The organism is Methylobacterium sp. Gmos3 (assembly GCF_056430985.1).
Map to the genome: position 1 here is coordinate 55834 of NZ_JBWJYL010000009.1, position 55228 is coordinate 111061.

A 55228-nucleotide genomic window follows, 5' to 3' on the forward strand; every position below is an offset into this window, starting at 1 on the left:
AACACCGAGAACGCGTTGCCCTCGCCCCGGATCACCGCCGCGTCGCCCGGCGCCGAGAGCCCGGCGATCTGGAGCTTGTGCGGACCCTGGTCGCTCCAGAACCACGGCAGCGCGGCATAGGCCGCCGGCTTGCCGGTGAGCCGGGCGGCGAGGCAGCGGCCCTGGTCGATGGCGTTCTGCACCGATTCGATGCGCACGGTCCCATCCCCGTTCAGCCCATGGGCGAAGGGGCTGGGGAACCGGGCACAATCGCCGATGGCCGAGATCGCCGGATCGGACGTGGCGAGGAAGGCATCCACCCGCACCCCGTCGGCGGCGGGTAGGCCTGCTTCGGCCGCGAGGTCCGCGTTCGGCAGGACGCCGATGCCGACGACGACGAGATCCGCCGGCAACTCGCGCCCATCCGCCAGGGCGACGGCGCGGACGCGGCCCCCCTCTCCAGCGATGGCCGTCACCCCTGCCGCGAAGGCGAAGCGCACGCCCAACGCTTCGTGCGCCGTGCGGAAGAACGCGGCGGTCTCGGTGGAGACGGCCCGCGCCATCGCTCGGTCGGCGGCCTCCACGACGGTGACGTCGAGCCCCCGCCCGGCGGCCACCGCCGCGAATTCGAGGCCGATGAAGCCCGCGCCGATCACGACGATGCGCGGCCCTCCTTCAAGCGCCGCCTTGAGGGCGTCGGCATCGGCGAGGCCGCGCAACTGGCGCACCCCGTCGAGGTCCGCGCCCGGCACCGGCAGGGGCCGGTTGCGCGAGCCCGTGGCGAGGACGAGGTGGGCGAAAGGCAGCGCGGTGCCGTCCGCGAGGACGAGGCGGCGTCCCTCGCGGTCGATGGCCTTCGCCGGGCTCGCCGCGTGGAGGGTGATGCGGTGGTCCGCGAAGAACGAGGCGGGCCGCAGGGCGAGGCCGTCCGCGTCGGTCTTGCCCGCGAGATAGGCCTTCGACAGGGGCGGGCGCTGGTAGGGCAGGGCGGTCTCGTCGCCGACGAGGGTCAGGGGGCCGTGATAGCCGCCCTCCCGCAGCGAGGCGGCGGCCTGGAACCCCGCCTGCCCGGCGCCGACGATGACGATGCCCGGTTCCACGCCTACTTCCCCCGTACCGCCACGGCTGGCTTGATCAGGTCGAGGCCGGGGAGCCAGCGTTCCCCGTCGCTCATCAGGTAGCTCCACACCGCCGAGGCGGCGGGGCCGAGCACCTTGTCGGCGCGGCGCACCGCATACCAGTCGCGCCGGATCGGCAGGCCGGCGACGTCGAGGACGGCGAGGCGCCCCGTCTCGACCTCGGCCGCGACGGAATGGGCCGAGAGCAGGGCCAGCCCGAGCCCGGCGATCACCGCCTGCTTGATCGTCTCGTTCGAGCCGGTGTCGATGTCGAGGAGGGCGCGCTTCACCAGCACGCCGGTCATGAACTCCTCGAAGACGGTGCGCGTGCCCGAACCCTCCTCGCGCATGAAGAAGGCCTGATCCGCGAGGTCGGTGCGGGCGAGGCCCCGGCGGCCGGCGAGGGGATGGTCGGGGGCGGCCACCAGCACCAGCGGGTGCGGGCCGAAGGTCGCGGCCTCGATGGGGAAGTCGCGCGGCGGGCGGCCCATCACCGCGAAGTCGATCTCGTAGCCGCGCAGGGCTTCCACCGTCTGGCCCCGGTTGCGCACCGAGAGGCTGATCTCCACGCCGGGATGCAACTTGGAGAATCCCGCGATGACTTGCGGCGCGAAGTACTTCGCCGTCGTCACCACGCCGAGCGCCACGCGCCCGCCGGAGATGCCGCGCAGGGAACGCAGCCGGTCGGTGCAGGTTTCGAGGATGGTGTTGATGCTGTCGATCGCCCACAGCATCTCGCGGCCGGCATCCGTGGGCTTGAGGCCCGAGGGCGTGCGGTCGAACAGGAGAAGCCCGGCCTCCTCCTCCAACTGCCGGATCCGCGCGTAGAGCGCGGCCGAGGTGACGTTCAGCTCCTGCGCGGCCCGCGTCATGGTGCCGAGCTTGGCCACGGCCGCGACCGCCTGGAGCTGCTTCAGGGACAGGTTGCGCATGGCCGGCTTTTCGTTTTTTTTGACCCGGGCCGCAAGGCCGTGCAGATTTCTTGACGAGCGTATCCGAGGGTTCTTATCGATCCTCCCGCACGGCCGTCTATGATGGGCGGCGCCGGACGGCTACAGATCCGATCCCGAACGTAGCAGCCCCACAAGAAGGACAGGCCGATGGCGGATCTAGCGGTCGGGACACCCCTCGACGCCTATCTCGCGCAGGTGGTGCAGGCCGATGCGGGCCTGCGGGACACCGCCGCCGTGGTCGCGGCCGTGGCGGAGGCCTCCATCGAGATCAGCGCCGTGATCGGACGCGGGGCGCTCGGCGGCGACCTCGCCGCCACCGGCGACCAGAACAGCGACGGCGACGTGCAGAAGGCCCTCGACGTGATCGCCCACGAGCGCGTCACGGCGGCCCTGCGCGGCGCCCCCGTCGCCACCGTCGCTTCGGAAGAGGCGGCGGACGTGATGGTGCTGAACCCCACCGCGCCGCTCGCCGTCGCCATCGACCCGCTGGATGGCTCGTCCAACATCGGCGTCAACATGGTGGTGGGCACCGTGTTCGGTATCCGCCCGGCGATCCCCGGCGACGACGTGGTGGCGAGCTTCCGCACCCCGGGCACGGCGCAGCTCGCGGCGGGCTTCGTGAATTACGGGCCGGCGACGACCCTCATCGTCACCTTCGGCCAGGGCACGCAGACCTTCGTCCTCGACCGGGAGGTGGGTCAGTTCCGCCTCACCGTCGCGGCCATGAAGATCCCGGCGGGGGCCAAGGAATACGCGATCAACGCCTCGAACGCCCGCTTCTGGGATCCGCCGGTCAAGGCCTTCGTGGAGGATTGCCAGCGCGGGACCGAAGGCCCGCGCGACAAGGACTTCAACATGCGCTGGCTCGGCTCGATGGTGGCCGACATGCAGCGGGTGCTGACGCGCGGCGGCGTGTTCCTCTATCCGGGCGATTCCCGGAAGGGCTACGCGCGCGGTCGCCTGCGGCTGCTCTACGAGGTCGCCCCCGTGGCCATGCTGATCGAGCAGGCCGGCGGCACCGCGACGGACGGGCAGGAGCGTATCCTCGACCTCGTCGCCACGGGCATCCACGAGCGCGCCCCGCTCATCTGCGGCTCGACGGAGGAAGTCACCTGCGTCGGCACCTACTACGCCGGCGGCAAGCCGGATGCGGGCCGCTCGCCGCTGTTCGGCCAGCGCGGCCTGATGCGTCCCTGAGGGGGAGGCCGGTCCGGTCAACGGCGATGTCGGCACGCCATCCCATCATCTCGGTGACCGGCTCCTCGGGGGCCGGCACCACCTCCGTCCGCAACACGTTCGAGCAGATCTTCCGCCGGGAGGACGTGCACGCCGTCTTCATCGAGGGCGACGGCTTCCACGCCTTCGACCGGGACACGATGCGCCAGATGATGGCGCGGGAGGCGACGCTCTCCCACTTCGCCCCGAAGGCGAACCTCCTGCCCGAGCTGGAGGAGGTGTTCCGCACCTATTCCGAATCGGGCGGCGGGCGCACCCGCCACTACGCCCACGATGCCCACGATGCGCGGCTCTACGGCATCCAAGAGGGCACCTTCTCCGAATGGGAGGCGTTCCTGCCGGGCTCGGACCTCCTTTTCTACGAGGGGCTGCACGGCTGCGTCGTGAACGATCAGGTCGACATCGCCCGCTACGCCGACCTGAAGATCGGGGTGGTGCCGGTCATCAACCTCGAATGGGTGCAGAAGCTGCACCGGGACCGCTCGTTCCGGGGTTATTCCACCGAGGCGGTGACGGATGTGATCCTGCGGCGGATGCCCGATTACGTGCAGACCATCTGCCCGCAATTCTCGTGGACGGACATCAACTTCCAGCGCGTGCCGACGGTGGACACCTCGAACCCGTTCATCGCCCGCTGGATTCCCACCGCCGACGAATCGATGGTGGTGATCCGCTTCAAGAATCCGAAGGGGATCGACTTCTCCTATCTCGTGTCGATGATCCACGATTCGTTCATGAGCCGGGCGAATTCCATCGTGATCCCCGGCGGCAAGCTCGATCTGGCGATGCAGCTCATCCTCACGCCGATCATCATGCAGCTCGTGGAGCGGCGACGGCGATTGGCTTGACGTCCGCGACGCTCCCGCGCGAAGACCCGGCCTGAATAGCGCCCCGTCATTGCGAGCGTAGCGAAGCAATCCAGGGAGACGCCTCGGCCGGAAACGTCCCGCCGCCCCTGGATTGCTTCGCTGCGCTCGCAATGACGACTGCGGGCATCCGCAGAATCCTCGAAAGACGTCCGATGCTTCCTCCCGTCATCGCCCCCTCGATCCTTTCGGCCGATTTCTCGCGGCTCGCGGAGGAGCTGCGCGCCGTCGAGGCCGCCGGCGCCGACTGGATCCACCTCGATGTGATGGACGGGCATTTCGTGCCCAACATCACCTTCGGCGCTCCGGTGGTGAAGGCCCTGCGACCGCACACGCAGAAGTACTTCGACGTCCACCTGATGATCGCCCCGGCCGATCCCTACCTCGCCGCCTTCGCGCAGGCCGGGGCGGACGGCATCACCGTCCATGCCGAGGCCGGGCCGCATATCCACCGCTCGCTTCAGACCATCCGCGACCTCGGCAAGCGCGCCGGCATCGCGATCAACCCCGGCACCCCGGCGGCGACCGTCGAGCCCCTCCTCGACATCGCCGACCTCGTGCTGGTGATGACCGTGAACCCCGGCTTCGGCGGCCAGAGCTTCCTGAAATCCTCGATGGAGACCGTCTCGCGGGTGCGGGCGATGATCGCGGGCCGCGATATCCGCCTCGAGGTCGACGGCGGCATCGATGCGGAGACGGTGCGTCTGGCGAGCCGGGCCGGCGCCGATACGTTCGTCGCCGGCAACGCCGTCTTCGGCGGCGGCGAAGCGGCCTATGCCGAGCGCATCGCGGCGATCCGCGCGGGCGCGGAAGGGGCGTCGGGGCGAATCCTGTCGGTGTGAGCCGCGCCGCGCGCGTTCCGCGCATCCCCTCGCCCCGCCTGCGGGGAGAGGGCTGAGTCCCCTCACCGCCGCTTCGGCTTCGCCTTCGCTTCCCGCATCGACGACAGGGTCCATGCGGGCCTCTGCCCGCAGGCGGGGAGAGGGGTCACCTCCCAACCCCCGGTCCCCGTATGCGGCGTCCCGGTAACGCCCTCCTCCTGCCCGTCGCGGCCCTCCTCACCGGAATGGTCTCGCTTCAGGGCGGGGCGGCCATCGCGAAATCCCTGTTCCCCTCCGTCGGCGCGGCGGGGACGGCGAGCCTGCGCGTCGGCTTCTCGGCCCTCGTGCTGCTCGCCGTCTGGCGCCCGTGGCGGCGCAGCCTCACGCTGCGGGAGGCCGGGTGGATCGCCCTCTACGGGGCGGCGCTGGGGGTGATGAACCTGCTGTTCTACCTCGCCCTGACGCGGCTCCCCATCGGCCCGGCGGTGGCCGTCGAGTTCACCGGCCCCCTCGTCCTCGCCATCGCCGGCTCGCGGCGGACGGCCGATCTCGCCTGGATCGGCCTCGCCGTCCTGGGGCTCGGCCTGCTCCTGCCCCTCGGAGGGACGGGCGGGCTCGATCCCCTCGGCATCGCCCTGGCGCTCGCGGCAGGGGTGGCCTGGGCGCTCTACATCCTGTTCGGGCAGCGGGCGGGCCGCGTCGATGGCGGGCAGGCCGTGGCCTGGGGGATGCTCGCCGCCGCCCTGGTCGTCGCGCCGGCGGGGCTCGCGGAGGCAGGCACGGCCCTGTTCGCGCCCGCGACCCTCGTGCTCGGATTCGCGGTGGCGCTCCTGTCGAGCGCCCTGCCGTATTCTCTGGAGATGGTGGCACTGCGCCGCCTCGACCGGACGACCTTCGGCGTGCTGATGAGCCTGGAGCCGGCCGTCGCCGCGCTGCTGGCCTATGTCCTGATCGGCGAGGCGCTGACGCCGGTGCAATGGCTCGCCATCGGCCTGGTGATCGTGGCTTCCGCCGGCATCACCGCCACCCGTCGGCGGCAGCCGGCGGCGGCGCTCACTTCCCCGCCAGAACCCGCGACGCGACGTTGATGTATTTGCGCCCCGCCTCCTGGGCGTGAAGCACCGCGTCGCCGAGGCTTTCCTCGTCGCGCACGCTCGCGAGCTTGATGAGCATGGGCAGGTTGATGCCCGCCACCACCTCCACCGAGCCGCCGTTCATGCACGACAGGGCAAGGTTCGAGGGGGTGCCGCCGAACATGTCGGTTAGCACGACGACGCCCTCGCCGGTGTTCACCCGGCACACCGCGGACATGATGTCCCGGCGCCTCAATTCCATATCGTCTTCCGGCCCGATCGTGATCGTTTCGATCTGATCCTGGGGGCCGACCACGTGCTCGAGAGCGGCCTTGAACTCGGTCGCGAGCAACCCGTGGGTGACGAGCACCATGCCAATCATCGACACGTGTTCCGACATCCTATGCGAACCGCCATGTTGTGCATTGCACAGTATCTCACAAGGCGATCGCGACCCTTTGCCCGCGCATTCATGGAATCATGCCATGGCGGAGAGGCCGAGGCTACGGCTTGCGGGGCAATTAAGCAAAAGACCGTGTGTGTGCGGCTGCGAAGTCACGCTTCCCTTTCACTCGGCCTTGGCCCGCAGCGCGGCCCGCACGAGCATCGGCGCGAGGCCCGCCGCCCGGGCACCCCGGTCGAGGATCAGGCGGGGCAGGCCTATCCCCAGGATTCGCGCGGCCGAAGGCGGATCGGGCAGGCGCGGCTGCGTCTCCACGAGGTCGATGGCCAGCCTCAGCACGGCCTCCGGACGGCGCGCGAGGCCGAGCACCTCGGCGGTGAGCAGGCCCTGTCCCCTGATTTCCACGCGCCCCGCCTCAGCGGGATGCGGACAGGCGACGAGGCGCCCTCCGCGCGGCAGGATCCGCACCCGGTCGTCCGCCACCAGCGCACCGCCGGGCGAATCGGCCAGCATCAGGGCCAGCGTCGACTTGCCCGCCCCCGAGGGTCCGAGAATCAGCACGCCCGCCTCGCCCAGCACGACGCAGGCGGCGTGCAGGCTTTCCATCAGGCGGCGTGCTGCGACAGTGACCGGGATGCGGCCGGCAGGCGAACGATGAAGCGGGCGCCGCGCACGGTGGGTTCGCCCTCCTCGTTGGGGACGCCGGGCCGGTTCTCCGCGCGGATCGTGCCGCGATGCGCCTGGACGATCTGGCGGGAGATCGAGAGGCCGAGGCCGGAATTCTGGCCGAAGCCCTGTTCCGGCCGGTCGGTGTAGAAGCGCTCGAAGATCCGCTCCAGGGCGTGCTCGGGGATACCCGGACCCTCGTCCTCGCAGACCAGTTCGATCTCGTTGCGCACCCTGCGCAGGGCGACGCGCACCTTCGCGTCAGAGGGCGAGAACGAGCGGGCATTGTCGAGGAGGTTGTTCACCACCTGCCCGAGCCGGCTGTCATGGCCGATGATCGCGTAGGCGCCCTCGGGATCGTTGGGGTCGAGATCGAGCTGGATCAGGCAATCCTTCGGCCGCCGCCGTTCGTTCGCCACCGAGACGACGGTGGACAGGAGCTTCTTCAGGTCGACCCGCCGCGCCTCGGCGCGGGCGAGCTCGGCATCGAGGCGCGAGGCGTCGGCGATGTCGCTGATGAGCCGGTCGAGGCGCTTCACGTCGTGCTGGATGATCGCCATCAGCCGGCCGCGCGAATCCTCGGTCTTGGCCAGCGGCAGGGTCTCGACGGCGCTGCGCAGCGAGGTCAGCGGGTTCTTCAATTCGTGGCTGACGTCGGCGGCGAAGTTTTCGATGGCGTCGATGCGCCGGTACAGCGCCTGGGTCATGTCCCGCAGGGCGCCGGAGAGGTGGCCGATCTCGTCGGTGCGCTCGGTGAAGTCCGGGATTTCCTCGCGGGTCTTGATGCCCATGCGCACCTTCTCGGCAGCCTCCGCGAGGCGCCGCACCGGCCCTGCGATGGCGCCCGCCAGCAGGAAGGACAGCACCACCATCACCATCGCGGCGATCAGGAACACCTGGAACAGGCCGAATCGCTCGGAGGCGATCACCCGGTCGATGGCGTCGCCCTGCGTGGAGATGAGCAGCGCGCCGCGCACCGCGCCGGCCTTGTGGATCGGCACCGCCACCGAGACCGTGGTCTCGCTCAGGGCGTTGCGGCGCACGAGGCTGCCGCGGGCGCCGTTCAGGGCGGCCTGGACCTCGCGCAGGGAATGGCCGTTGACCGGCCCGGCCTCCTCCTGCGGCGCCGAGCGCCCGAACAGGCCGGTGAGCTTGGCGTGGACGGCGTCGAAGGCCGATTCGAGCAGGCCCGCCTTGTGCGGCCGGGCGGCGGCGAGGTCCTGGCGCGAGGCGTCGCCGCGCTTGAACAGGGTGCGGGTGTCGAACAGCAGCCCGCCTTCCTGATCGTAGACGCGGGCGCGGTTTCCGGTGGGCGTCACGAGGCGCGCCAGCAGCGGCGCCACCCTCTCCGGGTTCAGCGAGAAGGTGAGCGGCTGCGTTTCCTCTTCGCCCTCGCCGGCCTGCTGCTGCAGCAGCTTGTCGGGATCGATGCGGATCGTGTCCGTTTCGACCGAGGCGGAGGCGGCGATGGCGCCCGCGATGATCTCGCCCTGGATCGCGAGACTTTGGACGCGGGCCTGAATCAGGCCCTGCCGGAACTGGTTCAGGTAGAGGAAGCCGACGAGGAGCGCGATCAGCCCGACGAGGTTGAGGACGACGATGCGGCGCGTGAGGCTCGACGCGGCGCGCTGGCCCACTCCATCCCACAGGGCGCGCGGCAGGCGCAGGGGATAGGACAGGGCCTGGCGCGTCCAGGGGCGGGAGGGGGCATCGTCGGTGGCAACGTCGTGAGCCTGGGAGGCATGCGGTGGCGACACGGGTGAGCGATCCATCCTGACCCGGCCTACGCCTCCTTGAACCGGTAGCCGACCCCGTAGAGCGTCTCGATCATGTCGAAGCTCTGGTCGGTCGCCTTGAACTTCTTGCGCAGGCGCTTGATGTGGCTGTCGATGGTGCGGTCATCGACATAGACCTGATCGTCGTAGGCCGCGTCCATCAGGGCGTTGCGGCTCTTCACCACGCCGGGGCGGTGGGCCAGCGCCTGGAGGATCAGGAACTCGGTGACGGTCAGCGTCACCGCCTCGCCCTTCCAGGTGCAGGTGTGCCGCTCGGGGTCCATCATCAGGGCGCCGCGCTCCAGGGAGCGGGCGGCGGCCTCGGCCTCGCCGCGCGGCGGGGCGCCGGGGGCTTCCTTCGCGAAGCGGCGCAGCACCGCCTTCACCCGCTCCACCAGAAGCCGCTGCGAGAACGGCTTATGGATGAAGTCGTCCGCGCCCATCTTCAGGCCGAACAGCTCGTCGATCTCCTCGTCCTTCGAGGTGAGGAAGATGACCGGCAGGTCCGATTTCTGGCGCAGCCGCCGCAGCAGCTCCATCCCGTCCATGCGCGGCATCTTGATGTCGAAGATCGCGAGGTCGGGGGGCGAGTGGCGCAGACCGTCCAGGGCCGAAGCCCCGTCGGTGTAGGTCTGGATCCGGTAGCCTTCGGTCTCCAGGGCGATCGACACGGAGGTCAGGATGTTCCGGTCGTCGTCGACGAGGGCAATGGTCGGCATGCGCGGATCCCTGGCTGAACGGGTTCGGGCGCGGCCGCGCAAACGGCCGCGTCGCATCCCGGCCCCATCGGGGCTGGCTGTAGGCGCGAGGGCATTCCGCCGCGGGAAGCGGTTCCGGCTCGCGCCGAGGGGGACGGGTGCTTTAATATGTTCCCTGGGAAAAAGCGAGCGGCGGTCATAGCTTGGCCGTAATCTTCCAGACCGCTCGCGTCACAGGAGCGTGTGCATGTCAGAGACGGTGGGCGTTTCCGAGGGGCCGAAGGGTCCGGCCCGGCCCTTGCCGGCGGCGGAGGCGCCCTTCGACGCAATCGGCCTCGCGCGGATGCTCCTGCGCACCATCCGCTCGGGCGCATTGGCGACGATCGACGCGGAGGGCATGCCCTTCGCCTCCCTCGTCACGATGGCCACCGACGTGGACGGCACGCCGCTGATGCTGTTGTCGCGCCTGTCGGCCCATACCCGCAACCTCCTGGCCGATCCGCGCTGCTCCCTGCTTTTCAGCCAGGGCGGCAAGGGCGACCCGCTCGCCCATCCCCGCCTCACGGTGAACGGCCGCGCGATGCAGAGTGCCGAGCCCCGCGTCCGCGAGCGGTTCCTGGCCCGCCATCCCAAGGCGAAGCTCTACGCGGATTTCCCGGACTTCGCCTTTTTCGCCCTGGTGCCGGAGGCGGGCCACCTGAACGGCGGCTTCGCCAAGGCTGCGACGCTGACGCCCGCCGAACTTCTCCTCGACCTGACCGGCCGGGAGGCCATCGTGGCGGGGGAGGGCGGCGCCGTCGCCCACATGAACGCCGACCACGCCGATGCCCTCGCCCTCTACGCGGCGGCGTCCGGCGAGGCGGAGTCGCCCTGGCGTCTCAGCGGGCTCGACCCCGAGGGCATGGATCTGATGGCCGGCGACCGGACGGCGCGGGTGCTCTATCCCGAGCCGGTCTCGGACATGGGGGGGCTGCGCAAGAGCCTCGTCGCGATGGCCACGCGCGCACGGTCGGGTGGCCCTGCAGGGGATTCAACCGGCGCGTGAGAGGAATGCGTTGCCGGGATGGCAAATGGCGGCGATCCGCCCCATATGGGCAGCATGAACGATACGCACTCCGACACCTTTCCCTTCAGCCTCGAGGTTCATCCGGTCGGCGAGAGCGGCGCGCTCTACCAGTGGAGCATCCGCAAGCACGGCAAGCTTCACCAGCGGTCGGACCGGAAGCACCCGACCGAGGCCAAGGCCCGCTCCCACGGCGAGGCCGAGATCGAGCGACTGATCCGCGACCGCGGCCGGTAACGCTCGACCCGAACGAAACGCAAACCGCCCGGAGCCGCCCGCTTCGGGCGGTTTCGTTTGCGCGCTCGAAGCCCGCGATCCCCTTGCGCTCGACGCTGTGGCCCGGCGCTGCTATCTCGCAGGCGCCCGGTCGGCTTTCCTGTCCGACCATCGCGATCTGACGGCATGCGCGCTGGAACGGCCGTGCGCCCCAACGGAACATCGATGACCGCCCCGATCGACACCATCCGCAACTTCTCGATCGTCGCCCATATCGACCACGGGAAATCGACCCTGGCCGACCGCCTGATCCAGGCCACCGGCACCGTGGCCCTGCGCGACATGAGCGAGCAGATGCTCGACTCGATGGACATCGAGAAGGAGCGCGGCATCACCATCAAGGCGCAGACCGTGCGCCTGGAATACACGGCCAAGGATGGCCGGACCTACATCCTCAACCTGATGGACACGCCCGGCCACGTGGACTTCGCCTACGAGGTCTCGCGCTCGCTCGCCGCCTGCGAGGGCTCGCTGCTGGTGGTCGATGCCTCGCAGGGCGTCGAGGCGCAGACGCTGGCGAACGTCTATCAGGCGCTCGACGCCAATCACGAGATCGTGCCGGTCCTCAACAAGGTCGATCTCCCCGCCGCCGAGCCGGACCGGGTCAAGGAGCAGATCGAGGAGGTGATCGGCCTCGACGCCTCCGAGGCGGTGCCGATCTCGGCCAAGACCGGCCTCAACATCGAGGCGGTGCTGGAGGCCATCGTCACCAGGCTGCCGGCGCCGAAGGGCGAGCCGGCCGCGCCCCTCAAGGCGCTCCTCGTGGACTCGTGGTACGACGCCTATCTCGGCGTCGTGGTGCTGGTGCGCATCGTGGACGGCGTGCTCAAGAAGGGCATGACCATCCGCATGATGGGCGCCGACGCGGTCTACGGCGTGGACCGGATCGGCGTGTTCCGGCCGAAGATGGCTGAGATCGACGCCCTCGGCCCCGGCGAGGTCGGGTTCTTCACGGGCTCGATCAAGGAAGTGGCCGACACCCGCGTCGGCGACACGATCACCGAGGACAAGCGCCAGACCAGCGGCATGCTGCCGGGCTTCAAGGAAGTCCAGGCGGTGGTGTTCTGCGGTCTCTTCCCGGTGGACGCGGCCGAGTTCGAGAACCTGCGCTCGGCCATGGGCAAGCTCCGGCTGAACGACGCCTCGTTCTCCTACGAGATGGAGAGTTCGGCGGCTTTGGGCTTCGGCTTCCGCTGCGGCTTCCTCGGCCTCCTGCACCTGGAGATCATTCAGGAGCGGCTGGAGCGCGAGTTCAACCTCGACCTGATCTCGACGGCGCCGTCCGTGGTCTACCGCCTGCAGATGCGCGACGGGACCACGAAGGAGCTGCACAACCCGGCCGACATGCCGGACGTGATGAAGATCGAGACCATCGAGGAGCCGTGGATCCGCGCCACGATCCTCACGCCCGACGAATATCTCGGCGGTGTGCTCAAGCTCTGCCAGGACCGGCGCGGCATCCAGATCGACCTCAACTACGTCGGCAAGCGCGCCATGGTCATCTACGACCTGCCGCTGAACGAGGTGGTGTTCGATTTCTACGATCGGCTGAAGTCGATCTCGAAGGGCTACGCCTCGTTCGACTACCATGTGTCCGACTACCGCGAGGGCGACCTCGTGAAGATGTCGCTGCTGGTCAACGCCGAGCCGGTGGACGCCCTGTCGATGCTGGTCCACCGCACCCGCGCCGAATCGCGCGGCCGGGCGATGTGCGAGAAGCTGAAGGACCTGATCCCCCGCCACCTGTTCCAGATCCCCGTCCAGGCGGCGATCGGCGGCAAGATCATCGCCCGCGAGACCATCCGGGCGCTCTCCAAGGACGTGACCGCCAAGTGCTACGGCGGCGACATCTCGCGCAAGCGCAAGCTCCTCGACAAGCAGAAGGAGGGCAAGAAGAAGATGCGCCAGTTCGGCCGGGTGGAGATCCCGCAGGAGGCGTTCATCGCCGCGCTCAAGATGGACGATTGAGGGCGGCCGCGCCTCGAATCTTTGTCCTTGCGAGCGCCAACCCCGTCATTGCGAGCGGAGCGAAGCAATCCAGGGTTCCGCCAACGCCGCGAGATGTCCCGCTGCCCTGGATTGCTTCGCTCCGCTCGCAATGACGGAAGGTGTGGTTAGCCCGGCGGCAGCACGTCGATCTGGATGCCCGCGTAATACGCCGCTAGATTCGCGATATCCGCGTCGGACAGCTCCTTCGCGACGACGTTCATGATCTCGTTTTGGCGCTTGCCCTCGCGGTACTCGGTGAGCGCCTTCACCAGATAGGGCTCGACCTGGCCGGCGAGGTTCGGCGCCTCCGGCAGCTTCGAGAGACCGTCCATGCCGTGGCAGGTCTGGCAGGCGGTCGCGCGCTTCTTGCCGAGGGCGGCATCGCCCGCCTGCGCGCCCAGCGGCATCAGCGTGGCGGAGAGGATGAGGATCAGGCGGGTCATCGTCACGGGCTGCTTGTCCTGATGGTGTTCCAACCCTCTCCCTCATCCTGAGGTGCCCGCGTGAGCGGGCCTCGAAGGAGGGCTCCAGGGATGACAGCGCTGGCTGGAACCCTCCTTCGAGGCCGCTTCGCGGCACCTCAGGATGAGGGGGAGGGATGGATGGCGGGGGGGGGAAACAGGCCCCTCCCGAGAGAGGGGCCCGCTCCCAAGAACCTACTTCTCGTAGGAGATCCGATACACCGCCCCGGCGGAATCGTCGGAGACCAGCAGCGAGCCGTCGAGCATCACCGCCACGTCCACGGGACGGCCGAGATACTCGCCGTCGCCGGTCAGCCAGCCCTCCGCGAAGGGCTTGACCGATTCGACCTTCCCGTCCGCGCCGAGCTTGGCGAACATCACCCGCGCGCCGATCGGCTGGGTGCGGTTCCACGAGCCGTGCTCGGCGATGAAGATGCCGCCCTTGTAGGCGTCGGGGAACATCTTCCCGTTGTAGAAGGTCATGCCGAGATCGGCCGCATGGGGCGGCAGTTCGGCCATCGGCGGCACCGCGTCGGCGGGCGGGGTCTCGTCCTTGTACTCGACGGTGCGCACCGCGCCGCCGCCGAACCACGGGAAGCCGAAATTCTGGCCCGCCTTGGTGGCATGGTTCAGCTCGCCCGGCGGCTTGTCGTCGCCCATGCCGTCGACCTGGTTGTCCGTGAACCAGAGGCTCTTGTCGGTGGCGAAGTCCATGCCGACCGAGTTGCGGATGCCGGTGGCGTAGACTTCGCGGTTCTTGCCGTCGGCGTCGATGCGGATGATGCCGCCGATACCCTGCTTCCGGTACATGTCCATCTTGGCGGCGGGCGGCACGTTGTAGGGCTGGCCCAGCGCGATGTAGGTCTTGCCGTCCGGCCCCACGCGGCAGACGCGGGCGGTGTGGTTGAAGCTCTCCTCGGAGGCGGGGATCAGCTCGCCCTGCTTCACCAGCACGCCGGCGGCGACATCCGGGTTCTCGTAGAAGAACTCGGCCGCCGGGAAGGCGAGCACCCGGTTCTGCTCCACCACGGTCAGCACGCCGTCGCGCGAGAAGCAGACGCCGTTCGGGATCTTGAAATCGATGCCCGGCGCGAAGGCGCGCACCTCGTCGGCGACCCGGTCCTTGTCCCGGTCGGTCACGGTGTAGATCTTCGACTTGCGGGTGCCGACGAACACCACGCCGGCATTCGGCCCCACCGCCAGGGCGCGGGCATCCGGCACGATGGCGTAGAGGGCGATCTTGAACCCGTCCGGCAGCTTCACCTTCGCGAGGTTCTTGGTGATCGCGTCGGCCTTGCGGCCGGTCTGAGCGATCTCCGGCGCCGGCTGTGTCGAGGTGCTGTGGAAGCTCTCCAGCTTCTCGAGGTCGTCCGTCTTGGCCTTGGTCTCGGCCGGCGCCGCCCCCTGCGCCAGGGCGGGGATGGCGACACCCGTGAGGAGCGCGGCAAGAATCAGCGTTCGCATGGAGCGGTCTCTCCAGACCCGCCCTGTCCGTCGGGCGGCTGGATAAAGGATAGATCGCCGTAAATCGGGCACAAGGGAGTTGCGTGACGGGATGTCCGCTTCGTGACCCCTACCAGTTCCATTCCTCGAAGCCGGGCTCGCGGCAGCGGTAGCCGATCGGGCATTGCGGGTTGTCCCGCGTCGGCACGAAGCGCAATTCCGCGATGTCCGACAGCTCGCACTGGTTGCGGTCGCGGACGAGCCGTTCCGGCGCGTTGCCGGCGGCGATCATGATGTCGCCCTCGCGCTGCACCAGGGCCATCGCCTCGGCGCAGGTCATCCGGGCCGTCATCGAGCCGCGGGGCGCGCGCGCGGGCTCGGCACGGGCCGACAGCCCAGCCGCGACGGCGGCGAGGGAAGCCAAGAGCAAGGTGAGGACCAACGGCCTCATCACAGATCGTACCGGATCCTGGTTACGCACGCCCCGCGAGCGGTCGCGGGTGGGGTTATCCTGCACGGGCCTGCGCCCGGCGACTGTCACCGGAATGCGCCACCCCACCGCTTTCGCCGTCTGTGCGCCGCATTCAGCCGCCTAAATGGCGGGCACGGGCACGATGACCCTAACAACTTGTGAACGTGATCCGCTTGCGACGTCTCGCGCTGCGTGATTCCCGTTCTGAACGGCGCGACACCCCAGGGACACCAGCATGACGGCTCTCTCGATCATCGACGTTCAGGCGATTCGCGCCGCGCCGCTCTCGCGGGAGCCGTACCCATACACGCTGGGGTCGAACGTCCTGAACCGGGAGGCGATCGACGAGATCCGCCGCGACTTCCCCGAGATCGGCAAGCCCGGCTACCTCACCGTGGACGAGGTCTCGCTCCAGGGCCGGTTCAAGGCGCTGATCGACGAACTGGAGAGCGACGAGTTCTCCCGCATCCTCGGCGAGAAGTTCGGGATCGATCTCGTCTCGTGCCCGCGCCTCACCACCATCATGAAGCGCAGCCAGCTCAAGTACGGCGCCATCCACACGGACGGCCCGTCGAAGGTGCTGACGCTCCTCGTCTACATGAACGACGCCTGGGACGCCCCGGCCGCCGGCCGCCTGCGGGTGCTCTACGACGGCAAGAACTTCGAGCCCTTCGCCGTCGAGGTGCCGCCGACCATGGGGACGATGTTCGCCTTCCTGCGCGCCGACAATTCCTGGCATGGCCACGAGCCCTTCGAGGGCGAGCGCCGGGTGGTCCAGGTCGCCTGGATCAAGGATGCCTCGGAACTGGAGCGCAAGCGCAAGCGCAACCGCACCGCCCAGTTCCTGAAGGGGATCTTCGGGCGCTGATGCGATGGAGATGACGCTCGACAGGGCCGAGTGGCGGGACGAGACCCTTCCCGTCGCCACCTTCCCCACGCCGCTCGCCCTCGCCGAGCCGGGGATGAACGCCCTCGTCGTGCCGCCTCCGCCGCCGGCCGAGCCGGATGGGCCGCCGAAGCGCGGCACGGCGCGCTACGCGATCCCCGCCCTTCTCGTCGCGGGCTGGGGCGGGCTCTTCGCCTATTGCGCCACCTATCTGCGCGAAGACCTTCCCTTCCGCCCGCTGACCTCCGCCGAAACCACCCGCCGGGCGGAGGAGCCGCCCAAGCGCGTGACCGTGCTGCCCGAATTGCCGCCGGAGACGACCCCGGCGGCGGCGCAGCCCCCGGCCGAGGCGCCCGCTCCCGTGGTCGCCGCCGTTCCCGCTCCGGCCGCGATCCAGGCCGTCGCCCCCGCCGCCCCGAAGCGCCTGGCCGCGGACTATGTCGGCACCTGGGGGCCGACCTCGGCCGCCTGTCTCAGCCCGTCCCGCCGACGCGGCTACCTGCCGGCCACGATCTCGGCCGACAGGGCCCGCGCGGGCAGAACCACCTGCACCTTCCATGACGGCCACCGCTCCGGCGGCGCCTGGGTGATGGCGGCCGAGTGCAGCGACCGGGGCCGCCGCTGGTCGTCGCAGGTCCGTCTCCTCGTGGAGGGGGACCGCCTGACCTGGACCAGCAGCAAGGGCACCTCGACCTATATCCGCTGCGGGCGCCGCGCCGGCTGATCCGGTTCCTGTCGCGATGTGACGGAGGACACGCGAGACCCCTCGACGCTGCCCCGCGCCTGCGCGAGACGACGCTTCCCTTCCCCCCGACGCCGAGCGGCGCCGCAGGAGCGCCCAGCATGGCCGAGACCGCCGCGCCGCAACCGCAGGACGGGTTGCCACCGCGCGAACGGATGCTCGCCATGGCGGCCATCGCGCTCGCCATGACCATGGCCGTGCTCGACGGGGCCATCGTCAACGTCGCCCTGCCGATCCTCGCGAAGGACCTGTCGGTGAAGCCGGCGGACGCGATCTTCGTGGTGAACTCCTATCAGGTCGCCGTCACCGCGAGCCTGCTGCCCTTCGCCTCCCTCGGCGACATCTTCGGATTCCGCCGGGTCTATCTGCCGGGGCTCGCGGTGTTCGTCGCCGCCTCGCTGGCCTGCGCGCTGGCGCCGAGCCTCGGGCTGCTCATCGCCGCGCGGATCGTCCAAGGGCTCGGCGCCGCCGCGATCATGAGCGTCAACATCGGCTTCGTGCGCTTCATCTACCCGCACAAGATCATCGGGGCGGGGGTGGCGAATGTCGCGCTGGTCGTGGCGGTCGCCTCGGCGGCGGGGCCGACAGTGGCCGCCGCCATCCTCTCCGTGGCGACCTGGCCGTGGCTGTTCCTCGTGAACGTGCCGGTGGGGCTGCTGGCGCTCGCCGTCGCCTCGCGCACCCTGCCCAAGACGCCGGAGAGCCGCCGGCCGTTCGATGCCTTGAGCGCGCTCCTCAACGCCCTGACCTTCGGCCTGCTGATCGTGGGCATCGACCGGCTCGGCGATCCCGGCGGGACCCTGTGGGGCGCGGCCGAGATCGCCGCCGCCCTCGTGTTCGGGGTCATCTTCGTGCGCCGGCAGATCCGCCTGCCGTCACCGCTCCTGCCGGTCGACCTGCTGCGGATCCGGGCCTTCGCCCTGTCGATGGCCTCGTCGGTCTGCGCCTTCGCGGCGCAGATGGCGTCCTACGTCGCCCTGCCGTTCTATTTCCAGGATGTGCTGCACCTGTCGAGCACGCAGACCGGCTTCCTGATGACCCCCTGGCCCATCGCCGTCGCGGTGATGGCGCCGATCTCCGGCCGGCTCGCCGACCGCTACCCGCCGGGGCTGCTCGGCGGCGCCGGCCTCGCGGTGCTGGCGGCCGGGCTCGCGCTGGTCGCCGCCCTGCCCACGGGGGCGCCGACCCTCGATATCGTCTGGCGGCTCACCCTGTGCGGCCTCGGCTTCGGCCTGTTCCAGTCACCCAACAACCGGATCATCGTCACCTCCGCCCCGCGCGAGCGCAGCGGCGGGGCGAGCGGCATGCAATCGACCGCAAGGCTCACCGGCCAATCCCTCGGCGCGGCGATGGTCGCGGTGTTGTTCGGGCTCACCCATGGCAGCGGGGCGGGCTGGGCGGTAACACTCTCCCTGTCAACCGCCGTGGCGCTCTCCCTGGTCGGCGCCTGCACCAGCGCCCTGCGCTGGCAGCGGAACGGGTAGGACTGGTCTCCCGCCCGGCCGACCCCACCTTCGCGCCACGGGGTGACAGGCAAAGGACAGCCGATCATGGATCTCGATCTCAGCGGACGCAAAGCCCTCGTCACCGGCTCGACCGGGGGAATCGGCTACGCCATCGCCCGGGCGCTCTGCGACCTCGGCGCGGAAGTCGGCATCAACGGGCGCACCACCGAGCGGGTCGATGCGGCGCTCGCGAAGCTGCGCGGTGAGGCGAGTGGCGGGCGCGCCTTCGCGGCGGTGGGCGACGTTTCCGACGCGGCGGGTGCCGAGGCGCTGGTGAGGGCCAATCCGAGCGTCGACATCCTCGTCAACAACACCGGCATCTTCGAGCCGAAGCCGTTCTTCGACATTCCGGACGAGGATTGGCAGCGCTTCTTCGATGTGAACGTGATGAGCGGCGTGCGCCTCTCCCGCGCCTACACGCCGGGCATGGTCGAGCGCGGCTGGGGCCGGGTGATCTTCATCTCGAGCGAATCCGCCCTCAACGTCCCGACCGAGATGGTCCATTACGGGATGACGAAGACGGCGCAGCTCTCGATCGCGCGCGGCATCGCCCAGACGGTCGCCGGAAGCGGCGTGACCGTGAACAGCGTGCTGCCCGGCCCGACCCTGTCGGAGGGCGTCGAAACCTTCCTCAAGCAGATGAGCGATGGGCCCACCGGCGATATCGAGGAACTCGGGCGGCAGTTCGTGACCCAGCACCGCCCGACATCGCTGATCAGGCGGCTGGCCAAGGTGGACGAGGTCGCGAACCTCGTTGCCTATCTGTGCAGCCCGGCCGCGAGCGCCACGACGGGCGCTGCGATGCGGGTCGATGGCGGCGTCCTGCAATATCTTGCGTGACGCCACGATCCGCCGCGACCGGCCCGAGGGCCGGTCCGGCGGCACGAGGGATCAGGACTTCAGGTGCGCGGCGAGATGCTTGTTCATCTCGAACATGGAGCACTTGTCCTTGCCGAAAACCTTCTTGAGCTTGTCGTCGGCGACGATCTCGCGCTTGTTCTCGGGGTTCTGCAGGTTGTGCTTCTTGATGTATTCCCACACCTTGCTGACAACCTCGCCGCGCGGGAGCGGGCTGGTGCCGACGATGGCGCCGAGCTCGGCCGAGGGCTTCAGCGGCTGCTGAAGGGCGTTCGGCTTCGCGGCCGGCGCCTTAGCAGCCGGCTTGGCGGTCTTGGCGGGGGCGGACTCTGAAGCAGCCTTTGTGGTCTTGGCCGCTTTCGGCGCAGCCTTCTCCGTCTTCGTCGCCATCAACTTCCTCCGATGCTCGGACTTCAGCGGAGCGAACCGCGCTCCGTTGCCACGTCAGCATAGCAGTATCAACTAAGCGGTACCGCGCCCGTTCCAAGGGGAAATCGAGTGCTAACCGCCTCAATCCACAGGGCGGACCGGGTTTCGGCCCGTTCGGCTTGGGTGCCGAAGCAGAATCTTATCGCATAGGTTGGGATATGAAACATTATCGTAACCGCAATTTGCAAGATCCGGTGACATGTTCACACCGATCTTCTCACTCGCGCTGGTGCTTTCCGTGGCGCTGGTCGTCGCCCTGGCGACCGGAACCCGGTCGGGCGGGGCACCGCTGGCCCATCAGGGCCGCGGCCTGATCTGACCGGGCGCCGCCCGGAGCTCGACGAATCGCAGTCCCGCCGCGACGGAACCGGTTGCGGCGGCGCTCGTAACCCCTCCATCACCCCCGCAGGGAACGCGGGGCGCTCGAGGAGGGACCATGCCCACCGATCTGCCGACCGAACGCGCCGTCAGGAAGCCGGGCACGCTGGAACTCGATCCGGCCGCCGAGGGCCTCGCCCTCGATGAGACGCCGCGCCTGATCGCCTCGAACAAGGTCGAGGGCACCGCCGTCTACGACAGCGAGGGCCGCCATCTCGGTACGGTCTACAATTTCATGGTCGACAAGGTGTCGGGGCAGGTCGCCTACGCGGTCCTGGCCTTCGGCGGCTTCCTCGGCCTTGGCGAGAACCACCATCCGCTGCCGTGGCGCGCCCTGCGCTACAGCACGGACCTGGGCGGGTACGTGGTCGATATCGACCCCAGTGCCCTCGCGGGTGCGCCCAGCCACGGGCCGGGCGAAGACAGTTTCGCCGACCCGAACTACAAGAAGCGGCTGGACGAATATTACGGCAGCCGCCTCGTTTCCGCTTAGAACTTGCCGCCGAGCCCGACGCTGCCGCCGGGCGTGATGGAGGGCGCCATGCCGCCCGAGCCGCTGCTGCGGGGGTCGCTGCCCTCCAGCTCGTCGCGGCGGATGCGCCGCTCGCCGGAATCGGCGGTGCGGCTGGTCGAGCCCGCGTTACGCGGGATGTCGATGTTGCGGGTCGGCGCGGTCTGCAGCGGGCGGCCCTCCTCGTCCACGTTCGCGGTCCGCGCCTGCCGGCCGGGGATGGTGCCGCGCATGGAGGGGGGCAGGCCGACCTCGGTATCGGGCATCACGCCGGTCGTTCCGCCGAGCGCCTGACAGCCCGCGAGGCCGCCGGCGGCCAGGGACACGGCAAGAAGCAGGGATGGCACGGGGGCCGGGAACGGGATGCGGGACATGGACGGTTCCTCGCGCGGCCCGCGTCGCGGCCCGCAAACTCATCGTGGCGATCTAAGCCGGGGTTGCGGCGAAAAACAGACGGCGAAAAGTCCGGTGGGCCGCCCCCGGCCCGCTGGAGCGGAAATGCGGCGCGGATCTTGCGCCCTGTTGCCCTGAGCCCACAGACCTGATCCATAACTTCGCCCAGGTCGGACGGTACCCCCGTCGTGCCGCGCCGGATTCGGGCGGCAGGGCTCCCAGCCTGGCCGCCCATCTCATTTCACAGAGGACGACGCGTGCGTACTACCAGTCGGATGATCGCGGCCCTGGTGCTCGCCCTGGGCGCGACGGGGGCCGCCGCTCAGACGCCGCCCGTCGGCGGCGAGGGCGGCTCCGGCCCGGGCGCATCGCCCCCGCCCGCGGCACCGCAGCCGACGCCGGCCGCGCCCCCCGTCGCGACGCCCCCCGCAGCGACGCTCCCCGCGCCCCCCGCCGCGACGCCTCCGACCGCTCCGGCTCCGGCCGCCGGGGCGCAGCCGCAGCAGGGCACGCCCGCCACCGTCCTCGACACCTCGGATTACGAGAGCCTGCTCGGCCGCAGCGTGCGCAGCGCGCAGGGCGACGAGCTCGGACGGGTCATCGACGTGATCATCGACAAGGAGGGGCACCCCCGCGCGGCGATCATCGATTTCGGCGGCTTCCTCGGCGTCGGCACGCGCAAGATCGCCGTCGATTGGCGCGCCCTGCGCTTCACCTCGGACGGCAAGGAGCGGCGGCTTTCCGTGGCGCTCACCCGCAATCAGGTCCGCGTCTCGCCGGAATACAAGTCGGGGGAGCCGATCGTCGTGCTGGGTCCGGCGAGCGGTGCCCCGCCCGAGGGCGGCGAGCCGCCGGCCGTTGCGCCCGCCGCCTCGGCGGCCGGCTCCGTGCCGCCCGCCTCCCAGCCGAACTCTTCCCAGCCGTCTGCCACCCAGCCGCCCGCAGCGCAGCCCACAGCGCCGCCGCCTCCGGCTGTGCCCATGCCTGAGAAGGCTCCGGATAAATGACGGTGGCCCGATTGAAGGCACGGCCCCCCGTTCCGGCGACACCGGCCCGCGACGCCATCCGACCGGAGTCCCGCAAGGAGTCCATGGCCGAGGCGCGCCAGCGGCTCGCGGCGGTGCCGGAGAGCGCGGTGGCGCCCGAGGCTCCGGCCCCGGCCGGGGCGACCGTCTCGACGGGGAGCCGGCGCGGCCTCGACGCCTTCGCCTTCTTCGTGGCCAATCTTCAGACCGGGTTCGGGCCGTTCCTGGCCGTGTACTTCTCGCAGGCGAAGTGGACCCAGTCCGATATCGGCTTCGCCCTCACGGTGGGGAGCCTCGTCGGCCTGCTCGGTCAGGTGCCGGGGGGCGCCTTCGTCGATGCCGCCCGCTCCAAGCGCTTCGCCGCCGGGTTCGCCACCATCGCGGTGGCGGGCAGCGCCCTCGCGCTCGCCGTCTGGCCGAGCTTCCTCGTCGTGCTCCTGGCCATGGCGCTCCATTCGGCCGCGAGCTGCGTGCTCACGCCGGCCATCGCCGCCATCAGCATCGGCCTCGTCGGCCATGCGCGGGCCGGGGAGCGCCTCGGGCGCAATGCCAGCTTCCAGGCTCTGGGCAATGCCGTCGCCGCCGCAGGAATGGGCGCCTGCGGCTATTATGTGTCGAACGGCGCCGTCTTCTACCTCACCGCCGCGCTGGGGATCCCGGCCGTCATGGCCCTCTCGGCGATCCGCGCCGAGGAGATCGATGCCAACACGCGGGTCCAGGCCGCCGCCGAGCCCGCCGCGTCCTCGGCGGGCGGGCGCGGCGCCCTGCGGGCGCTCCTCGGTAACCGGGGCCTGATGAGCTTCGGCGCCTGCATGCTGCTGTTCTTCCTCGCCAACGCGGCGATGATGCCCCTGGTCGGCAGCGTCCTGACGCTGCGCGCCAGCGAAACGGCGACCGCGCTGGTCGCAGCCTGCATCATGGTTCCGCAGGCCGTGCTCGCCGTCTGTGCACCCGCCGTCGGGCGGGCCACGGAGCGGTTCGGCCGCTACCCCGTCCTGCTCGTCGGCTTCGCGGCGCTGCCGCTGCGCGGCCTGCTCCTCGCCTCCACCACGAACCCCTATGCGCTGGTCGCGATCCAGGTGCTCGACGGCGTTTCCGCCTCGGTGCTCGGCGTGATGGTGCCCCTCGTCGTGTCGGACCTGACGCGCGGCACGGGGCGGTTCAACCTCGCCCTCGGGGCGGTCGGCACGGCCATGGGCATCGGCGCGGCGCTCTCGACCTCGCTGGCCGGCATCATGGCCGACCGGCTCGGGAGCCACAGCGCCTTCCTCGGCCTCGCCTTCCTGGGTTTCGCGGCCTTCATGCTGGTGGCGCTGATCATGCCCGAGACCCGCCGGTCCGGCGGCAAGGAGCGGGAGATTGCGGAGCCCGCTTGACGGGCGCGGCATCGCTTTCGCTTCAGCGAGACGATCAAGCTATGTTCAGCTTGGGGCGCTAAAAACGCGCGAGCCGGAGAGTCACACTGCAACGTATGGCAACGCTCCTGCGTTGGCGCTACGGGACGGACTTGCCTTTAGAACCGCATGCTCGCACGGCTGCTGCCTGCCGGTCACGCGAGAACGGGATGGTCGCCACGATGGAAGAACTCCACCGATACGCCGAACGGCCCTTCGCCTTCGTCGGACGGTACCTGCGCCGCCGCTGGCTACCGCACCTCGTCATCCTCATCTCGGTGCTCGGCGCGGTCGGCTTCTCGGTCTCGACCGATTACGCCCTGAAGGGCGTGGTCGATGCCCTCACCAAGGGGCCGGGGCCGGAGAACACCGGCATCTGGAGCGCGCTGACCGTCCTCATCGTCTTCATCGCCATCGACAACGCCCTCTGGCGCGTGGCCGCGCTGACCGGCGCCTTCACCTTCGTTGGGGTGACGGGCGACATCCGCCGCGACCTGTTCCGGCACATGACCGGCCATTCGCCGACTTTCTTCTCCGACCGCCAGCCCGGCACGCTGGCGAGCCGCATCACCGCGACCTCGAACGCGATCTTCACGGTCGAGAACATGTTCGTGTTCAACGTGATGCCGCCGACTGTCGCCGCCTTCGGCTCCATCGCCTACATCGCCTCGGTCAGCCTCTCGATGGCGGGCATCCTCGCCGGCATCTTCGCGGCGGTGGTCGTGCTGATGTTCAAGATGGCCTCGGCCGGCAAGCCGCTGCACCACGACTTTGCCGCCAAGGCCGCGAGCGTCGACGGCGAGATGGTCGATCTCGTCGGCAACATGTCCCTCGTGCGCGCCTTCTCGGCCTTCAAGCGTGAGGGCGCCCGGTTTGAGGGCACCATCGGCACCGAGATGCGCGCCCGGCGCTCGTCGCTCCTCTACCTCGAGAAGCTGCGCATCGTTCACGCCATCCTCACCGTGCTGGCGATCCTCGGCCTGCTCTACTGGTCGATCAAGCTGTGGGAGTCCGGGCAGGCGACGAACGGGCAGGTGGTCCTCGTCTGCACGCTGGGCATCCGCATCCTCGCGGCGACCCGCGACCTCGCCGTCGCGCTGGTGGACGCCACGCAGCATACGGCCCGCCTTGCCGAGGCCCTGCACACCCTGCTGCAGCCGCACGACCTCGTGGATCACCCCGAGGCGCGGCCGCTCGCCGGCCAGGGCGCCAAGATCGAGTTCGAGCATGTCGCGTTCAACTACCCGGACGGGCGCGGCGTCTTCACCGATTTCGACCTGACCATCGAGCCCGGCCAGCGGGTCGGCCTCGTGGGCAAGTCGGGCGGGGGCAAGTCGACCCTGTTCTCGCTGCTCCAGCGCTACTACGACGTGCAGTCGGGCTCGATCCGCATCAACGGCCAGGACATCGACCGGGTGACGCTCGAGTCGCTGCGCGAGTTCATCACCGTGGTGCCGCAGGATGTCTCGATGTTCCACCGGACGCTCCGGGAGAACATCCGCTACGGCCGCCCCGAGGCCACCGACGACGAGGTTTGGCAGGCGGCCGAGGCGGCCCATTGCACCGACTTCATCAAGGCCCTGCCGGAGGGGTTCGATACGATCGTCGGCGACCGGGGCGTGAAGCTCTCGGGCGGCCAGCGCCAGCGCATCGCCATCGCCCGCGCCATCCTGAAGAACTCGCCGATCCTGCTCCTCGACGAGGCCACTTCGGCGCTCGATGCGGAATCCGAGCAGGCGATCCGCCATGCGCTCGGCAACCTGATGAAGGGCCGCACGGTCATCGCCATCGCCCACCGGCTCTCGACGCTCCAGGATTTCGACCGGATCGTCGTGCTGGAGGGCGGCCGCATCGCGCAGGACGGCTCGCCCGAGAAGCTCACGCATCTCGATGGCTTCTTCCGCGAGTTGATGAAGAAGGAATCGATGGGCACGGCGCTCGCCGCCGCGTGACGGGGGCCCGGTCCTTGCTTAAAGGACCGGGGTTTTACGGGGCGCCGCCCTGCACCCGCAAAAGGTCTCGGACCTTTTGAAACCACGACTGGCCATGCCCGATCTCGATACCGTCGTCCGTGACATTGCGGAGGAGATGGCCGCGCGCGCGGATCGCGGCACCGTCGCCGACTACATCCCCGAACTCGCCCATGTGGACCCGAACCGGTTCGGCATGGCGGTGATCGACGGCGATGGGCGCGTCAGCGCCGGCGGCGACAGCGAGGCGCTTTTCTCGATCCAGAGCATCTCGAAGGTGTTCACCCTGACGCTGGCCCTGGGGATGATCGGTGATCGCCTGTGGCGCCGCGTCGGGCGGGAGCCCTCGGGCAACCCGTTCAATTCGATCGTGCAATTGGAGCGGGAGCGCGGGGTGCCGCGCAACCCCTTCATCAATGCCGGTGCCATCGCGGTGACGGACGTGATCCTCTCCGGCCACGAGCCGCGCGAGGCCCTGGGCGAGATCCTGCGCTTCATGCAGTTCCTCTCGCAGGACCAGAGCGTCTTCATCGATGAGAGGGTCGCGGCCTCGGAGCGGCGGACAGGGTTCCGCAACAGCGCGCTCGCCTATTACATGAAATCGTTCGGAGTCATCGAGAACCCGGTCGATTACACGCTTGGCGTGTATTTCCACCATTGCGCCCTCGCGATGAATTGCCGCCAGCTCGCCACGGCGGGGCAGTTCCTGGCCCATAACGGCGTGAACCCGGCGACCGGCTTCAATGTCGTGACGCCGGAGCGGGCGCGCCGCATCAACGCGATCATGCTGACCTGCGGGCACTACGACGGCTCGGGCGAATTCGCCTACCGCGTCGGCCTGCCGGGCAAGAGCGGGGTGGGCGGAGGCATCCTCGCGGTGGCCCCGGGCAAGGCCTCCATCGCGGTCTGGTCGCCCGGCCTCGACGCCGCCGGCAATTCCCATCTCGGCCGCGTCGCGCTGGAACAGCTCACCCAGCGCATGGGCTGGTCGGTGTTCGGGGTGTGAGGGGGGCAGCCTCGCCCCTGTCGAACCACCGCCGTCATTGCGAGGCGGAGCCGAAGCAATCCAGGGCGCGAGTCGTCCGGATGTGGCGGTGCCGACTGGATTGCTTCGCTCCGCTCGCAAAGACGGCGGTGGACACAAGCCCTAAGGTTCAACCCCGTCCCGAAGCTGATGGCGTTGACAGCTCTAAACGTTCGCCGTCACCGCGAGGTTCACCCCGGCCGCCTTCTGGACGCTGCGGAGGATCGCGAACAGATTGCCAGCCGTGGGATTGCCGGCGGGGCCGAGCATCCGCATCAGGCTCTTCGAGGACGAGCCGGTCTCCTGCGCCAGTCGCTCGAAGCCGATCGTGGCGTTCACGCAGTCGCGCAGGACCGCCTTGCCGGTCTCGACTTCGCCCGCGAGCATCAGGTCCACCGCCTCGGTCAGCAACGCGGCCCGGAAGGCGGGGTCGCTGTCGGCCCTGGCCTTGATCGTTTCTTTGAAGCTGCGCGTCAGAGCCATCATCCTTCCTTGCGGCGGCGCTTGTACGAGGCCCACAGGGCATGAGCCTCGGCGATATCATCCTGTTGCCGGCGTTTGGTGCCACGTACTAGCGGACCTCCATCTATAATAGTACCATATACGCTACTTTCAAGCTCCCCCGCCGGTTGGGCCGAAGGACGGTAAACTCTTGCGCAGCCGCCCTTTCCGGGGCAAGCGGCGCGGCGATCCCACGAACGAGCCCCATCCATGACGACCAGCGCGGCTTCCCCCGATCCGGGCCTGATCGTCGCCCGGCTCGACAGGCTGCCAGCCACGAAGAGCATCTGGCGGATCGTGGCGCTGCTCGGCCTCGGCTTCTTCTTCGAACTCTACGATCTGCTGTTCACCGGCTACGTCGCGCCGGGACTCGTGAAGGCCGGGATCCTCACGCCGACGACGCCGGGCCTGTTCGGGGCGACCGGCGTCGCGGGGTTCGTCGCTGCCCTGTTCACGGGCCTGTTCATCGGCACCATCGCCTGCGGCTGGCTCGCGGATCGGTTCGGGCGCCGGGCGATCTTCACATGGTCGCTGCTCTCGTACACGGCTGCCAACGCCGTGATGGCGCTCCAGACCGACGCCTTCGGCCTGAACCTGTGGCGGCTCATTGCCGGGATCGGGCTGGGGCTGGAGATGGTCACCATCGGCAGCTACCTCTCCGAACTGGTGCCCAAGGCGATCCGGGGGCGGGCCTTCGCCCTGTGCCAGGGCATCGGCTTCTGCGCCGTGCCGGTCGTCGCCTTTCTCTCCTACCTGCTGATCCCCCTCGCGCCCCTCGGCCTCGACGGCTGGCGCTGGGTCGCGCTCATCGGCGCCTCGGCGGCTCTGCTGGTGTGGTGGATGCGCTCCGGCCTGCCCGAGAGCCCACGCTGGCTCGTGGAGCGCGGGCGCTTCGCCGAGGCCGAGGCGGTGATGGCCCGGCTGGAGGCGCGCGTTCAAGCCGAATACGGCCGCCCGCTGCCGCCGCCGGGCGCGCCGCAGCCTGCCCCGCCGCGCGGTGCCTTCCGCGACATGTGGGTGGCGCCCTACCGGCGACGCACGCTGATGATGGCGGGGTTCAATGTGTTCCAGACGGTGGGCTTCTACGGCTTCGCCAACTGGGTGCCGACCCTGCTGATCGCGCAAGGCATCACCGTCACGTCGAGCCTCGCCTACACGGCGCTGATCGCGCTCGCCGCCCCGGTCGGGCCGCTGATCGGGCTCCTGATCGCCGACCGGTTCGAGCGCAAGCACGTCATCGTGGCAGCGGCGCTCGTCTACATCGCCTGCGGCCTCGCCTTCGCGCAGGCCCGTGACGTGTCGCTGATCGTCGCCCTCGGCATCGGCCTGACGCTCGCCTCGAACGTCATGTCCTACAGCTTCCACGCCTATCAGGCGGAGCTGTTCCCTACCGGCATCCGGGCGCGGGCGGTGGGCTTCGTCTATTCGTGGAGCCGGTTCTCGGCGATCTTCACCGGCTTCATCATCGCCTTCGTCCTGCGGAAGGCGGGCTCGCCCGGCGTCTTCCTGTTCATCTCGGCCGCCATGCTCATCGCCGGCGGCCTCGTCGCGCTCCTCGGGCCGCGCACGCGGGATGTGGCGCTGGAGGAGATCGCGGGGTGAGGGCGTCGTAAAGCCTTGATCCGTCGGACGGCCAATGCCACAGCCGCCGATAACAGTCGCAGACGGATTCACGTATGAGCGCCTCCCTCGATCTCCTCGTCCTCGGCAACGCCATCGTCGACGTCATCGCGCGCACAGACGATGCCTTCCTCGAAAAGGAGGGAATCGCCCGGGGGGCGATGACGCTGATCGACGAGCCCCGCGCGGAAGCCCTGTTCCAGGCGATGGGCCCGGCGACCGTCGTCTCCGGCGGTTCGGGCGCCAACACCGCCGTGGGCGCGGCGATGCTCGGCGCGAAGACCGGCTTCATCGGCCGCGTGAAGGACGACGAACTCGGTCACCTGTTCAGCCACGATCTGAAGGCCACGGGCGTCGGCTTCGACGTGCCCGCCGCCACGGACGGCCCGGCCACGGCCCGCTGCTTCGTGCTGGTGACGCCGGACGGCGAGCGCACCATGAGCACCTATCTCGGCGCCTGCCAGGGCCTCGGGCCGGACGACATCCACAAGGAGACGGTCGCCGCCGCCCGCGTCGTCTACCTCGAAGGCTACCTGTGGGATCCGCCGGCCGCCAAGGAGGCGTTCCGCAAGGCCGTGGAGATCGCCCACCGCGCCGGCAACGCCGTGGCGCTGACCCTGTCCGACGCCTTCTGCGTCGGCCGCTACCGTGATGAGTTCCTGGGGCTGATCCGCGACGGCAGCATCGACATCCTGTTCGCCAATCTCGGCGAGCTGAAGAGCCTCTACGAGACCGACGACGAGCAAGCCGCCGTGGCGGCGTTGCGCGACGAGCGCAACGGGCGCGGCATGCACATGCTCGGCCTCGTCACCCGCTCGGAGAAGGGCGCCCTGGTCGTCCACGGCGGCCATGCCCAGGAGGTGGCGGCGAGCCCGGTGGCGCATGTCATCGACACGACCGGCGCGGGCGATCTCTTCGCCGCCGGCTTCCTCGCCGGCCATGCCCGCGGCCTCGACCACGCCACCAGCGCCCGCCTCGGTGCGCTGGCAGCGGCGGAGGTCATCCAGCATATCGGCGCCCGGCCGCAGGCAGATCTGGTGATGCTGGCGCGGGAGCAGGGGCTCCTCTGAGCCCTGCCTACACCCGCAGCAGCACCTTCCCCACGGCCTCCCGCCGGATGAGCACCCCGAACGCCTCGCGGTACTCGTCCAGCGGGTAGACGCCATGGACCTTGGCGCTGAGCTTGCCCTCGGCCACCCAGGCGAGCAGCTGTTCCTGATCGGCCCGGTGAGCGGCCGGGTCGCGCTCGGTGAAGGCGCCCCAATGGACGCCCTGCACGTCGAGTTCCTTCAGCAGGATCAGGTTGAGCGGCAAACGCGGAATGGCGCCGGCCGCGAAGCCGATCACGAGGTAGCGCCCGCGCCATGCCAGCGCCCGGAGCGCCGGCTCGGCGAAGGCATCGCCCACCGCGTCGTAGACCACATCCACCCCGGCGCCGCCGGTGATGCGGCGCAGGTCGTCCTTCAAAGTCTCGGGCGAGTAGACCAGCCCCTCGGCGGCGCCATGGGCGCGGGCGGCGGCGACCTTGTCCTCCGATGAGGCGCAGGCGATGACCTTCGCCCCCATAAGCGCCCCGAGTTCCACCGCCGCGAGCCCGACCCCGCCCGAGGCGCCGAGCACCGCGAGCCATTCGCCCTGCCGGAGCTTCGCCCGGTTGGCGAGGGCGTGGAGGGTGGTGCCGTAGGTGATGGTGAGCCCGGCCGCCTGCTCGTCGGGCACGCCGTCCGGCACGGGGGTGAGCTTTTTCGCATCGATGGCGATCCGCTCGGCGCAGCAGCCGTAGCCGGCATGGATCACGACGCGCTGGCCGACCGCGAGGCCGGTGACGTCCTCGCCCAGCGCCTCGATGACACCGACGCCCTCACCCCCCGGCGAGAAGGGCAGGGGCGGCTTCACCTGATACTTCCCCGCGACGATCAGCGTGTCGAAGAAGTTCAGCGCGGCCAGCGTGACGCGCACCAGCGCCTGCCCGGCGGTGGGGGAGGGCTCATGCCGCTCGGTGATGGCGAGACTGTCCGCGCCGTCGAGGCTCTGGCAGAGGAGGGCTCGCATCGTTTCGCTCCCGTATTCTTATTCGGCCCCATCGCCACGATAGGCGAAGGTTGCGCATCTTCCGACGGCTTCAACCCCCCTCCCAGTCCACCATCGTCATTGCGAGCGAAGCGAAGCAATCCAGGGATGCGGGCCGCTTTCGAACGTAGCGCTGCCCTGGATTGCTTCGCTGCGCTCGCAATGACGGTGCGGCTGCGGTCGGTGGTGTTTTGCTGTGAACGGTAACGCTTTTCGTCTTTGCGAGCGAAGCGAAGCAATCCAGGGATCCGCGACCCGACTCGCAACCCTCCAGAGGGCCGCCGTGCGCGCGCCGACCGTCTACATCATGGCGAGCCGACGCAACGGCACGCTCTATGTCGGCGTGACCTCCGATCTCGCCCGGCGGGTCTACGAGCACCGCGAAGCCCTGCTGCCGGGTTTCACGCGGCGATACGGCTGAAAGGCGCTCGTCTGGTACGAGCCTCACGCTGCGATGACCGAGGCCATCGCGCGTGAGAAGCAGATCAAGGCCGGGTCGCGGAAGCGCAAGCTTGCGCTCATCGAGGCAATGAACCCGGATTGGACCGACCTATACCCCGGGCTGGTGTAACCTCCGGCGATGGCGCGGCGCCCTGGATTGCTTCGCTGCGCTCGCAATGACGGATTTGAGGGGGAAACGTCATTGCGAATGGAGTGAAGCACTCCAGGGACGCGGGCCGCTTCCGAACATGGCGCCGCCCGGAATGCGCGGCGTACGCAGTGGCAGGCGCGCCTCAATGCGCCTCCTGCCAGTTCAGCGCCGCCTTGGCCTCCACCACCAGCGGCACCCTGAGCGTCAGGGCGGGCGCTGGGGCCTCTTCCATCACCGAGGCGATGATCGGGATCGCCGTGTCGACCTCGTCCTCGCGGGCCTCGAAGACCAGTTCGTCGTGCACTTGCAGCAGCATCGTCACGCCGAGATGCTTGGCCTTCAGCGCCGTTTCCATGCGGATCATCGCCCGGCGGATGATGTCGGCGGCGCTGCCTTGGATCGGAGCGTTGATCGCCTGCCGCTCGACGCTTGCCCGCTCGTTGGGGTTGTTGGAGCGGATCTGCGGGTAGTGGCATACGCGCCCGAACAGGGTGGTGACGTAGCCCTTGTCGCGGCAACTGCGCTTCGTCGTGTCGATGTAGTCCCGGATGCCGGGGAACTGCTCGAAATACTGCTTGATGAAGGCCGAGGCCTCCTCCCGGCCGATGCCGAGCCGGTCGGCCAGCCCGAAGGCCGAGATGCCGTAGATGATGCCGAAGTTGATCGTCTTCGCCCGCCGGCGCAGATCCGGCGTCATCTCTTTCAGGGGCACACCGAACATCGCCGAGGCCGTGGCGGCGTGGATGTCGATCCCGTCCTCGAAGGCTTTGCGTAGTTCGGGGATGTCGGCCATGTGGGCGAGCAGCCGCAACTCGATCTGCGAGTAGTCGGCCGAGATCAGCTTCATGCCCGGAGCCGCCACGAAGGCCCGGCGGATGCGCCGTCCCTCCTCCGTGCGCACGGGGATGTTCTGCAGGTTCGGCTCGGAGGAGGAGAGCCGGCCCGTCGTCGTTGCGGCCAGCGAGAACGAGGTGTGGACCCGCTGCGTCTCCCGGTCGGCATGGGTCTGGAGCGAGTCGGTATAGGTCGATTTCAGCTTAGAGAGCTGGCGCCATTCGAGGATCTTCTTGGGCAATTCGTGCCCGGCCTGGGCCAGTTCCTCCAGGAGCGTCGCGGGGGTGGCCCATTGGCCGGAGGGCGTCTTCTTGGCGCCAGGCAGGCCCATCTTGCCGAACAGGATGTCGCCGATCTGTTTCGGTGAGCCGACCGAGAACCTCTCGCCGGCATCCTCCTGGATCTCCTCTTCCAGGCGCACGAGGATCTGCGAGAAATCGCCGGAGAGACGGCTCAGCATGTCGCGGTCGACGCGGATGCCGGCCATCTCCATCCGGGCGATGATCGGCAGGAGCGGGCGTTCCAGTGTCTCGTAGACGGCGACCCGCCGCTCGGCGACGAGGCGCGGCTTCATCATCCGCCACAGGCGTAAGGTGACGTCCGCGTCCTCGGCGGCGTAGGCGGTGGCCTTGTCGAGGGCGACCCGGTCGAACGTCACCTTGGCCCGGCCGGTGCCGGCGACGTCCGAGAAGGTTATCGGCTGGTGGCCAAGATGGCGGCGGGCGAGCTCGTCCATGCCGTGCCCCCCCTTGCCGGCGTCGAGCACGTAGGAGATCAGCATCGTGTCGTCCAAGGGCGCGACTGCGATGCCGTAGCGTGAGAACACGACCCAATCGTATTTGAGGTTCTGGCCGACCTTGAGCACGCCCGGATTCTCGAGCAGCGGCTTCAGCCGGGCGAGGGCCGCGTCGAGGGGGATCTGGCCGGGCAGGGGCTCGACCAGATCGGTCGCCGCCGCGCCCTGGCCGAACAGGTCGCCGGCATCGGCGGGGGCGGAGACCGCCTGCACATGCGCCAGCGGGATGTAGCAGGCCCGCCCCGGCGCCACCGCCAGCGAGACGCCAACGAGCCCGGCGCGGAAGGAATCCAGCGCATCGGTCTCGGTGTCGACCGCCACCACGCCGGCCTCCTCGGCCTCGGCGATCCAGGCGTCGAGATGTTCGAGGGTGAGCACCGTTTCATAAGCGGCGGTGTCGAACGGCTTCACCGATTCGCCCGCCCGCGCCGCCACGAGGCCCCCCGGCGTCGGCTCGACGGGGCCACGGGGCTTGGGCGCCGCGTCCGGCAGGTTGAGATCGGCGAAGGGATCGACCTCGCCGCCCTCGGGGGGCGCGTCGCCCGGCGGGCGCTCCGAGCCGGCGGCGGCGGTTTCCGGATCCGGGGGCACGCTGTCGCCGAAGAAGGGCACGGGCTCGCCCGCCGCGCCCTTGGCGCCGGGCAGGAGAGCAGGGTCCGGCTTCACCTTCTCCGGGTCCACGTGCAGCATCTGCGCGATGCGCCGGGTGAGGGTGTTGAACTCCATCGCCTTGAGGAAGCCGACGAGCTTCTCGGGATCGGGTTTGGGCACGGTCAGGTCGTCGAGCGCCACCGGGACCGGCACGTCCTCCATCAGCGCCACGAGTTTGCGCGAGAGGCGGGCCTGATCGATGTTGGCGAGCAGGGTCTCCCGGCGCTTCGGCTGCTTGATCTCGCCCGCGCGCTCCAGCAGCGCCTCCAGGGAGCCGAATTCCTTGATGAGGGCGGCCGCGGTCTTCAGGCCGATGCCGGGCACGCCCGGCACGTTGTCCGAGGTGTCGCCGATCAGCGCCAGCGCGTCGCCGATCTGGTTCGGGCTCAGGCCCTCCCACTTGGCGATGATGGCCTCGACATCGAGGTTGCGCTCGGGCCGGTAGCCCGGCTTGCCCTTGGACCCCGATTCGAAATCGTAGAACCGCACCAGCGGCCCGACGAGCTGCATCAGGTCCTTGTCGGAAGAGACGATGATGACGCCCGCCCCCCGCGCCTCGGCCTGCCGCGCGTAGGTGGCGATGAGGTCGTCGGCCTCGTAGCGCTCCAGTTCGACGGCATGCAGGCCGAAGGCCCGCACCGCATCGCGCATCAGCGGCATCTGGCGCTTGAGGTCGTCCGGCGCGTCGGGGCGGTGGCCCTTGTAGTCCGGGAACATCTCCTTGCGGAACGAGCCCTCGGACTTGTCGAAGACGATGCCGAGATGTGTCGGCATGGTGCCGGCCGCGCCGTCCTGCAGGAATTGGGCGATCTTGGTGCAGAACAACCGCACCGCCCCGGTCGGCAATCCGTCCGAGGGGCGGGAATTGTACTTCTGGTCCTGATTGATCGACTGAAAATAGGCCCGGAAAATGAAGGACGAGCCATCGACCAGGATCACCTGATCGCCGGGGCCGACGGGCTTGGGGGTGGAGGCGGTCGTTTTTGAAGTCACGCTGTGTGCCGAATGTCCGAGGATGCCGAGGGGGGCAAGTTCAATGACGAACGCTACGTTCAGTCGGGATGGCTCAACTCGACCTTACACACGACGATCAGATCTGACATTCTATGGCGCGCGACGCGCCAGACCATCTCGGCGGTGACGTTCTTGTAGGCGTGCCGGTAGACGTTGCCGGCATCCGCGATCTGCCGCCAGGGGATGTGGGGATGGCGGGTCCGGGTCCCGTCATCGACACGACGGCTCGCCTCCGAGATGATCTCCAGGCAGCGCGTCACGGCGTAGAGCCTCATGCGATCGTGGGCGAACGCATCTGCATCGATGCCGGCCGTGAATTCAAGCGCGGCTTCCGCATTGTCCAGGATACCGAGAAGCGCGTCTCGCCCCCGCTCAGAAAGCATGGATCGCGTCCCGTTCGGCCGAGGGCCTCACGTACGGCTTCAGCATCGCCCGGTTCGCGACATCGACCTTGATCGAAAATAGATCGCTGATGAAGCCGATCACACCCGCGTAATCGTAGACATCTTGAACGACCGATGTGTCGATATCGATCATGATATCGAGGTCGCTCTCAGGTGTTGCTTGGTCGCGAGCGATCGAGCCGAAAAGGGATGCATGGCTCACACCGCGACGGTGCAGCTCTTCTCGATGAGCGCGCAGGATGGCGAGGGCGGCGTCGCGGTTCATCGGCCTGGATCGTCGGCGTTGAGGCTGGACGAAGCTTACCAAAGAAACGGCGATGGGGCACTTCCGTGCGGCTTTCCGCGCGATCGCAAACACCGTCATTGCGAGCAAAGCGAAGCAATCCAGGGAACCGCATCGTCCTGAAACGTGCCGCTGCCCTGGATTGCTTCGCTGCGCTCGCAAAGACGGGCAGGTGGAGCAGGCCGCACCGAAGCGTGCCGCCCTGCTCCACCCCATCCTCATGTCCCTCCCCACGAGGGGGGAGGGAAACCGCCCTCAGCAGCGGTTGCCGCCGGTGGTCTGGCCGTATTGCTTCACCGGGCGGGTCTGCTGGTTGGCGTTGCCCTCGGCGGCCGAGCTCGGGCGGCAGTAGCCGGGGTGAGACTCGTAGAACGGCGAGTCGTGGACGCCGATGGAGCCGGTATAGATCGGACCCGTGTCACGGGAGAACGGGTAGGCCATCGCGGAGGTGACGGGGGCGGCGGCACCGATCACGAGGGCGGTGACGGCGGCGGCGATACGGGTCTTCATCTTTATTTCTCTCTCCTTGCGCAACGCGGATCGCTTATTGGCGTCCGCTTCATCTGTCATGAGAGAGATATAGGATCGTCTTTCCCTGAGCGGCGTGCCTCGTCACACGCAGCATGAGGGATTAAAACCCGCGCCTCACGCCGCGAGTTCGGCCCCAAGCGTGGCAATACGCTTCAGGTCGGTGATGAAGGCGGCATAGGCCTCCTCCTTGGCCTCGTCGGGCAGGCGCAGCAGGTAAGAGGGGTGGACGGTGATGTAGCCCTGGAAGCGGTTGTCCAGCCGGTCGAACCGGAACGGGCCCCGGGCGCGCGTGATCGGGATCGCCTTGCCCGTCAGCGCCAGCACCGCCGTCGCGCCGAGCGCCACGACGAGTTTCGGCGCCACGAAGTCGAGCTCGCGGTCGAGCCACCAGCGGTAATGGCTCACCTCGCCTGCGGTCGGCTTCTCGTGGATGCGGCGCTTGCCGCGCAGGGTGAATTTGAAGTGCTTCACCGCGTTGGTGAGGTAGCTCGCCTCGCGGTCGATGCCGGCCTCCGCCATGGCGCGGGCGAGGAGTTGCCCCGCCGGCCCCACGAACGGGCGGCCCTTCAAATCCTCCTGGTCGCCCGGCTGCTCGCCGACGAAGGCGACCGTGGCGCCGATCGGGCCTTCGCCCAGCACGGCCTGGGTCGCGCCGGGCACCAGGGGCTCCGTCTTGCGGATGATGGCGTTGAGCTCGTCCAGGCTCTTCGGGTCCTGGTCCGCCATCGCGGCGACGGCTCGGGCGGGTTCGCGGCGTGCGGGCAATGTCGGTTCCCTCTCGATCATCTGCGCCGTCCGGTCCGCCGCGCCCCGCAGCAGGGCGGGGATGGCGGCCGTCTCCGGCATGTTGCGCCAGTACTTCTTCGGCATCTCCGCGCGCATCGCCTTCGGATTCACGCGGGCGGGGTTGAAGGTCGTCTCGTAATAGGTCTGCCAGCCGGCCTCGAAGCCGTCGCCCTCGGGCACGTCGGTGCGGGAGCCCGGCGGGCCATAGGCCAGGGTGTCCCCGTCCCAGACGGCCCGTCCCTCCGGCGTCAGGATCGTCCAGCGCATGCCGGCGAAGCGGCGCACGAAGAACGGCGCGGCAGCTTCCAGGATGTGATGGTCGGGTTCGAACCACGCGACGTAGCGCTCGCCCGCCGGATCCTCGACCCGGCGGAAGCGCAGGAAGGCGTGCATCTTGTGCAGGTCGCGGCCGATGGCCTTGGCCATGCGGGTGAGGCGGTGGACCAGCGGGTCGCTCGCCACCTCCATCAGGTGCCGCTCCCCGTGGAGGACGCGCCAGATCAAGGCGTAGAGCAGGCCGTAGCGCTCGGGGTCGCGGTGGGGGACGACGCTCGGGATCAGGGACGTGACCGCCCGGGGCAGGACGAGGGGCGCGTCGGACCCCGGCGGTGCATCGTCGCCGAACAGGCTCGGCGCGGACTCGGCGGAGAAGGTCACGGCCTCCGGCGGCACGCCTTCGGCGGCGAGGCGGCGGGCGGCATCGCGAAAACCGGTGAGGTCGGCGCCGGGGCGCAGGAGAATGGTGCGCGCGGACGCGGCGCGGGAGGTCGCGCCCGCCATCAGAACAGGCTCAGCTGCTGGGCCGGCTCCACGAGGCGGGCGCGCAGGTCGGCGCGGTCGGTGAGCGCCACCGGCCGGTGGTCGGCGGCGATGAGGAAGGGCCGCGCCCGCTTGAGGCTGGAGGTCAGCCGCGCCACGTCGTCGAGGCGGAGCGTCGTGTGCTTGCGCGCCTTCACGATCCGGTCCACCGCCCGCGCCCCGAGGCCGGGGACGCGCAGCAGCATTTCCCGGTCGGCCTTGTTCACGTCGACGGGGAAGCGTTCGCGGTTCTTGAGCGCCCAGGCGAGCTTCGGATCGATGTCGAGGGCGAGCATCCCGCCCTCGGAGGCCGAGGCGACCTCCTCGGCCGAGAACTCGTAATACCGCAGCAGCCAATCGGCCTGATACAGCCGGTGCTCGCGGGCGAGCGGCGGGGCCTTCAGGGGCAGGATCTGCGAGCCGTCCGGGATCGGGCTGAAGGCCGAGTAATAGACGCGCTTGAGCCCGACGCTGCCGTAGAGGGTCTCGCTCTTGGCGATGAGGGCGGCGTCGGTGGTGTCGTCGGCGCCCACGATCACCTGCGTCGAATGCCCGGCCGGGGAGAAGCGGCGGCGCTCGGCCTTGGCCTCGATGATCCGCTCGCCGATCTGCGCCATGGCGTTCTGGATCGCCGCGCCGTCCTTCTCGGGGGCGAGCCGGCCCAGGCTCGCCTCTGTCGGCAGCTCGACGTTGATCGATAGGCGGTCGGCATAGAGCCCAGCCTCCTCGATCAGCCACGGGCTCGCCTCGGGGATCGATTTGAGGTGGATGTAGCCCGCGAAGCCATGGTCCCGGCGCAGGGACTTCGCGACCCGGGTCAGCAATTCCATCGTATGGTCGGGCGACTTGATGATGCCCGAGGACAGGAACAGCCCCTCGATATAGTTACGCTTGTAGAAGTTGATGGTGAGGTTCACCACCTCCTCGACGGTGAACTTCGCCCGCCGCACGTTCGAGGAGCGACGGTTGACGCAATAGGCGCAATCGAACAAGCACCAGTTCGTCAGCAGGATCTTCAGCAGCGATACGCAGCGCCCATCGGGCGTGTAGGCGTGGCAGATCCCGGCCCCCGTGGTGGAGCCGATCCCGTCCTTGCCGGCCGCGCGCTTGGGCGCCCCCGACGAGGCGCAGGACGCATCGTATTTCGCGGCATCGGCCAGGATGCGGAGCTTCTTGGCGAGGGCGTCATCCATGGAACGGAAGATGAACGTTTCGGGGGCGGATACAAGGGCACCGCGCCCCTGCTCCCTAGCCGCAACGCCGCACCCCGTCAGGCGGGTTCCTCGTCGGCCTCGACGATCCGCCGCGCCAAGCCGTAGGAGAAGCCCTGCCGGGCGAGGCTGCCGAGGTCGCGGTCGCGGTAATCGGCCCGCCGGTCCGGTTGGCGGAAGGGGCCGAGGCGGCGGCGCTTGGCATAGGCCCAGGCCGCCTTCTCCTCGCTCTCCTCGTCGGGGGAGGCCTCTCGCTCGGCCTCCATCACGGCAGCGACCACCTCGCGCGGCACGCCCTTGGCGGCGAGTTTGGCGCCTGCGCCCCGGCGCGAGGTGCCCCGGCGGCGGAGCGCCGCGAGCCGCCCCTCGGCGAAACGGGCATCGTCCACGAGCCCGGCCGAGAGGGCGCGGGTCACCGTCGCCTCGATCATCTCCGCGAAGGCGGCGGGCTCCTCCCCCCGCGCCCGCGCCCGCTTCTCGACACGCCGCGCGAGGGTGCGACGGAGCATCTCGGTCGAGGCGCTGTAGCGCTGCAGGTAGTCGAGGGCGGCGCGCTCCAGCCACGCCGCGCTCACCGGGCGCGGGGGCGGCTTGGGTGTCTCCGGCCCGAAAGATGCAACGGAGGGGGGCTTCACGTGTTCTTCACGATCTGGACAGGTTTGCGCTTCATGAACGACCCATGGAACGCGCGCAACGCGACAGGCCGGGCGATGTCCCACCTCCTGATTCCAAGCTTGGGGCACTGCAGCGAAAGCTGTGGGCGGCCGCCTCCGTCCTGATGCGGCGCGAATGGCTCCTCGTCCTGGTGACGCTCGGCTTCCTCGCGATCGCGAGCGGGGTCGCCTACCTGTGGCGCCCGAACACCCTCACGGTGGCGGTCGGCCCGCAGGACGGACCGGAGGCGGCCCTCATCGAGGCCTACGCGGCGGCCCTCGAGCGGGCGCGCGAGGATGTGCGGCTGAAGGTGGTGCGCTACGATGACGTGAGGGACAGCGGCCTCGCCCTCCAGCGCAACAAGGCCGACCTCGCCGTGGTCCGCCCCGATGTCTTCCTGCCGGAGAACGGCCTGACGCTGGCGATCCTGCACGACGAGGCGCTCGTCGTCGTCCGGCCCGACCACAACGAGATCGACGAGTTCCCCGATCTCGCCCGCAAGCGGCTCGGCATCGTGGTGCGGCACGGGGCGGACATCCCGTTCCTCACCAACGTCCTCTCCTTCTACGACCTCGTGCCCGATACGCCCGCCAGCGAGGACGGCACCGAGCCGGCGCTGGGCCACGTGCTGGTGGTGCCGCTGAAGGCCAGCGAGATCACCCAGGCCATCGCGGACAAGCGCGTCGACGCGGTGGCGGTGATCGCAAGCCCCGCCTCGAAGATGGCGGGCAGCGTGGTGAAGGCGGTCGAGGCCGGCTCGCCCGAACGCAAGATCGGCTTCGTCGCGATCCCCGACGGCGACGCGATCCTCCAGCGCTTCCCCGAACTGCAATCCGTCACGATTCCCGCCGGCACCTTCGGCGGCCGCCCAAAACGGCCGGACGAGGAAATTCGCACGGTCGGCGCCTCCTACCGGCTGATGGCGCGGGGCACGATCAGCCGCGTCGCCGTCGCCTCGGCGACCCAGCACCTGTTCGAGTGGCGCTCGCGCCTCGCCGCCGCCGCGCCCATCGCCAAGCTGATGAAGGCGCCCGATTTCGACACCACCGTCGCGGCGACCTCGGCGCGCCTGCCGAATCACCCCGGCGCGGTCGATTATTTCGAGCGCGAGCAGCAGACCTTCCTCGACCGCTACGAGGATTACATCTACCTCGTCGCCTTCTTCGGCGGCACGATCGGCTCCGGCTTCGCGTGGCTCGGCCAGCGCCTCGCCCGCAAGCGCCGGGAGCGGATCGACATCGTTCTCGACCGGCTCCTCGACATCCTGCGCGAGATCCGCGCCGCCACGACGGTGGAGCAACTCGACGCCATCGTCCTCGAGATCGACGACCTCATCGCCGACGTGGTCTCCCATACCCGCGAGCGCGCCATCGATCTGCGGACGGTGAGCGCGCTGATCCTGGCGGTGGACGGCGTTCACGAGGCGGTGGGCGATGCGCGGCGGCGGATCGGCGTGCCGCCGCCCGAGGGCGAGCGCCGCCGCTCGGCCCAGCTCATGGCCCTGCATTTGCCCGCCGCGGAGTAGCAAAGGCACAGAACGGGCCCCGCCGCGTTTGGCCTGCGCACGACCGCAGGACCGAACCCCATGGCTGCGTTGACCCATTTCCTGATGCGCCGGGATGTCCTCCTCGTGGCCAGCGCCCTGTTGTTGTGCCTCGGCGGCGCGGCGGCGTGGTACCTGCTGCGCCCGACGACCCTCACCATCGCGGTGGCGCCCAAGGACGGCACCGAGCCGGACCTCATCAAGGCCTATGCCGACGCCCTCGACGCGAGCGGAGAGGGCATCCGCCTGAAGATCCTCTCCTTCGACGACGTGCGCGAGAGCGCCGCCGCGTTGCAGGACGGGCGGGCCGACCTCGCCGTGGTGCGGCCCGACGTGCTCCTGCCCACCAACGGCCTGACGCTCGCCATCCTGCGCGATCAGGCGATGATCGTCGCCTCGCCGGAGCAGGCGGGCATCAAGTCCTTCGCCAAGCTCGGCGGCAAGCGCCTCGGCATCGGCGCGCAGAAGGACGCCGATTACTGGCTGCTCAAGAACCTGCTCTCCTATCACGGCCTCGCCCTGGAGACGGCCCCCGCCGCCGGCCCGGTGCCGGCAGGCACGGTGCAACTCGTGCCCGTGGACGAGGGCGCCGTCGCCCCGGCCTTCAAGGAGAAGCGGATCGACGCCTTCCTCAGCATCATCGCCCCCTCGGCGCCGAAGGCCATCGCCCTCGTCGGCGCGGTGCGCTCGGTGGCGAAGGACGGCAAGGTCGAGTTCGTCGCCGTGGAGGACGACGACGCCATCATCGAGCGCTTCCCGAAACTCCAGGCCGTGACGATCCCCGGCGGCCTGTTCGCCGGCCGGCCGAAGCTGCCCGCCGACGACGTGAAGACGGTCGGCGCCTCCTACCGGCTGATGGCGCGGGGCTCGCTCAGCCGGGTGATCGCGGCGGATTTCACGCAGCAATTGTTTGAGAAGCGCACGGCGGCGGCCCAGCAGACGGATGCCGCCGAATACGTCCTGGCGCCCGCCTACGAGACCACCGTGGCCGCGACCAGCGCCCGCATCCCGATCCATCCCGGCGCCATCGACTATTACGAGCGCGAGCAGCACGGCTTCGTTGAGCGCTACGGCGACACGCTCTACCTGCTCGGCGCCCTGGCGGGCGGCCTCGTCTCGGTGCTGGCCTGGGTGCGCCAGCGCCTCACGAGCCTCGGCCGGGAGCGGATCGACGACGTGATCGACCGGCTGATCGCGATCACCCAGGAGGCCCGCCGCCTCAAGGACCCGCAGGCCATCGAGGCGCTGACCATCGAGGTCGATGGGCTGGCGGCGGACGTGGTGCGCTATGCCCGCGAGCGCGAGCCGGAGCCCTCCACCCTGTCCGCCGTCTCCATCGCCATCGAGACGGCGCGGGCGACGATCCACGATTGCCGGATCGCCACCGCCGCCTCCCCTAACGGGCGGGAGGAGGCGCCGCTCAGCGCTCCGCTGGCGGGTTGAAGGCCGTGTCGATCAGCCCGTCGACGGCCTTCGGCACGTCCACGTCCGAAGCGATCACGCCGGCCTGCTGCAACGCCAAGCCGGCCGCGCGGATCGCGTCGGCCTGGGTCGGGCCGATGGCGGGCTGGGACAGGTCCGTGCGCTCCAATTGGCGGGCGACGACGGGCTCGGGCAGCTTCGTCGCGGTGACGAGCGCGGCCTTGAGGGCGGCCGGGTCCTTCAGCGCCTCGGCGCGCACCCGCTCGTAGGCGGCGATCACCGCCTTCACGAGGTCGGGATTCTCCATGGCGAAGGCCTCGCGCACGTCGAGCACGCCCCAGGTGTTGGCGGCGGCATCGCGGAAGAACAGCACGTCGCCGTTCTCGATCTCGGCCGAAGCCATCATCGGGTCGAGCCCGGCCCAGGCTTCCACGTCGCCCCGGTCGAGGGCGGTGCGCCCGTCCGGGTGCTGCAACAGGACGAGCTTTGCGTCCTTCTCGGTCAACCCGGCACCCTGCAAGGCACGGATCAGGAAGATGTGCGGGTCGGTGCCCCGCGTCACCGCCACGCGCTTGCCCTTCAGGTCGGCGGGCTTGGTGATGCCGGTGTCCTTGCGGGTGACGAGGGCAGTCCATTCCGGCCGCGAGAAGGCGTAGATCGCCTTGATCGGGTTGCCGTTGATCCGCGCCACCAGGGCGGCGGCGCCGGCCGTCGAGCCGATGTCGATGGCCCCGGCATTCAGGAATTCGAGCGCCTTGTTCGAGCCGAGGGATTGCACCCAGCGGACCTTGATGCCCTTCGGCTTCAGCGCTTCCTCGACATAGCCGCGCTCCTTCAGGAGAAGGCTCAGGGGATTGTAGGTCGCCCAATCGAGCCGCACTTCCGTCGGCTCGGCGGCTTTCGCCGGGCCGGTCGTGCACAGGGCCAGGGCGAGGGCGGCTCCCAGGACGGAGCGGCGGGCGAGCGGCATCGAATCGTCTCCTCGGCTTGTCTTTGCCGCCGAGCTAAGCCGATCCGTTCTTTATGTCAAACGGAACGTCCGTCTTGAAGGACGCCGGGGGCTTTGGGGCCTGCGGCACGCAGGCATGACTGGCAACGTAGGCATATCATGCTAACGGACATCATGCTCGATCCCGTCGCAGAGCTCGAACCCATCATCGCCGGTCTCGACCGGGACATCCGCGAGCCGACACGGCTGCGGGCAGCCCTCGTGCCTGAACTCCGGCGCGTCCTCGAAGAGGGCCACCGGGCGGCGGAGGCGCAACTCCTGGCTGACCGCAACGGCATGGCCTGCGCCCAGAGCTTGTCGCGCCTCACCGACGCGGTGGTGCGCGCCATCCACGATGCGGTGGTCTGGCGCCTCTACCCAAACGACAATCCCACCACGGGCGAGCAACTGGCGGTGGTCGCCACCGGCGGCTACGGCCGGGGCACGATGGCGCCGGGCTCGGACATCGATCTGCTGTTCCTGCTCCCCTACAAGCAGACCGCGTGGTCCGAGAGCGTCGTGGAGGCGATGCTCTACGTCCTGTGGGACCTGAAGCTGAAGGTCGGCCACGCCACCCGCTCGGTGGAGGAATGCCTGCGCGAGGGCCGCGCGGACATGACGATCCGCACCGCGCTGCTCGAAGCCCGCTACCTGTTCGGCTCCCGTGTGCTCTACGAGGAGCTGGTGACGCGCTTCGATGCCGAGGTCATCGTCGGCTCGGCCTCCGAGTTCGTGGAGGCGAAGCTGCGCGAGCGCGACACCCGCGTCGCGAAGGCCGGCATGTCGCGCTACCTCGTGGAGCCCAACGTCAAGGACGGGAAGGGCGGCCTGCGCGACCTCAACACCCTGTTCTGGATCGCGAAATACACCTACCGGGTGCGCGACCAGAGCGAGCTCGTGGGCGCCGGCCTGTTCACGGCGGAGGAATACGCGCTGTTCGAGCGCTGCGACGAGTTCCTGTGGCGGGTGCGCTGCCACATGCACTTCGCCACCAAGCGCGCCGAGGAGCGCCTGTCCTTCGGGCTCCAGCCGCGCATCGCGGAGCGCCTGGGCTACGAATCGCGGGGCGGCCTCTCGGGCGTCGAGCGGTTCATGAAGGCGTATTTCCGCGTCGCCAAGGACGTGGGCGACCTCACCGCCATCGTCAGCGCCGAGATGGAGGCGCGCCACGCCAAGCGCACCCCCGTGCTCGATCGCTGGATCGGCAAGTTCCGCGACCGGTTCCGCGCGACCTCCGTGGAGGCCGAGGATTTCTGGATCGACCACGGCCGGGTGAACCTGCGCGCCGAGGACGCGTTCGAGCGCGACCCCGTGAACCTCATCCGCCTGTTCTGGCTGGCGGACCGCCACAACGTGCCGATCCACCCGGATGCCAAGCGGCTCGCCACGCGTTCGCTGCGCCTCATCACGCCGTCGCTGCGCGGCGACGAGGAGGCGAACCGGCTGTTCCTGGAGATCCTGACCTCGCGCAACGCCCCCGAGGAGGCCCTGCGCGAGATGAACGAGGCGGGCGTGCTCGGCCGGTTCATCCCGGATTTCGGCCGCGTCGTCGCGATGATGCAGTTCAACATGTACCACCACTTCACGGTGGACGAGCATCTGCTCCGCACGGTTGGCGTGCTCTCCTCCATCGAGAGCGGGCGGGTGGAGGAGACCTACCCGCTGGTCACGCGGCTGATCCATTCCATCCACAACCGGCTGGCGCTCTACGTCGCGATCCTGCTGCACGACATCGCCAAGGGGCGGCCCGAGGACCATTCGGTGGCCGGCGCGCAGATCGCCAAAAAGCTCTGCCCGCGCTTCGGCCTCACCCCCGCCGAGACGGAAATCGTGGCGTGGCTGGTGGAGCACCACCTGCTCATGTCCATGACGGCGCAGAGCCGCGACCTGTCCGACCGCAAGACGATCGAGCGCTTCGCCTCCATCGTGCAGAGCCTGGAGCGGCTGAAGCTCCTTACCCTCCTCACCGTCGCGGACATCACCGCCGTGGGGCCGGGGGTCTGGACCGCGTGGAAGGGGACGCTGCTGCGCACCCTTTACGACGAGACCGAGGTCTACCTCTCCGGCGGTCATTCCGAGATCGCCCGCACCGACCGGGTGCGGCTGATCCAGATGAGCCTGCGCGAGCAATTGCCCGATTGGGAATCGGACCTGTTCGATACCTACGCCGCCCGGCACAAGCAGGCCTATTGGCTGAAGGTCGACGGCAACCGCCAGATCAAGAACGCGCGCCTGCTCCGGCGGACGATGGAGGAGGGCCGCACCAGCGCCACCGAAGTCGGGCTCGATCCGGTGCGCGGGGTGACGGAGGTGACGGTCTATTCCCCGGACCATCCGCGGCTGCTCGCCATCGTCACCGGCGCCTGCGCGGCGGCGGGGGCGAACATCGTCGACGCGCAGATCTTCACCACGGCGGACGGGTTCGCGCTGGACACCTTCGTGATCTCCCGCGCCTTCGACCGCGACGAGGACGAGCTGCGCCGGACGAAGCGCATCACCGACGTGATCGACCGGGCGCTCAAGGGCGAGATCCGCATCGCGGAGCTCGTCGCCGACAAGCACCCCCCGACCAGCGCCCGCGCCAAGACCTTCCTCGTCGCCCCCGACGTGACCATCGACAACGCCCTGTCGAGCCGCGAAACGGTGATCGAGGTGACGGGCCTCGACCGGCCGGGCCTGCTCTTCGACCTGACGAGCGCGCTGGGCGCCCTGAACCTCAACATCACCTCGGCGCATGTGGCGACCTTCGGCGAGCGGGCGGTGGACGTGTTCTACGTGACCGACCTCACCGGCACCCGCGTCACCCAGCCCGACCGGCAGGTGGCGATTCGCAAGGCGGTGCTTCAGGTCTTCGCCGCCGACGTGGCGATGCTGAAGGCCGAGGGTCTGGAAGCCCTCGTCACCACGCCGCCGCCCCGCGAGGCGTGAGGGCGTGAGGGCGCGGGAGCCGGCGCCCCACGCCAAAGCGCAACGGCTCGGGTTGATTTCACCGGGTCGCGGCCTGATATCACGCGCGGTTTCTCCCCCGACCGCCACTCATTCGAAGATGCGATGACGAACGACGACAAGCCTCACGACGTCCCCACCCAGGACGAGGCCGCGCCGAAGCCCGCCGACGCCTCCGTCGATCCCGTGGCCGAGGCGCTGGCCCTGCTCATCGCCGAGCGCGACGAGTTGAAGGACCGGATGCTGCGCACCCTCGCCGAGATGGAGAATCTCCGTCGCCGCACCGAGCGCGAGGTCGCCGATGCGCGGACCTATGCCGTGACCAACTTCGCCCGCGACATGCTCAACGTCGCCGACAACGTCCGCCGGGCGCTGGAGAGCGTGCCCGCCGACCAGCGCGCCGCCGCCGATGGGTCGTTCAAGGGCCTGATCGACGGGATCGAGCTGACCGAGCGCGACCTCGTGAAGAATCTTGAGCGCCACGGCGTGAAGCCGGTGGAGCCGCATGGCCAGAAGTTCGACCCGAATCGCCACCAGGCGATGTTCGAGGTGCCGAACCCGGACGTGCCGGCCGGTACCGTCGTGCAGGTGGTGCAGACGGGCTACGTCATCGGCGACCGGGTGCTGCGCCCGGCGCTCGTCGGCGTCGCCAAGGGCGGCCCGAAGGCCGCACCGAACCCCGCCGACGCCGCCTGAACGCCGCACACCCCGCGATGAGGAATCGCGGGGTTGCCCCCCTCAATGGGCTGCGGGAAAGGCCCCGGGCTCGCAGGGAATCGCGGTCGCGAAATCCGAGATGAACCGCGCGGTCTCTCGGGTCTTCTCCGGCGCGCGCGGGTCTCGCGCCACCCGCCCGGCCTCGATATGCAACCGCTCATTGCAACTGCAGGCCGGAAGCATCGCCGGGTCCTCCGGCCAGCAGGCGTCGTGGTGCATGCAGGCGGCGTCGAGGGCGTCGATCGGCCGATAAGCGGGGCCGCGATTGCCTGGCCCGCAATAGTTTCCATAGATGAGCAGGCCGGGGCCGCGCGGGGTTTCGATCAACTCCTGTGCCCCGGCGCCGGGCGATGCCACGACGAGCAGGACGGCGAGACTCGATAATCGGGTTCGAAGGTTCGGCACGGCTGGGTCCTCCGGTGCGCCCACTCCCGCTGCGAGCTAGGCCGGACCGAATCAGCGGCAACGATGGTCGGTCGGCTAACCGACTATTCCACAAACTTTGCAAACGTGAGATGCGATAAAACGCACTTCGCCGGCAGTAGTGGAGCCGGCGAAATGAGTTGTCTGACGGATTTTCGCGTCGGAGTGCGTAGCGTGACAGTTAGAACCTGTAGTTCAGCCCGGCGCGGACCAATGCAAAGCCGGCATCGGACTTTCCGGGGCCGTAATAGGCCGGGACCGAAGCATCGTAAGAGGTTGCGCCGCTGAAGCCGCGCCCGAGATGCATGTAGAGCGCCTCGACCTTCGCCGAAAGCTTTTGCGTGAACGCGTATTCCACGCCGCCGCCGACCGCGTAACCGGTGCGCGTCGTGCCGGGGAGGCTATAGGGATAGGCCGAGGCCGACGAGGGCAGGGATCCGCCGCCATAGGCGAAGCCGCCCGTGCCGTAGATCAGAACCCGGTCGAAGGCGTAGCCGACCCGGCCGCGCACCGTCCCGAAATAATCGAGGCTCGGGCGGATGCTGTAATAGGGCGTGCCGCCGATATAGGCCGCATCGGCCTTGCCGAAGGCCGCGCCCTGGATGTCCGTCTCGACGCCGATCACGAAGCCCGAGCCCGGAGTGAATTGGTAATTGTAGCCGACCTGTCCGCCACCGGCGAAGCCGCCCGAGCGCCCGCCGCCTGTCACGGCGCCGTAGGTCGGATCGGTGAAGCCGCCGCTTCCCGTGGAGAAGCCGTAGCCGGCATTCACGCCGGCATAGAAGCCGGTCCAGGTGAAGACCGGCAGGGCTGGCGGCGGGGGCGGAGGGGCCTGCCGGGGCAGGTCGGCCGCCTGCGCGGCGACGGCCAAGGACATCGCCGCCGCTCCGGAGAGCGCGGCCTTGAGCATGAAACGCATGGAGAAGCCTCGATGGGCGAAGCGGGCCGGGTCCGGCCGCTGTCTCAGAGCGCGAGGACCAGCAGGCCGGTGACGGCGACCGCGAGGATGAGGCAGAGCGCGAGGTCGAGGACCTGGGCGCCGCCGCAGGCCTCCGGGCTCTGCCTTCCGGGGGTGATGAGAGGGGTCATCCGCGAAGGGCCCGGCGCAGGCCGTAGGGGGACGCCATCCCGAGCCGGATGGCCGGAATGGCGTCCGATGGAGCCGCAACCCCGCCTGAGGGGGAGGGCGGGGCGGCGACCTGCGTCGCCCCCGGTTCGACGCCGCGATGGACCAGATCGGCGACGCTGAGTCCGAGGACGGGCAGCGAGAACGCGGCGAGGAGCCAGGCGAGGCGTCCGAGCCGCGGGAGGGGGTTGTCTCGGCGGCACCGGGCTGCGCCGGCCGAGGGAAGGACCATGGGAGGCGTGGCTGTCGCGACGAGACTGCGTTGGCTGATCGTCATCGTACTCGCGCCGCTCCCTCTGTGTGTGGGAAATTTGACCACGTGAGAAAAGTACGTGTGCAAAAATCCCACGTCAATCGGGAAAGCTCAGCTTCCTGTGCGGATGCGTACTCCGTGGGATTGTCTCCCACGGCACTGGACAGCTAAGGACAGGTCATGTCCGACAATCGCGATACGCCGCCGGAGGGGGGAGGGCTTCACGCGCCGCTGGCGCGTTTGCTGCGTCCGTTGATCCGCCTCCTCGTGGCGAGGGGCATCACTTTCCCGGCGCTCACCGATCTGTTGCGGGAACTCTACGTGAACGTCGCGGAGTACGACTTCGTCCTGCCCGGCAAGGAGCAGACGGACAGCCGGGTCTCGCTGCTCACCGGCATCCACCGGAAGGAAGTGCGCCGCCTGCGCGGGGCCGGGGCACCCGTGAGCGCGGTGCCGGCCACCGTTTCGCGCACCGGGCGGATCGTGGCGCGCTGGCTCGCCGATCCGGCCTTCGCCGACGCGAAGGGCCAGCCGCTGCCGCTGCCGCGCAATGCCGAGCCCGGCAAGCCCTCCTTCGAGACTCTCGTCGCCGGGGTGACGCGGGACGTCCGCCCCCGCGCGGTGCTCGATGAATGGCTCGACCGGGGGCTGGCCTTCGCCGACGCACAGGACCGGATCGTCCTCGCCGAGGCCGCCTACCTGCCCCGCGCCGACGGCGACGCGGAGGCGCAGCTCTATTATTTCGGGCGCAACCTGCACGACCATCTCGCGGCGGCGGCGGAGAACATCCTGAGCCCCAGCCCGCGCTTCCTGGAGCGCGCGGTCCATTACGACGGGTTGTCGGAGGAACTGGCGGGCAAGCTCGAAGCGCGGGCACGGGAGCTCGCCATGGAGGCGTTGACCCAGGCAAACCGCGAGGCCCATGCCGCGTGCCGCGACGATGCCGGCGGGACGCATCGCTGGAATTTCGGCCTCTACGTCTATCGCGAGGCGGAGGGCCGGGTGCCCGGCGCCGCCGCAGAGCGCGCGGACAAGGGCTGAGGGACCGCACCGTGGCCCTTCGCCCGCACCGCCGGCTCGTTCTGCACCTGCTCGCCGGCGCGGCCGGACTGATGCCCTTCGGCGCGCATCCGCAGGAGGCCCCGCGCGACCAGGGCATCGGCGGAACCGGCGCCCGGCCGGACCCCGCGCCCGCCGAGCCACCGCTGGGCGGCGGCGACCGGGGCATCGGCGGCACGGGGGTAATCGGCACGATCCGCCGCTTCGGCTCGATCATCGTCAACGACCTGCGCATCGCCTTCCCGAAGGACGTGGCCGTGCGGATCGACGACGAGCCCGCCACCGCCGAGGCGCTGAAGATCGGGCAGGTGGTGCATGTGGTGGCCCGCCCCGGCGAGGGCGGTCTCGCGACGCAGCGCATCGATGTCACCAGCGAGGTGGTCGGCCCGGTGGAGTTCGTGTCACCCGGCCGCCTCGTGGTGCTCGGGCAGCGGGTGGTGACGGAGGGGCTCGCGGGCGAGTGGACGCACGGCACCCGCGTCGCGGTGAGCGGCCTGCGCCGGCCGGATGGGGTGATCGTCGCGAGCCTCGTCGAGCCGCGCAGCACAGGCCCGGATCGCGTCGCCGGCCCGGTCCGCCGGGACAAGGGCGGGCTCGCCATCGGCGGCCTGCGGCTCCAGGGGGCAGACGCCCTCGTACCCGGCAAGCGTGCCCTCGTCACCGGCAGGGCCGAGGCGGGCACGATGCGCGTGACCATGGCCGCCCTCAACGGCACACCGTTCCCGCCGGGTCTGAAACAGGTCTCCATCGAGGCCTATATCGGCCGCGCCGGGTCGGGCCTCGCCCTGGGCTCCGGCCTCGCCGTCGGGGGGCGGCCCAACGGGGCGGTCCCGCGCCAGGGCAGCGTGCGGGCCGTGCTGACGGCGAGCGTCGCCCCGGATGGCGGCCTGACGGTGGAGCGCCTGCGCGCCGACGGACGCCTCGCGCCGCAGCCGCAGGAGCCGCAGACCCCCCGCTTCGAGCGCGAGCGCGACCGCCTCGACATGCGCGTCCTGCCCGAGGACGGGCCGGGTCGGTTCGGGCCGGAGACCGGCGGGCGCTTCGGCGGGTTCGAGCCGCGCGGCCCCGCCATCGACACCCGCCCCGGCTCGGGGGACATCCCCGGCCTGGGCGGCCCCGGACGCGGCGACGGCTTCGGCCGACCGGGCGGGATGCCGGGTGGAGCGCCCCCCGGCGGGGCGCCTCCCGGTGGGATGCCCGGCGGGGCGCCCCCCGGTGGGTTCGGCGGGCCGGGCGGCGGCTTCGGCGGTCCCGGTGGACCGGGCCCACGCCGTTGACCCCTCGTCATTGCGAGCGGAGCGAAGCAATCCAGTTGCGCGACCTTCGGAGATGTCCCGCTGCCCTGGGCCGCTTCGCTTCGCTCGCGATGACGGTCGGGCCTACGGCACACCCTCGCGGGTGAGGAGGTCGCGCTTGCGGGCGACGCCCCAGCGGTAGCCGGAAAGGGCGCCGTCCGAGCGCACCACCCGGTGGCAGGGGATCGCCACCGCGATGGCGTTGGCGCCGCAGGCCAGCGCCACCGCCCGCGACGATCCCGGCGCACCGATGGCGCGGGCGACGTCGGCATAGGTCGCCGTAGTCCCCGCCGGGATCGCCCGCAAAGCCTCCCAGACCCGCTGCTGGAAGGCCGTTCCGCCGATATCGAGGGGCAGAGCAGGCGCCGTGGCGGGCGCCTCCACGAGGCCGATGGCCCGCGCCATCCACTCCTCGAACGCCGCGTCGCCCCCGATCAGCTCGGCGGCGGGGAAGCGGTCCTGAAGGTCGCGGACCAGGGCGTCGGGATCGTCGCCGAGCAGGATCGCGCAGATCCCCCGCTCCGTCGCCGCCACGAGCACCGCCCCGAGGCTGCACGCGCCGACCCCGAACCGGATCCGCGCCCCGGCGCCGCCCTTGCGGTAGCGCGAGGGGGCCATGCCGAGGCGTTCACCGGCCTCGGCATAGAAGCGGCTCGATGCCCCGTAGCCGGCGTCATAGATTGCCCCGGTGACGGTCGGCGCGGTCGCCAAAGCCTCTTCCAGGCGGGCGGCCCGGCGGGCGCGGGCGAAGGCGGCGGGTGTCACGCCCGTCGCCGCGCGGAACACCCGGTGGAAATGGAAGGCGCTCATCCCCGCCGCCCGGGCGAGATCGGCCAAGGCGGGGGGCGTCTCGGCGGTCTCGATCAGCCGGCAGGCGCGGGCGATGGCCTCGCGGCGGCGCTCGGCCGGGGGCGGATCGTCGGGCCGGCAGCGCAGGCAGGCACGAAAGCCCGCCGCCCGCGCCGCCTCGGGGGTCGCGTGGAAGGTGACGTTCTCGCGGCGCGGGGTGCGGGCGGCGCAGCTCGGGCGGCAATACACGCCCGTGGTGCGCACCGCGTAGACGAAGCGCCCATCGGACCCCGCGTCGCGGGCGAGAAGGGCCTCCCAGCGTTCATCCTCGTCGTCGGGAAGAAGGGTCGGCTGCATGGGGCGGGCTCCGTGGAGGGTTGCCGCCATGGTGCGCCGGCCCCCGTGCCTCGGCATCCCGCACCTTGCTCCGCAATTCGACGGATGGATCAGGCTTCGAGCTTGGCCATCAGCGCCGGGGACAGGGCGAAGTTGACGTACACGTTCTGCACGTCGTCCTGGTCCTCGATCACCTCCACGAGGCGGATCAGCTTCTCGCCGGTCTCGTCGTCCACGTCGATGGTGTTCTGCGCCTTCCAGATCAGGCCCGTGCGGGTCGGATCGCCGAACTTGGCCTCGAGCGCCTTGGCGACCTCGCCGTAGGAATCCTGCGCGCAGATGATCTCGTGGCCCTCCTCGCCGGAGGACACGTCGTCGGCGCCGGCCTCGATGGCCGCTTCCAGCATCGTATCGGCGTCGGCGACGCTCGCGGGGTAGGCGATCACACCCACCCGGTCGAACATGAAGGCCACGGCGCCGGTCTCGGCGAGGCTCCCGCCGGATTTGGTGAAGGCCGAGCGCACGTCGCTGGCGGTGCGGTTGCGGTTGTCTGTCTGCGCCTCGACGATCAGCGCGGCGCCGCCGGGGCCGTAGCCCTCGTAGCGGATGTCCTCGTAGTTCTCGCTGTCGGCCCCGGTCGCCTTCTTGATGGCGCGCTCGATGTTGTCCTTCGGCATGTTCTCGGCGCGGGCGGCGAGCACGGCGGCGCGCAGGCGCGGATTCATCGCCGGGTCCGGCGTGCCGAGCTTGGCCGCCACGGTGATCTCTCGGGCGAGCTTGCCGAAGATCTTGGACCGGACCGCATCGACGCGGCCCTTGCGGTGCATGATGTTCTTGAACTGGGAATGACCGGCCATGTGCCTTCGGACTTGCGAGTAGCGCGGCGCGGGAGGACCAGCCCCCAAGGCCGCTGACGGAACTGCGGTTTTTATAGGCCGCCGGGCTCGCGGGAGGCAACGCGCACATTCCTCGCGCAGGCTGGGGAAAGATCGATCCCCGCAGGCGTTGGGGGGCGGATCATCCTTTTCCGGAGCCGCGATGCCCACCCCTTCATCCAAACGCCGAACCGTCGTGGTCGCCGGCGCCAGTGCCGGCGTCGGCCGCGCCATCGCCTGCGAATTCGCCCGGCACGGCTGGAATGTCGGCCTCGTGGCGCGGGGCGAGGTCGGGCTGGCGGCGACGATCCACGACGTGCGGCGCCTGGGCGGCAACCCCATCGCCTTCGCCGCCGACGTCGCCGACGCGCAGGCCATGCAGGAGGTGGCCGATGCCGTGGCCAAGGCCTGCGGCGGCATCGACGTGTGGGTCAACAACGCGATGGTGACGGTCTACGCGCCGGTGCAGGAGACGCGTCCGGAGGAGTTCCAGCGCGTCACCGACGTGACCTATCTCGGCCAGGTCCACGGCACCCTCGCCGCCCTCCGGCACATGGTGCCGGCGGACCGGGGCACCATCGTCCATATCGGCTCGGCGCTCGCCTACCGCTCGATTCCCCTCCAGGCGACCTATTGCGCGGCCAAGGCGGCGGTGCGCGGCTTCGTCGATTCCCTGCGCTCGGAGCTGCTGCACGACGGCAGCCGGGTGCGCCTGACGATGGTGCAATTGCCGGCGGTGAACACGCCGCAATTCGATTGGGCGCGCTCGCGCCTGCCGCGCAAGCTCGAACCCGTCCCGCCGATCTACCAGCCCGAGGCCATCGCCCGCCACGTCTATCGCGCGGCCCACGAGGCGCCGCGCGAACTCTGGATCGGCGGATCGGCCTGGAAGGCGATCATCGGCAACATGATCGTCCCGGGCTGGATCGACGGCTACCTCGCCCGAACCGGCTACCGTGGGGAGATGACCAGCGTGCAGGCTTCGAAGAACCGCCCCGACAACCTCTACGAGCCCGTCGACACCGATCCCGGCGCCCATGGCCGGTTCGATTCGCGCTCGTCCTCCCACGTCACGGCGGCCGATCCGAAATGGCTGAAGGTCGGCATCGCCGCGGCCCTGGGGCTCGCAGCGGGCACGATGCTCTTCGCCACAGAAGCCCATGGCCGCGACGAGGAGAAGCGGCGCCTGCGCCGCCGCGCCCCTACAGGATGAACCGGCTAAGGTCCGCGTTGGCGGCGAGGTTCTCGACCCGCTCGCGGACATAGGCCGCGTCGATCCTCACCGTCTCCCCGGAGCGGTCGGTGGCGGTGAACGAGATTTCGTCCAGCACCCGCTCCAGCACCGTCTGGAGCCGGCGCGCGCCGATGTTCTCGACCGAGCCGTTCACCTCCACGGCGACCCGCGCCAGGGCGTCGATGGAATCGTCGGTGAAGTCGAGGGTCACGCCCTCCGTCGCCATCAGGGCGAGGGTCTGCTTGATCAGGCTCGCCTCGGTGGCGGTGAGGATCTGCTTGAAATCGTCCACCGTCAGGGGCTGCAACTCCACCCGGATCGGCAGTCGGCCCTGCAACTCCGGCAGGAGATCGGACGGCTTCGAGACGTGGAAGGCGCCGCTGGCGATGAACAGCACGTGGTCGGTCTTCACCGGCCCGTGCTTGGTGGCGACCGTGGTGCCCTCGATCAGCGGCAGCAGGTCGCGCTGCACGCCCTCGCGGGAGACGTCGGCGCCGGAGCGGCCCTCGCGGGCGCAGATCTTGTCGATCTCGTCGAGGAAGACGATGCCGTTGTCCTCGACCTCGCGGATCGCCTCGCGGGTCAGGGCCTCGTCGTCAACGAGCTTGTCGGATTCCTCGGCGAGCAGGGGCGCGTAGGCGTCGCGCACGGTGATGCGGCGCGGCTTGCCCCGCTGGCCGGAGAGCGCCTTGCCCAGCATGTCGCCGATGTTGATGGCGCCCATGGAGGCGCCCGGCACGCCGGGGATCTCGAACATCGGCAGCCCGGACGGCGCCCCGGCGGCGAGTTCGATCTCGACCTCCTTGTCGTCCATTTCGCTGTTGCGCAGCTTCTTGCGGAAGCTGTCGCGGGTGGCCTGGCTGGCGGTGGGGCCGACGAGGGCGTCGAGGATGCGGTTCTCGGCGGCGGCCTCCGCCTTGGCCTTCACCGCCTCGCGCTTGGTCTGGCGGGTGAGGCCGATGGAGACCTCCACGAGGTCGCGCACGATCTGCTCGACGTCGCGGCCGACATAGCCGACCTCGGTGAACTTCGTGGCCTCGACCTTCAGGAAGGGGGCGTTGGCGAGCTTG

Annotated in this window: 52 protein-coding genes and 1 pseudogene (2 of these 53 running past the window's edge); 26 read left to right on the plus strand and 27 right to left on the minus strand. The window is 69.8% G+C overall.

The genetic code is table 11. The annotated features are described in order from the left end of the window. Positions 1 to 1079, minus strand: the 5' portion of a protein-coding gene (locus tag ACS5Q7_RS19255; protein ID WP_478340882.1) for an NAD(P)/FAD-dependent oxidoreductase. The gene continues 160 nt to the left of window position 1, outside the view; the window shows 1079 of its 1239 coding nt (coding positions 1-1079); the start codon lies at positions 1077 to 1079; its stop codon lies off the left edge, out of view. A 2-nt stretch (positions 1080 to 1081) separates the two neighbouring features. Beyond that, positions 1082 to 2029: a LysR family transcriptional regulator gene (locus ACS5Q7_RS19260; protein ID WP_478340883.1), complete on the minus strand. Its 948-nt coding sequence runs from the start codon at positions 2027 to 2029 to the stop codon at positions 1082 to 1084. A gap of 168 nt (positions 2030 to 2197) precedes the next feature. Here ACS5Q7_RS19260 and ACS5Q7_RS19265 point away from each other — a divergent pair, with 168 nt between their 5' ends. The 4 genes from ACS5Q7_RS19265 to ACS5Q7_RS19280 all read left to right on the plus strand — a co-directional run bounded on the left by ACS5Q7_RS19265 (position 2198) and on the right by ACS5Q7_RS19280 (position 6061). Further along, positions 2198 to 3247, plus strand: coding sequence for a class 1 fructose-bisphosphatase (locus ACS5Q7_RS19265; RefSeq protein ID WP_478340884.1), 1050 nt, complete (start codon positions 2198 to 2200; stop codon positions 3245 to 3247). Positions 3248 to 3273: 26 nt separating this feature from the next. Further along, the gene (locus tag ACS5Q7_RS19270) at positions 3274 to 4134 is read left to right on the plus strand and encodes a phosphoribulokinase (RefSeq protein WP_478340885.1); all 861 of its coding nucleotides are present in this window, start codon (positions 3274 to 3276) and stop codon (positions 4132 to 4134) included. A 173-nt stretch (positions 4135 to 4307) separates the two neighbouring features. After that, positions 4308 to 4994 (plus strand): ribulose-phosphate 3-epimerase, encoded by a 687-nt coding sequence (gene rpe / locus ACS5Q7_RS19275; protein WP_478340886.1) that lies wholly within the window; start codon positions 4308 to 4310, stop codon positions 4992 to 4994. A gap of 170 nt (positions 4995 to 5164) precedes the next feature. Beyond that, on the plus strand, positions 5165 to 6061 hold the full coding sequence (locus tag ACS5Q7_RS19280) for an EamA family transporter (protein WP_478340887.1): 897 nt from the start codon (positions 5165 to 5167) through the stop codon (positions 6059 to 6061). Here the strand turns inward: ACS5Q7_RS19280 and ACS5Q7_RS19285 are convergent. From ACS5Q7_RS19285 to ACS5Q7_RS19300, 4 genes are all read right to left on the minus strand, one after another. Next, positions 6027 to 6428 (minus strand): PTS sugar transporter subunit IIA, encoded by a 402-nt coding sequence (locus ACS5Q7_RS19285; protein ID WP_243929963.1) that lies wholly within the window; start codon positions 6426 to 6428, stop codon positions 6027 to 6029. The genes ACS5Q7_RS19280 and ACS5Q7_RS19285 overlap by 35 nt on opposite strands. 186 nt (positions 6429 to 6614) lie before the next feature. Then, positions 6615 to 7055 (minus strand): HPr kinase/phosphorylase, encoded by a 441-nt coding sequence (locus tag ACS5Q7_RS19290; RefSeq protein ID WP_478340888.1) that lies wholly within the window; start codon positions 7053 to 7055, stop codon positions 6615 to 6617. Then, complete coding sequence (locus ACS5Q7_RS19295; RefSeq protein ID WP_478340889.1) at positions 7055 to 8887, minus strand: stimulus-sensing domain-containing protein; 1833 nt, start codon at positions 8885 to 8887, stop codon at positions 7055 to 7057. The genes ACS5Q7_RS19290 and ACS5Q7_RS19295 overlap by 1 nt, the downstream gene beginning before the upstream one ends. A gap of 11 nt (positions 8888 to 8898) precedes the next feature. Next, positions 8899 to 9609: a response regulator transcription factor gene (locus ACS5Q7_RS19300; RefSeq protein WP_238252065.1), complete on the minus strand. Its 711-nt coding sequence runs from the start codon at positions 9607 to 9609 to the stop codon at positions 8899 to 8901. Positions 9610 to 9835: 226 nt separating this feature from the next. Between ACS5Q7_RS19300 and ACS5Q7_RS19305 the strand changes: the two genes are divergently transcribed. The 3 genes from ACS5Q7_RS19305 (at position 9836) to lepA (ending at position 12895) form a co-directional block, all read left to right on the plus strand. After that, complete coding sequence (locus ACS5Q7_RS19305; RefSeq protein ID WP_478340890.1) at positions 9836 to 10633, plus strand: HugZ family pyridoxamine 5'-phosphate oxidase; 798 nt, start codon at positions 9836 to 9838, stop codon at positions 10631 to 10633. A gap of 54 nt (positions 10634 to 10687) precedes the next feature. Next, complete coding sequence (locus ACS5Q7_RS19310) at positions 10688 to 10888, plus strand: hypothetical protein (protein ID WP_238201181.1); 201 nt, start codon at positions 10688 to 10690, stop codon at positions 10886 to 10888. Positions 10889 to 11092: 204 nt separating this feature from the next. Beyond that, positions 11093 to 12895: a translation elongation factor 4 gene (gene lepA, locus ACS5Q7_RS19315; protein WP_478340891.1), complete on the plus strand. Its 1803-nt coding sequence runs from the start codon at positions 11093 to 11095 to the stop codon at positions 12893 to 12895. 146 nt (positions 12896 to 13041) lie between these two features. On the opposite strand, the gene ACS5Q7_RS19320 is transcribed toward lepA, so the two are convergent. The 3 genes from ACS5Q7_RS19320 to ACS5Q7_RS19330 all read right to left on the minus strand — a co-directional run bounded on the left by ACS5Q7_RS19320 (position 13042) and on the right by ACS5Q7_RS19330 (position 15271). Continuing rightward, positions 13042 to 13359: a c-type cytochrome gene (locus tag ACS5Q7_RS19320; RefSeq protein WP_478341132.1), complete on the minus strand. Its 318-nt coding sequence runs from the start codon at positions 13357 to 13359 to the stop codon at positions 13042 to 13044. A 213-nt stretch (positions 13360 to 13572) separates the two neighbouring features. After that, positions 13573 to 14841 (minus strand): PQQ-dependent sugar dehydrogenase, encoded by a 1269-nt coding sequence (locus ACS5Q7_RS19325; RefSeq protein ID WP_478340892.1) that lies wholly within the window; start codon positions 14839 to 14841, stop codon positions 13573 to 13575. 109 nt (positions 14842 to 14950) lie between these two features. Continuing rightward, on the minus strand, positions 14951 to 15271 hold the full coding sequence (locus ACS5Q7_RS19330) for a hypothetical protein (RefSeq protein WP_478340893.1): 321 nt from the start codon (positions 15269 to 15271) through the stop codon (positions 14951 to 14953). A 256-nt stretch (positions 15272 to 15527) separates the two neighbouring features. Here ACS5Q7_RS19330 and ACS5Q7_RS19335 point away from each other — a divergent pair, with 256 nt between their 5' ends. The 4 genes from ACS5Q7_RS19335 (at position 15528) to ACS5Q7_RS19350 (ending at position 19265) form a co-directional block, all read left to right on the plus strand. Then, a complete protein-coding gene (locus ACS5Q7_RS19335) occupies positions 15528 to 16160 on the plus strand; it encodes a 2OG-Fe(II) oxygenase (RefSeq protein WP_478340894.1) in 633 nt (210 codons plus the stop codon). Between the two features lie 10 nt (positions 16161 to 16170). Next, positions 16171 to 16902 (plus strand): peptidase inhibitor family I36 protein, encoded by a 732-nt coding sequence (locus tag ACS5Q7_RS19340; protein ID WP_478340895.1) that lies wholly within the window; start codon positions 16171 to 16173, stop codon positions 16900 to 16902. 119 nt (positions 16903 to 17021) lie between these two features. After that, positions 17022 to 18404 (plus strand): MFS transporter, encoded by a 1383-nt coding sequence (locus tag ACS5Q7_RS19345; protein ID WP_478340896.1) that lies wholly within the window; start codon positions 17022 to 17024, stop codon positions 18402 to 18404. 66 nt (positions 18405 to 18470) lie between these two features. Next, positions 18471 to 19265, plus strand: a complete 795-nt coding sequence (locus ACS5Q7_RS19350) for an SDR family NAD(P)-dependent oxidoreductase (RefSeq protein WP_478340897.1) — start codon at positions 18471 to 18473, stop codon at positions 19263 to 19265. Between the two features lie 51 nt (positions 19266 to 19316). On the opposite strand, the gene ACS5Q7_RS19355 is transcribed toward ACS5Q7_RS19350, so the two are convergent. Beyond that, positions 19317 to 19673: an SWIB/MDM2 domain-containing protein gene (locus ACS5Q7_RS19355; RefSeq protein ID WP_478340898.1), complete on the minus strand. Its 357-nt coding sequence runs from the start codon at positions 19671 to 19673 to the stop codon at positions 19317 to 19319. 475 nt (positions 19674 to 20148) lie between these two features. On the opposite strand from ACS5Q7_RS19355, the gene ACS5Q7_RS19360 reads away from it, so the two are divergent. After that, the gene (locus tag ACS5Q7_RS19360; protein WP_478340899.1) at positions 20149 to 20583 is read left to right on the plus strand and encodes a PRC-barrel domain-containing protein; all 435 of its coding nucleotides are present in this window, start codon (positions 20149 to 20151) and stop codon (positions 20581 to 20583) included. On the opposite strand, the gene ACS5Q7_RS19365 is transcribed toward ACS5Q7_RS19360, so the two are convergent. Beyond that, positions 20580 to 20975, minus strand: a complete 396-nt coding sequence (locus ACS5Q7_RS19365) for a hypothetical protein (protein ID WP_478340900.1) — start codon at positions 20973 to 20975, stop codon at positions 20580 to 20582. The two genes, ACS5Q7_RS19360 and ACS5Q7_RS19365, sit on opposite strands and share 4 nt — an antisense overlap. 294 nt (positions 20976 to 21269) lie before the next feature. On the opposite strand from ACS5Q7_RS19365, the gene ACS5Q7_RS19370 reads away from it, so the two are divergent. The 4 genes from ACS5Q7_RS19370 (at position 21270) to ACS5Q7_RS19385 (ending at position 26389) form a co-directional block, all read left to right on the plus strand. Continuing rightward, positions 21270 to 22001: a PRC-barrel domain-containing protein gene (locus ACS5Q7_RS19370; protein WP_478341133.1), complete on the plus strand. Its 732-nt coding sequence runs from the start codon at positions 21270 to 21272 to the stop codon at positions 21999 to 22001. Further along, positions 21998 to 23395 (plus strand): MFS transporter, encoded by a 1398-nt coding sequence (locus tag ACS5Q7_RS19375; RefSeq protein ID WP_478340901.1) that lies wholly within the window; start codon positions 21998 to 22000, stop codon positions 23393 to 23395. Before ACS5Q7_RS19370 ends, ACS5Q7_RS19375 begins: the two co-directional genes overlap by 4 nt. A 200-nt stretch (positions 23396 to 23595) precedes the next feature. Further along, on the plus strand, positions 23596 to 25365 hold the full coding sequence (locus tag ACS5Q7_RS19380; RefSeq protein ID WP_478340902.1) for an ABC transporter ATP-binding protein: 1770 nt from the start codon (positions 23596 to 23598) through the stop codon (positions 25363 to 25365). 94 nt (positions 25366 to 25459) lie between these two features. Beyond that, positions 25460 to 26389, plus strand: coding sequence for a glutaminase (locus tag ACS5Q7_RS19385; RefSeq protein WP_478340903.1), 930 nt, complete (start codon positions 25460 to 25462; stop codon positions 26387 to 26389). Positions 26390 to 26572: 183 nt separating this feature from the next. Here the strand turns inward: ACS5Q7_RS19385 and ACS5Q7_RS19390 are convergent, their stop codons facing one another. After that, positions 26573 to 26890 (minus strand): helix-turn-helix domain-containing transcriptional regulator, encoded by a 318-nt coding sequence (locus tag ACS5Q7_RS19390; protein WP_478340904.1) that lies wholly within the window; start codon positions 26888 to 26890, stop codon positions 26573 to 26575. Between the two features lie 228 nt (positions 26891 to 27118). Between ACS5Q7_RS19390 and ACS5Q7_RS19395 the strand changes: the two genes are divergently transcribed. Continuing rightward, positions 27119 to 28510, plus strand: coding sequence for an MFS transporter (locus ACS5Q7_RS19395; RefSeq protein WP_478340905.1), 1392 nt, complete (start codon positions 27119 to 27121; stop codon positions 28508 to 28510). A 74-nt stretch (positions 28511 to 28584) separates the two neighbouring features. Continuing rightward, positions 28585 to 29598: an adenosine kinase gene (locus ACS5Q7_RS19400; protein WP_478340906.1), complete on the plus strand. Its 1014-nt coding sequence runs from the start codon at positions 28585 to 28587 to the stop codon at positions 29596 to 29598. Positions 29599 to 29605: 7 nt separating this feature from the next. Here ACS5Q7_RS19400 and ACS5Q7_RS19405 read toward each other — a convergent pair whose 3' ends face one another. Continuing rightward, positions 29606 to 30580, minus strand: coding sequence for an NADPH:quinone oxidoreductase family protein (locus tag ACS5Q7_RS19405; RefSeq protein ID WP_478340907.1), 975 nt, complete (start codon positions 30578 to 30580; stop codon positions 29606 to 29608). A 301-nt stretch (positions 30581 to 30881) separates the two neighbouring features. Here ACS5Q7_RS19405 and ACS5Q7_RS19410 point away from each other — a divergent pair. Next, positions 30882 to 31169, plus strand: a pseudogene (locus ACS5Q7_RS19410) (GIY-YIG nuclease family protein). Between the two features lie 163 nt (positions 31170 to 31332). On the opposite strand, the gene polA reads toward ACS5Q7_RS19410, so the two are convergent. The 7 genes from polA to ACS5Q7_RS19445 form a co-directional block, all read right to left on the minus strand. Beyond that, positions 31333 to 34464: a DNA polymerase I gene (gene polA, locus ACS5Q7_RS19415; RefSeq protein WP_478340908.1), complete on the minus strand. Its 3132-nt coding sequence runs from the start codon at positions 34462 to 34464 to the stop codon at positions 31333 to 31335. 59 nt (positions 34465 to 34523) lie between these two features. Then, a complete protein-coding gene (locus ACS5Q7_RS19420) occupies positions 34524 to 34868 on the minus strand; it encodes a HepT-like ribonuclease domain-containing protein (RefSeq protein ID WP_463847694.1) in 345 nt (114 codons plus the stop codon). After that, positions 34858 to 35154, minus strand: coding sequence for a nucleotidyltransferase family protein (locus tag ACS5Q7_RS19425; RefSeq protein WP_478340909.1), 297 nt, complete (start codon positions 35152 to 35154; stop codon positions 34858 to 34860). Before ACS5Q7_RS19425 ends, ACS5Q7_RS19420 begins: the two co-directional genes overlap by 11 nt. Positions 35155 to 35427: 273 nt before the next feature. Further along, positions 35428 to 35682: a hypothetical protein gene (locus tag ACS5Q7_RS19430; protein WP_478340910.1), complete on the minus strand. Its 255-nt coding sequence runs from the start codon at positions 35680 to 35682 to the stop codon at positions 35428 to 35430. Between the two features lie 135 nt (positions 35683 to 35817). After that, positions 35818 to 37269, minus strand: coding sequence for a UdgX family uracil-DNA binding protein (locus ACS5Q7_RS19435; protein WP_478340911.1), 1452 nt, complete (start codon positions 37267 to 37269; stop codon positions 35818 to 35820). Beyond that, positions 37269 to 38480, minus strand: a complete 1212-nt coding sequence (locus tag ACS5Q7_RS19440; RefSeq protein ID WP_478340912.1) for a putative DNA modification/repair radical SAM protein — start codon at positions 38478 to 38480, stop codon at positions 37269 to 37271. The genes ACS5Q7_RS19435 and ACS5Q7_RS19440 overlap by 1 nt, the downstream gene beginning before the upstream one ends. Positions 38481 to 38557: 77 nt before the next feature. Then, on the minus strand, positions 38558 to 39133 hold the full coding sequence (locus ACS5Q7_RS19445; protein WP_478340913.1) for a regulatory protein RecX: 576 nt from the start codon (positions 39131 to 39133) through the stop codon (positions 38558 to 38560). 143 nt (positions 39134 to 39276) lie between these two features. On the opposite strand from ACS5Q7_RS19445, the gene ACS5Q7_RS19450 reads away from it, so the two are divergent. Then, the gene (locus ACS5Q7_RS19450) at positions 39277 to 40677 is read left to right on the plus strand and encodes a TAXI family TRAP transporter solute-binding subunit (RefSeq protein WP_478341134.1); all 1401 of its coding nucleotides are present in this window, start codon (positions 39277 to 39279) and stop codon (positions 40675 to 40677) included. A gap of 60 nt (positions 40678 to 40737) precedes the next feature. Then, on the plus strand, positions 40738 to 42138 hold the full coding sequence (locus ACS5Q7_RS19455) for a TAXI family TRAP transporter solute-binding subunit (protein ID WP_478340914.1): 1401 nt from the start codon (positions 40738 to 40740) through the stop codon (positions 42136 to 42138). Here ACS5Q7_RS19455 and ACS5Q7_RS19460 read toward each other — a convergent pair. Then, positions 42116 to 43087 carry an aliphatic sulfonate ABC transporter substrate-binding protein gene (locus tag ACS5Q7_RS19460; protein ID WP_478340915.1) on the minus strand — a complete coding sequence of 324 codons (972 nt, stop codon included), beginning with the start codon at positions 43085 to 43087 and terminating at the stop codon, positions 42116 to 42118. The two genes, ACS5Q7_RS19455 and ACS5Q7_RS19460, sit on opposite strands and share 23 nt — an antisense overlap. Positions 43088 to 43240: 153 nt before the next feature. Here ACS5Q7_RS19460 and ACS5Q7_RS19465 point away from each other — a divergent pair, with 153 nt between their 5' ends. Then, positions 43241 to 46033 (plus strand): [protein-PII] uridylyltransferase, encoded by a 2793-nt coding sequence (locus ACS5Q7_RS19465; RefSeq protein WP_478340916.1) that lies wholly within the window; start codon positions 43241 to 43243, stop codon positions 46031 to 46033. A 123-nt stretch (positions 46034 to 46156) separates the two neighbouring features. Then, positions 46157 to 46747 (plus strand): nucleotide exchange factor GrpE, encoded by a 591-nt coding sequence (grpE, locus tag ACS5Q7_RS19470; RefSeq protein ID WP_478340917.1) that lies wholly within the window; start codon positions 46157 to 46159, stop codon positions 46745 to 46747. 42 nt (positions 46748 to 46789) lie between these two features. Here the strand turns inward: grpE and ACS5Q7_RS19475 are convergent, their stop codons facing one another. The 3 genes from ACS5Q7_RS19475 to ACS5Q7_RS19485 all read right to left on the minus strand — a co-directional run bounded on the left by ACS5Q7_RS19475 (position 46790) and on the right by ACS5Q7_RS19485 (position 48280). Next, positions 46790 to 47197 carry a hypothetical protein gene (locus ACS5Q7_RS19475; protein WP_478340918.1) on the minus strand — a complete coding sequence of 136 codons (408 nt, stop codon included), beginning with the start codon at positions 47195 to 47197 and terminating at the stop codon, positions 46790 to 46792. A 175-nt stretch (positions 47198 to 47372) separates the two neighbouring features. Next, a complete protein-coding gene (locus ACS5Q7_RS19480) occupies positions 47373 to 48101 on the minus strand; it encodes an outer membrane protein (protein ID WP_478341135.1) in 729 nt (242 codons plus the stop codon). A gap of 53 nt (positions 48102 to 48154) precedes the next feature. Next, positions 48155 to 48280 carry a hypothetical protein gene (locus ACS5Q7_RS19485; RefSeq protein ID WP_478340919.1) on the minus strand — a complete coding sequence of 42 codons (126 nt, stop codon included), beginning with the start codon at positions 48278 to 48280 and terminating at the stop codon, positions 48155 to 48157. A 470-nt stretch (positions 48281 to 48750) separates the two neighbouring features. Between ACS5Q7_RS19485 and ACS5Q7_RS19490 the strand changes: the two genes are divergently transcribed. Beyond that, a complete protein-coding gene (locus ACS5Q7_RS19490; RefSeq protein ID WP_478340920.1) occupies positions 48751 to 49611 on the plus strand; it encodes a DUF6502 family protein in 861 nt (286 codons plus the stop codon). Positions 49612 to 49622: 11 nt separating this feature from the next. Further along, a complete protein-coding gene (locus ACS5Q7_RS19495; protein ID WP_478340921.1) occupies positions 49623 to 50906 on the plus strand; it encodes a DUF5666 domain-containing protein in 1284 nt (427 codons plus the stop codon). Between the two features lie 102 nt (positions 50907 to 51008). Here the strand turns inward: ACS5Q7_RS19495 and ada are convergent, their stop codons facing one another. Both ada and ACS5Q7_RS19505 read right to left on the minus strand, forming a co-directional pair. After that, positions 51009 to 52070, minus strand: coding sequence for a bifunctional DNA-binding transcriptional regulator/O6-methylguanine-DNA methyltransferase Ada (ada, locus tag ACS5Q7_RS19500; RefSeq protein ID WP_478340922.1), 1062 nt, complete (start codon positions 52068 to 52070; stop codon positions 51009 to 51011). 89 nt (positions 52071 to 52159) lie between these two features. Further along, positions 52160 to 52906 carry a YebC/PmpR family DNA-binding transcriptional regulator gene (locus ACS5Q7_RS19505; protein WP_478340923.1) on the minus strand — a complete coding sequence of 249 codons (747 nt, stop codon included), beginning with the start codon at positions 52904 to 52906 and terminating at the stop codon, positions 52160 to 52162. A gap of 181 nt (positions 52907 to 53087) precedes the next feature. Between ACS5Q7_RS19505 and ACS5Q7_RS19510 the strand changes: the two genes are divergently transcribed. After that, positions 53088 to 54137 (plus strand): SDR family oxidoreductase, encoded by a 1050-nt coding sequence (locus ACS5Q7_RS19510; protein ID WP_478340924.1) that lies wholly within the window; start codon positions 53088 to 53090, stop codon positions 54135 to 54137. On the opposite strand, the gene hslU is transcribed toward ACS5Q7_RS19510, so the two are convergent. After that, positions 54127 to 55228 carry the 3' portion of an ATP-dependent protease ATPase subunit HslU gene (gene hslU, locus ACS5Q7_RS19515; protein WP_478340925.1) on the minus strand. 212 nt of this gene lie beyond the right edge of the window, so 1102 of the gene's 1314 nt are visible here — the last part of the coding sequence; its start codon lies off the right edge, out of view; the stop codon is at positions 54127 to 54129. The genes ACS5Q7_RS19510 and hslU overlap by 11 nt on opposite strands.

Bases quoted from the DNA above. Each gene is read 5' to 3' on its own strand.
- ACS5Q7_RS19260 (WP_478340883.1), bottom strand. From the start codon at position 2,029: ATGCGCAACCTGTCCCTGAAGCAGCTCCAGGCGGTCGCGGCCGTGGCC.
- ACS5Q7_RS19265 (WP_478340884.1), top strand. From the start codon at position 2,198: ATGGCGGATCTAGCGGTCGGGACACCCCTCGACGCCTATCTCGCGCAG.
- ACS5Q7_RS19270 (WP_478340885.1), top strand. From the start codon at position 3,274: ATGTCGGCACGCCATCCCATCATCTCGGTGACCGGCTCCTCGGGGGCC.
- rpe (WP_478340886.1), top strand. From the start codon at position 4,308: ATGCTTCCTCCCGTCATCGCCCCCTCGATCCTTTCGGCCGATTTCTCG.
- ACS5Q7_RS19280 (WP_478340887.1), top strand. From the start codon at position 5,165: ATGCGGCGTCCCGGTAACGCCCTCCTCCTGCCCGTCGCGGCCCTCCTC.
- ACS5Q7_RS19285 (WP_243929963.1), bottom strand. From the start codon at position 6,428: ATGATTGGCATGGTGCTCGTCACCCACGGGTTGCTCGCGACCGAGTTC.
- ACS5Q7_RS19290 (WP_478340888.1), bottom strand. From the start codon at position 7,055: ATGGAAAGCCTGCACGCCGCCTGCGTCGTGCTGGGCGAGGCGGGCGTG.
- ACS5Q7_RS19295 (WP_478340889.1), bottom strand. From the start codon at position 8,887: ATGGATCGCTCACCCGTGTCGCCACCGCATGCCTCCCAGGCTCACGAC.
- ACS5Q7_RS19300 (WP_238252065.1), bottom strand. From the start codon at position 9,609: ATGCCGACCATTGCCCTCGTCGACGACGACCGGAACATCCTGACCTCC.
- ACS5Q7_RS19305 (WP_478340890.1), top strand. From the start codon at position 9,836: ATGTCAGAGACGGTGGGCGTTTCCGAGGGGCCGAAGGGTCCGGCCCGG.
- ACS5Q7_RS19310 (WP_238201181.1), top strand. From the start codon at position 10,688: ATGAACGATACGCACTCCGACACCTTTCCCTTCAGCCTCGAGGTTCAT.
- lepA (WP_478340891.1), top strand. From the start codon at position 11,093: ATGACCGCCCCGATCGACACCATCCGCAACTTCTCGATCGTCGCCCAT.
- ACS5Q7_RS19320 (WP_478341132.1), bottom strand. From the start codon at position 13,359: ATGACCCGCCTGATCCTCATCCTCTCCGCCACGCTGATGCCGCTGGGC.
- ACS5Q7_RS19325 (WP_478340892.1), bottom strand. From the start codon at position 14,841: ATGCGAACGCTGATTCTTGCCGCGCTCCTCACGGGTGTCGCCATCCCC.
- ACS5Q7_RS19330 (WP_478340893.1), bottom strand. From the start codon at position 15,271: ATGAGGCCGTTGGTCCTCACCTTGCTCTTGGCTTCCCTCGCCGCCGTC.
- ACS5Q7_RS19335 (WP_478340894.1), top strand. From the start codon at position 15,528: ATGACGGCTCTCTCGATCATCGACGTTCAGGCGATTCGCGCCGCGCCG.
- ACS5Q7_RS19340 (WP_478340895.1), top strand. From the start codon at position 16,171: ATGACGCTCGACAGGGCCGAGTGGCGGGACGAGACCCTTCCCGTCGCC.
- ACS5Q7_RS19345 (WP_478340896.1), top strand. From the start codon at position 17,022: ATGGCCGAGACCGCCGCGCCGCAACCGCAGGACGGGTTGCCACCGCGC.
- ACS5Q7_RS19350 (WP_478340897.1), top strand. From the start codon at position 18,471: ATGGATCTCGATCTCAGCGGACGCAAAGCCCTCGTCACCGGCTCGACC.
- ACS5Q7_RS19355 (WP_478340898.1), bottom strand. From the start codon at position 19,673: ATGGCGACGAAGACGGAGAAGGCTGCGCCGAAAGCGGCCAAGACCACA.
- ACS5Q7_RS19360 (WP_478340899.1), top strand. From the start codon at position 20,149: ATGCCCACCGATCTGCCGACCGAACGCGCCGTCAGGAAGCCGGGCACG.
- ACS5Q7_RS19365 (WP_478340900.1), bottom strand. From the start codon at position 20,975: ATGTCCCGCATCCCGTTCCCGGCCCCCGTGCCATCCCTGCTTCTTGCC.
- ACS5Q7_RS19370 (WP_478341133.1), top strand. From the start codon at position 21,270: ATGATCGCGGCCCTGGTGCTCGCCCTGGGCGCGACGGGGGCCGCCGCT.
- ACS5Q7_RS19375 (WP_478340901.1), top strand. From the start codon at position 21,998: ATGACGGTGGCCCGATTGAAGGCACGGCCCCCCGTTCCGGCGACACCG.
- ACS5Q7_RS19380 (WP_478340902.1), top strand. From the start codon at position 23,596: ATGGAAGAACTCCACCGATACGCCGAACGGCCCTTCGCCTTCGTCGGA.
- ACS5Q7_RS19385 (WP_478340903.1), top strand. From the start codon at position 25,460: ATGCCCGATCTCGATACCGTCGTCCGTGACATTGCGGAGGAGATGGCC.
- ACS5Q7_RS19390 (WP_478340904.1), bottom strand. From the start codon at position 26,890: ATGGCTCTGACGCGCAGCTTCAAAGAAACGATCAAGGCCAGGGCCGAC.
- ACS5Q7_RS19395 (WP_478340905.1), top strand. From the start codon at position 27,119: ATGACGACCAGCGCGGCTTCCCCCGATCCGGGCCTGATCGTCGCCCGG.
- ACS5Q7_RS19400 (WP_478340906.1), top strand. From the start codon at position 28,585: ATGAGCGCCTCCCTCGATCTCCTCGTCCTCGGCAACGCCATCGTCGAC.
- ACS5Q7_RS19405 (WP_478340907.1), bottom strand. From the start codon at position 30,580: ATGCGAGCCCTCCTCTGCCAGAGCCTCGACGGCGCGGACAGTCTCGCC.
- ACS5Q7_RS19420 (WP_463847694.1), bottom strand. From the start codon at position 34,868: ATGCTTTCTGAGCGGGGGCGAGACGCGCTTCTCGGTATCCTGGACAAT.
- ACS5Q7_RS19425 (WP_478340909.1), bottom strand. From the start codon at position 35,154: ATGAACCGCGACGCCGCCCTCGCCATCCTGCGCGCTCATCGAGAAGAG.
- ACS5Q7_RS19430 (WP_478340910.1), bottom strand. From the start codon at position 35,682: ATGAAGACCCGTATCGCCGCCGCCGTCACCGCCCTCGTGATCGGTGCC.
- ACS5Q7_RS19435 (WP_478340911.1), bottom strand. From the start codon at position 37,269: ATGGCGGGCGCGACCTCCCGCGCCGCGTCCGCGCGCACCATTCTCCTG.
- ACS5Q7_RS19440 (WP_478340912.1), bottom strand. From the start codon at position 38,480: ATGGATGACGCCCTCGCCAAGAAGCTCCGCATCCTGGCCGATGCCGCG.
- ACS5Q7_RS19450 (WP_478341134.1), top strand. From the start codon at position 39,277: ATGCGGCGCGAATGGCTCCTCGTCCTGGTGACGCTCGGCTTCCTCGCG.
- ACS5Q7_RS19455 (WP_478340914.1), top strand. From the start codon at position 40,738: ATGGCTGCGTTGACCCATTTCCTGATGCGCCGGGATGTCCTCCTCGTG.
- ACS5Q7_RS19460 (WP_478340915.1), bottom strand. From the start codon at position 43,087: ATGCCGCTCGCCCGCCGCTCCGTCCTGGGAGCCGCCCTCGCCCTGGCC.
- ACS5Q7_RS19465 (WP_478340916.1), top strand. From the start codon at position 43,241: ATGCTCGATCCCGTCGCAGAGCTCGAACCCATCATCGCCGGTCTCGAC.
- grpE (WP_478340917.1), top strand. From the start codon at position 46,157: ATGACGAACGACGACAAGCCTCACGACGTCCCCACCCAGGACGAGGCC.
- ACS5Q7_RS19480 (WP_478341135.1), bottom strand. From the start codon at position 48,101: ATGCTCAAGGCCGCGCTCTCCGGAGCGGCGGCGATGTCCTTGGCCGTC.
- ACS5Q7_RS19485 (WP_478340919.1), bottom strand. From the start codon at position 48,280: ATGACCCCTCTCATCACCCCCGGAAGGCAGAGCCCGGAGGCCTGCGGC.
- ACS5Q7_RS19490 (WP_478340920.1), top strand. From the start codon at position 48,751: ATGTCCGACAATCGCGATACGCCGCCGGAGGGGGGAGGGCTTCACGCG.
- ada (WP_478340922.1), bottom strand. From the start codon at position 52,070: ATGCAGCCGACCCTTCTTCCCGACGACGAGGATGAACGCTGGGAGGCC.
- ACS5Q7_RS19505 (WP_478340923.1), bottom strand. From the start codon at position 52,906: ATGGCCGGTCATTCCCAGTTCAAGAACATCATGCACCGCAAGGGCCGC.
- ACS5Q7_RS19510 (WP_478340924.1), top strand. From the start codon at position 53,088: ATGCCCACCCCTTCATCCAAACGCCGAACCGTCGTGGTCGCCGGCGCC.